The sequence below is a fragment of the Tropicimonas sp. IMCC34043 genome (genome assembly GCF_003390845.1).
Taxonomy (GTDB): Bacteria; Pseudomonadota; Alphaproteobacteria; order Rhodobacterales; family Rhodobacteraceae; genus Tropicimonas.
Map to the genome: position 1 here is coordinate 56,894 of NZ_QMEK01000008.1, position 55,180 is coordinate 112,073.

General features: G+C 65.4%; 54 protein-coding genes and 1 pseudogene (2 of these 55 cut by a window edge). 27 read left to right on the forward strand and 28 right to left on the reverse strand.

Going from position 1 to position 55,180, the window contains the following annotated elements; all coding sequences use genetic code 11:
• Positions 1-451, forward strand: partial view of an AAA family ATPase gene (locus DQG17_RS20110; protein ID WP_116134671.1) — the 3' portion only. 206 nt of this gene lie to the left of the window's left edge; 451 of the gene's 657 nt are visible here — the last part of the coding sequence; its start codon lies off the left edge, out of view; it ends in the stop codon at positions 449-451.
• A gap of 18 nt (positions 452-469) precedes the next feature.
• On the opposite strand, the gene DQG17_RS20115 is transcribed toward DQG17_RS20110, so the two are convergent.
• Positions 470-1,618, reverse strand: a complete 1,149-nt coding sequence (locus DQG17_RS20115; RefSeq protein ID WP_116134672.1) for an ROK family transcriptional regulator — start codon at positions 1,616-1,618, stop codon at positions 470-472.
• 322 nt (positions 1,619-1,940) lie between these two features.
• Here DQG17_RS20115 and DQG17_RS20120 point away from each other — a divergent pair, with 322 nt between their 5' ends.
• The 4 genes from DQG17_RS20120 (at position 1,941) to DQG17_RS20135 (ending at position 5,937) form a co-directional block, all read left to right on the forward strand.
• Positions 1,941-2,912 (forward strand): substrate-binding domain-containing protein, encoded by a 972-nt coding sequence (locus DQG17_RS20120; RefSeq protein ID WP_116134778.1) that lies wholly within the window; start codon positions 1,941-1,943, stop codon positions 2,910-2,912.
• A gap of 117 nt (positions 2,913-3,029) precedes the next feature.
• Positions 3,030-4,112: an ABC transporter permease gene (locus tag DQG17_RS20125; protein ID WP_116134673.1), complete on the forward strand. Its 1,083-nt coding sequence runs from the start codon at positions 3,030-3,032 to the stop codon at positions 4,110-4,112.
• Positions 4,112-4,897: an ATP-binding cassette domain-containing protein gene (locus DQG17_RS20130; protein ID WP_116134674.1), complete on the forward strand. Its 786-nt coding sequence runs from the start codon at positions 4,112-4,114 to the stop codon at positions 4,895-4,897. Before DQG17_RS20125 ends, DQG17_RS20130 begins: the two co-directional genes overlap by 1 nt.
• Positions 4,898-5,049: 152 nt before the next feature.
• On the forward strand, positions 5,050-5,937 hold the full coding sequence (locus DQG17_RS20135; RefSeq protein WP_116134780.1) for a sugar phosphate isomerase/epimerase: 888 nt from the start codon (positions 5,050-5,052) through the stop codon (positions 5,935-5,937).
• Positions 5,938-5,983: 46 nt separating this feature from the next.
• Here the strand turns inward: DQG17_RS20135 and aroE are convergent, their stop codons facing one another.
• The 5 genes from aroE to DQG17_RS20160 all read right to left on the reverse strand — a co-directional run bounded on the left by aroE (position 5,984) and on the right by DQG17_RS20160 (position 11,784).
• Positions 5,984-6,832 (reverse strand): shikimate dehydrogenase, encoded by an 849-nt coding sequence (gene aroE, locus DQG17_RS20140; RefSeq protein WP_116134675.1) that lies wholly within the window; start codon positions 6,830-6,832, stop codon positions 5,984-5,986.
• 126 nt (positions 6,833-6,958) lie between these two features.
• A complete protein-coding gene (locus DQG17_RS20145) occupies positions 6,959-8,758 on the reverse strand; it encodes an IlvD/Edd family dehydratase (RefSeq protein WP_116134676.1) in 1,800 nt (599 codons plus the stop codon).
• Between the two features lie 29 nt (positions 8,759-8,787).
• Positions 8,788-10,110, reverse strand: a complete 1,323-nt coding sequence (locus tag DQG17_RS20150) for a TRAP transporter large permease subunit (protein ID WP_116134677.1) — start codon at positions 10,108-10,110, stop codon at positions 8,788-8,790.
• Positions 10,110-10,676 (reverse strand): TRAP transporter small permease subunit, encoded by a 567-nt coding sequence (locus tag DQG17_RS20155; protein WP_116134678.1) that lies wholly within the window; start codon positions 10,674-10,676, stop codon positions 10,110-10,112. Before DQG17_RS20155 ends, DQG17_RS20150 begins: the two co-directional genes overlap by 1 nt.
• A gap of 79 nt (positions 10,677-10,755) precedes the next feature.
• Positions 10,756-11,784 (reverse strand): TRAP transporter substrate-binding protein, encoded by a 1,029-nt coding sequence (locus DQG17_RS20160; protein WP_116134679.1) that lies wholly within the window; start codon positions 11,782-11,784, stop codon positions 10,756-10,758.
• A 180-nt stretch (positions 11,785-11,964) separates the two neighbouring features.
• Here DQG17_RS20160 and DQG17_RS20165 point away from each other — a divergent pair, with 180 nt between their 5' ends.
• Positions 11,965-12,984: a LacI family DNA-binding transcriptional regulator gene (locus DQG17_RS20165; protein WP_116134680.1), complete on the forward strand. Its 1,020-nt coding sequence runs from the start codon at positions 11,965-11,967 to the stop codon at positions 12,982-12,984.
• 58 nt (positions 12,985-13,042) lie between these two features.
• The gene (locus tag DQG17_RS20170; protein ID WP_116134681.1) at positions 13,043-14,071 is read left to right on the forward strand and encodes a LysR substrate-binding domain-containing protein; all 1,029 of its coding nucleotides are present in this window, start codon (positions 13,043-13,045) and stop codon (positions 14,069-14,071) included.
• Here DQG17_RS20170 and DQG17_RS20175 read toward each other — a convergent pair.
• The 6 genes from DQG17_RS20175 to DQG17_RS20200 form a co-directional block, all read right to left on the reverse strand.
• Entirely contained in the window at positions 14,044-15,300 is a 1,257-nt protein-coding gene (locus DQG17_RS20175; protein WP_116134682.1) for a TRAP transporter large permease, read from the reverse strand. The genes DQG17_RS20170 and DQG17_RS20175 overlap by 28 nt on opposite strands.
• An 11-nt stretch (positions 15,301-15,311) precedes the next feature.
• A complete protein-coding gene (locus tag DQG17_RS20180) occupies positions 15,312-15,884 on the reverse strand; it encodes a TRAP transporter small permease (protein WP_116134683.1) in 573 nt (190 codons plus the stop codon).
• Positions 15,881-16,849, reverse strand: coding sequence for a TRAP transporter substrate-binding protein (locus DQG17_RS20185; protein WP_116134684.1), 969 nt, complete (start codon positions 16,847-16,849; stop codon positions 15,881-15,883). The genes DQG17_RS20180 and DQG17_RS20185 overlap by 4 nt, the downstream gene beginning before the upstream one ends.
• A 103-nt stretch (positions 16,850-16,952) precedes the next feature.
• A complete protein-coding gene (locus tag DQG17_RS20190; RefSeq protein ID WP_116134685.1) occupies positions 16,953-17,705 on the reverse strand; it encodes an SDR family NAD(P)-dependent oxidoreductase in 753 nt (250 codons plus the stop codon).
• Positions 17,706-17,737: 32 nt separating this feature from the next.
• Positions 17,738-18,766, reverse strand: coding sequence for a transketolase family protein (locus tag DQG17_RS20195; RefSeq protein ID WP_116134686.1), 1,029 nt, complete (start codon positions 18,764-18,766; stop codon positions 17,738-17,740).
• Complete coding sequence (locus tag DQG17_RS20200) at positions 18,763-19,617, reverse strand: transketolase (RefSeq protein ID WP_116134687.1); 855 nt, start codon at positions 19,615-19,617, stop codon at positions 18,763-18,765. The genes DQG17_RS20195 and DQG17_RS20200 overlap by 4 nt, the downstream gene beginning before the upstream one ends.
• A gap of 273 nt (positions 19,618-19,890) precedes the next feature.
• Here DQG17_RS20200 and DQG17_RS20205 point away from each other — a divergent pair, with 273 nt between their 5' ends.
• Together DQG17_RS20205 and dhaL are read left to right on the forward strand one after the other, a co-directional pair.
• Positions 19,891-20,706, forward strand: coding sequence for a sugar phosphate isomerase/epimerase (locus tag DQG17_RS20205; protein WP_116134688.1), 816 nt, complete (start codon positions 19,891-19,893; stop codon positions 20,704-20,706).
• Between the two features lie 26 nt (positions 20,707-20,732).
• Positions 20,733-22,499, forward strand: coding sequence for a dihydroxyacetone kinase subunit DhaL (dhaL, locus tag DQG17_RS20210; RefSeq protein WP_116134689.1), 1,767 nt, complete (start codon positions 20,733-20,735; stop codon positions 22,497-22,499).
• 96 nt (positions 22,500-22,595) lie between these two features.
• Here dhaL and DQG17_RS20215 read toward each other — a convergent pair whose 3' ends face one another.
• Genes DQG17_RS20215 through DQG17_RS20225 form a run of 3 tightly spaced genes read right to left on the reverse strand, consistent with a single transcriptional unit; the run spans position 22,596 to position 24,638 of the window.
• Positions 22,596-23,057 (reverse strand): RpiB/LacA/LacB family sugar-phosphate isomerase, encoded by a 462-nt coding sequence (locus DQG17_RS20215; protein ID WP_116134690.1) that lies wholly within the window; start codon positions 23,055-23,057, stop codon positions 22,596-22,598.
• Between the two features lie 37 nt (positions 23,058-23,094).
• On the reverse strand, positions 23,095-23,862 hold the full coding sequence (locus DQG17_RS20220; protein WP_116134691.1) for a triose-phosphate isomerase: 768 nt from the start codon (positions 23,860-23,862) through the stop codon (positions 23,095-23,097).
• Positions 23,859-24,638, reverse strand: a complete 780-nt coding sequence (locus DQG17_RS20225; RefSeq protein ID WP_116134692.1) for a DeoR/GlpR family DNA-binding transcription regulator — start codon at positions 24,636-24,638, stop codon at positions 23,859-23,861. Before DQG17_RS20225 ends, DQG17_RS20220 begins: the two co-directional genes overlap by 4 nt.
• A gap of 175 nt (positions 24,639-24,813) precedes the next feature.
• On the opposite strand from DQG17_RS20225, the gene tkt reads away from it, so the two are divergent.
• On the forward strand, positions 24,814-26,835 hold the full coding sequence (gene tkt, locus DQG17_RS20230; protein ID WP_116134693.1) for a transketolase: 2,022 nt from the start codon (positions 24,814-24,816) through the stop codon (positions 26,833-26,835).
• Positions 26,836-26,857: 22 nt separating this feature from the next.
• Positions 26,858-27,511 (forward strand): fructose-6-phosphate aldolase, encoded by a 654-nt coding sequence (gene fsa / locus DQG17_RS20235; RefSeq protein ID WP_116134694.1) that lies wholly within the window; start codon positions 26,858-26,860, stop codon positions 27,509-27,511.
• 68 nt (positions 27,512-27,579) lie between these two features.
• Here fsa and DQG17_RS20240 read toward each other — a convergent pair whose 3' ends face one another.
• The 4 genes from DQG17_RS20240 to DQG17_RS20255 all read right to left on the reverse strand — a co-directional run bounded on the left by DQG17_RS20240 (position 27,580) and on the right by DQG17_RS20255 (position 29,494).
• Positions 27,580-27,969, reverse strand: a complete 390-nt coding sequence (locus DQG17_RS20240; protein WP_116134695.1) for a PIN domain-containing protein — start codon at positions 27,967-27,969, stop codon at positions 27,580-27,582.
• Positions 27,970-28,212 (reverse strand): type II toxin-antitoxin system PrlF family antitoxin, encoded by a 243-nt coding sequence (locus tag DQG17_RS20245; protein ID WP_116134696.1) that lies wholly within the window; start codon positions 28,210-28,212, stop codon positions 27,970-27,972.
• A gap of 71 nt (positions 28,213-28,283) precedes the next feature.
• Positions 28,284-28,931, reverse strand: coding sequence for a ChrR family anti-sigma-E factor (locus DQG17_RS20250; RefSeq protein ID WP_116134697.1), 648 nt, complete (start codon positions 28,929-28,931; stop codon positions 28,284-28,286).
• Positions 28,928-29,494 (reverse strand): sigma-70 family RNA polymerase sigma factor, encoded by a 567-nt coding sequence (locus DQG17_RS20255; protein WP_116134698.1) that lies wholly within the window; start codon positions 29,492-29,494, stop codon positions 28,928-28,930. Before DQG17_RS20255 ends, DQG17_RS20250 begins: the two co-directional genes overlap by 4 nt.
• Before the next feature lie 200 nt (positions 29,495-29,694).
• Here DQG17_RS20255 and DQG17_RS20260 point away from each other — a divergent pair, with 200 nt between their 5' ends.
• From DQG17_RS20260 to DQG17_RS20290, 7 genes are all read left to right on the forward strand, one after another.
• Positions 29,695-30,996: an NAD(P)/FAD-dependent oxidoreductase gene (locus DQG17_RS20260; protein ID WP_116134699.1), complete on the forward strand. Its 1,302-nt coding sequence runs from the start codon at positions 29,695-29,697 to the stop codon at positions 30,994-30,996.
• The gene (locus DQG17_RS20265; RefSeq protein ID WP_116134700.1) at positions 30,993-31,748 is read left to right on the forward strand and encodes a DUF1365 domain-containing protein; all 756 of its coding nucleotides are present in this window, start codon (positions 30,993-30,995) and stop codon (positions 31,746-31,748) included. The genes DQG17_RS20260 and DQG17_RS20265 overlap by 4 nt, the downstream gene beginning before the upstream one ends.
• Positions 31,745-32,902 carry a cyclopropane-fatty-acyl-phospholipid synthase family protein gene (locus DQG17_RS20270; RefSeq protein ID WP_116134701.1) on the forward strand — a complete coding sequence of 386 codons (1,158 nt, stop codon included), beginning with the start codon at positions 31,745-31,747 and terminating at the stop codon, positions 32,900-32,902. The genes DQG17_RS20265 and DQG17_RS20270 overlap by 4 nt, the downstream gene beginning before the upstream one ends.
• Positions 32,895-34,142, forward strand: coding sequence for an MFS transporter (locus tag DQG17_RS20275; protein WP_232829520.1), 1,248 nt, complete (start codon positions 32,895-32,897; stop codon positions 34,140-34,142). Before DQG17_RS20270 ends, DQG17_RS20275 begins: the two co-directional genes overlap by 8 nt.
• A gap of 2 nt (positions 34,143-34,144) precedes the next feature.
• On the forward strand, positions 34,145-34,699 hold the full coding sequence (locus DQG17_RS20280; RefSeq protein WP_116134702.1) for a DUF3833 domain-containing protein: 555 nt from the start codon (positions 34,145-34,147) through the stop codon (positions 34,697-34,699).
• Between the two features lies 1 nt (position 34,700).
• Entirely contained in the window at positions 34,701-35,453 is a 753-nt protein-coding gene (locus DQG17_RS20285) for an SDR family oxidoreductase (RefSeq protein ID WP_116134703.1), read from the forward strand.
• A 374-nt stretch (positions 35,454-35,827) separates the two neighbouring features.
• On the forward strand, positions 35,828-36,937 hold the full coding sequence (locus DQG17_RS20290; protein WP_116134704.1) for a calcium:proton antiporter: 1,110 nt from the start codon (positions 35,828-35,830) through the stop codon (positions 36,935-36,937).
• An 89-nt stretch (positions 36,938-37,026) separates the two neighbouring features.
• Here the strand turns inward: DQG17_RS20290 and DQG17_RS20295 are convergent, their stop codons facing one another.
• A complete protein-coding gene (locus DQG17_RS20295; RefSeq protein ID WP_116134705.1) occupies positions 37,027-37,908 on the reverse strand; it encodes a LysR family transcriptional regulator in 882 nt (293 codons plus the stop codon).
• Between the two features lie 520 nt (positions 37,909-38,428).
• On the opposite strand from DQG17_RS20295, the gene DQG17_RS20300 reads away from it, so the two are divergent.
• Positions 38,429-38,803: a DUF983 domain-containing protein gene (locus DQG17_RS20300; RefSeq protein ID WP_198666225.1), complete on the forward strand. Its 375-nt coding sequence runs from the start codon at positions 38,429-38,431 to the stop codon at positions 38,801-38,803.
• An 11-nt stretch (positions 38,804-38,814) separates the two neighbouring features.
• Here the strand turns inward: DQG17_RS20300 and DQG17_RS20305 are convergent, their stop codons facing one another.
• A complete protein-coding gene (locus tag DQG17_RS20305; protein WP_116134706.1) occupies positions 38,815-40,182 on the reverse strand; it encodes a PLP-dependent aminotransferase family protein in 1,368 nt (455 codons plus the stop codon).
• A gap of 265 nt (positions 40,183-40,447) precedes the next feature.
• On the opposite strand from DQG17_RS20305, the gene DQG17_RS20310 reads away from it, so the two are divergent.
• The 8 genes from DQG17_RS20310 (at position 40,448) to DQG17_RS20345 (ending at position 46,950) form a co-directional block, all read left to right on the forward strand.
• Positions 40,448-40,930, forward strand: coding sequence for an MSMEG_0572/Sll0783 family nitrogen starvation response protein (locus DQG17_RS20310; protein ID WP_116134707.1), 483 nt, complete (start codon positions 40,448-40,450; stop codon positions 40,928-40,930).
• Positions 40,931-40,997: 67 nt separating this feature from the next.
• Positions 40,998-41,978, forward strand: coding sequence for a Nit6803 family nitrilase (locus tag DQG17_RS20315; RefSeq protein ID WP_116134708.1), 981 nt, complete (start codon positions 40,998-41,000; stop codon positions 41,976-41,978).
• 1 nt (position 41,979) lies between these two features.
• Entirely contained in the window at positions 41,980-43,083 is a 1,104-nt protein-coding gene (locus tag DQG17_RS20320; RefSeq protein WP_198666226.1) for an MSMEG_0568 family radical SAM protein, read from the forward strand.
• Positions 43,080-43,631 (forward strand): MSMEG_0567/Sll0786 family nitrogen starvation N-acetyltransferase, encoded by a 552-nt coding sequence (locus DQG17_RS20325; RefSeq protein WP_116134710.1) that lies wholly within the window; start codon positions 43,080-43,082, stop codon positions 43,629-43,631. The genes DQG17_RS20320 and DQG17_RS20325 overlap by 4 nt, the downstream gene beginning before the upstream one ends.
• A complete protein-coding gene (locus tag DQG17_RS20330) occupies positions 43,628-44,608 on the forward strand; it encodes a sll0787 family AIR synthase-like protein (protein ID WP_116134711.1) in 981 nt (326 codons plus the stop codon). Before DQG17_RS20325 ends, DQG17_RS20330 begins: the two co-directional genes overlap by 4 nt.
• Positions 44,601-44,888, forward strand: a complete 288-nt coding sequence (locus tag DQG17_RS20335; protein WP_116134786.1) for an MSMEG_0570 family nitrogen starvation response protein — start codon at positions 44,601-44,603, stop codon at positions 44,886-44,888. Before DQG17_RS20330 ends, DQG17_RS20335 begins: the two co-directional genes overlap by 8 nt.
• Before the next feature lie 11 nt (positions 44,889-44,899).
• Entirely contained in the window at positions 44,900-46,171 is a 1,272-nt protein-coding gene (locus DQG17_RS20340; RefSeq protein ID WP_116134712.1) for an MSMEG_0569 family flavin-dependent oxidoreductase, read from the forward strand.
• Positions 46,171-46,950, forward strand: a complete 780-nt coding sequence (locus DQG17_RS20345) for a Pnap_2097 family protein (RefSeq protein WP_116134714.1) — start codon at positions 46,171-46,173, stop codon at positions 46,948-46,950. The genes DQG17_RS20340 and DQG17_RS20345 overlap by 1 nt, the downstream gene beginning before the upstream one ends.
• Positions 46,951-47,128: 178 nt before the next feature.
• Here DQG17_RS20345 and DQG17_RS20350 read toward each other — a convergent pair whose 3' ends face one another.
• From DQG17_RS20350 to DQG17_RS20380, 7 genes and pseudogenes are all read right to left on the reverse strand, one after another.
• On the reverse strand, positions 47,129-47,269 hold the full coding sequence (locus DQG17_RS20350) for a DUF2474 domain-containing protein (protein WP_116134716.1): 141 nt from the start codon (positions 47,267-47,269) through the stop codon (positions 47,129-47,131).
• Positions 47,269-48,276, reverse strand: a complete 1,008-nt coding sequence (cydB, locus tag DQG17_RS20355; protein WP_116134718.1) for a cytochrome d ubiquinol oxidase subunit II — start codon at positions 48,274-48,276, stop codon at positions 47,269-47,271. The genes DQG17_RS20350 and cydB overlap by 1 nt, the downstream gene beginning before the upstream one ends.
• A gap of 14 nt (positions 48,277-48,290) precedes the next feature.
• Positions 48,291-49,706, reverse strand: coding sequence for a cytochrome ubiquinol oxidase subunit I (locus DQG17_RS20360; protein WP_116134719.1), 1,416 nt, complete (start codon positions 49,704-49,706; stop codon positions 48,291-48,293).
• Positions 49,707-49,887: 181 nt separating this feature from the next.
• Positions 49,888-50,694: pseudogene (locus DQG17_RS20365) on the reverse strand (carbon-nitrogen hydrolase family protein); the annotation flags it as partial.
• Positions 50,695-50,710: 16 nt separating this feature from the next.
• Positions 50,711-52,087: a PLP-dependent aminotransferase family protein gene (locus DQG17_RS20370; protein ID WP_116134721.1), complete on the reverse strand. Its 1,377-nt coding sequence runs from the start codon at positions 52,085-52,087 to the stop codon at positions 50,711-50,713.
• A 437-nt stretch (positions 52,088-52,524) separates the two neighbouring features.
• Complete coding sequence (locus DQG17_RS20375; RefSeq protein WP_116134723.1) at positions 52,525-54,327, reverse strand: calcium-binding protein; 1,803 nt, start codon at positions 54,325-54,327, stop codon at positions 52,525-52,527.
• Positions 54,328-54,507: 180 nt separating this feature from the next.
• A protein-coding gene (locus DQG17_RS20380) for an MBL fold metallo-hydrolase RNA specificity domain-containing protein (protein ID WP_116134725.1) crosses the window boundary here: on the reverse strand, positions 54,508-55,180 show its 3' end. The gene runs 947 nt beyond the window's last position; only the last 673 of its 1,620 coding nucleotides appear in the window; its start codon lies beyond the right edge, outside the window — the gene reads right to left on this strand; its stop codon occupies positions 54,508-54,510.

Here is a 55,180-nt window from a genome sequence, read left to right on the forward strand (position 1 = left end):
CGACATGGTGCTGGTGCCGCGGGGCGACCGGCCGCGCAAGGGTGCGCCGCACACCTTCGACACCGGCGGGCTGCGCAGCATGTTGTGGCGGCTGAAACACGAGGCCGACACCACGGTCGCGGTCCCGGTCTTCGATCGCTCGATCGAGATCGCGCGCGCCGGCGCCCGGCTGATCGAGCCTTCGATGAAGCTGATACTGGTCGAGGGCAACTACCTGCTGCTCGACTGGCCCGACTGGCAGCCGATGGCGGCGTTCTTCGACCGGACGATCTTTCTCGACGTACCCGAGACGGTGCTGAAGGCACGGCTGCGCAAACGCTGGCAAGGGATCGGCCTGCAAGGCGCGGCGCTCGAGGCGCAGCTTGAGGGCAACGATTTTCTCAACATCGACATAGTGCTGCGCGAAAGCCGGCCGGCGGATTTCCGGGTCATGAACGGCTTCGATGCCTGACAGGCCGCGGATCGGCGCCTATCCGGCAGTCAGCACCGCATTCAGATCGACCAGATAGCGTTCGGACAGCGGCAGACTGGCCGCACCGAGCGAGCGTGCATCGGGCCCGATGCTGCCCTCCCGCACCACCGGTTTGACGATGCCGCTGACGTCAAGCTCGCGCAGCGCCGCCGCGGTGCTGGTGACGATCTGCCTGCGCAGGCTTGCGGGCAGCCAGCCGTCGATCAGGATCGCCTCGACATCGACGACCGAGCAGACCGCGGCAATCGCCTGCGCGATGCCCGACGATGCGTCGCGCACCCATGACTCGAGCACCGTCTGGTCGATCGACCAGCTTTCGGGCACCTCCCACAGGCCGCCGGGCGGCTTGCCGGCCGCGGTCAGGGCGGTTTCCAGAACCGAAAGCGAGGCGATATCGACCAGCTGCAGGGCTTTGCCCTCTGCCCCGCGGATCGGCAGCGATCCGATGGCGGCGGCGTTTCCGGTCGTGCCGGTGAACAGCCGGTTGTTCAGTACCAGCCCGCCACCGATGAAATAGCCGATGAAGAAGTGGAAAAAGCTCTCTGGCCGGTCGGCCTTGCCGAACACCAGTTCCGCGCCGCAGGCCGCCGAGGCATCGTTTTGCAGGAAAACCGGGCAGCCCAGCACCGCCTCAAGCTCGGTGCGCAGGTCGCGGGTGCGCCATGCCTCCATCTCGTCGGCGGGTGCCCCGATTGACGCCGCCCAGTCCCACAGCCGAAACGGAATGCCGACGCCAAGCCCCGCGATACGGTCGCGATGCTCGGGCGGGATCAGCCCGCCCAGCGTGTCGAAGGCCTCGGAGGTGAATTTCAGGATGCTGTCGGGGGTCGGAAAGCGATAGGTGCGGTGGACCCGCCCCAGAACCTCGCCGACAAAGTTGATCAGGATCAGATCGACCGAACGCCGCCCGACCTTCAGCCCGAAGAAAAAGGCACCGTCGGGCGACAGATACATCGGGATCGACGGCTGGCCGACCTTACCGCGGATCGGGTCGCCACGGCGCAGAAAGCCGCCCTGTTCCAGCGACCGCATGATGACCGAACTTGCCTGCGCCGACAGCCCGGTGACGCGCGCGATCTCGGACTTTGCCATCGGGCCGTTCCGCCGGAGCGTCGACAGAACCAGACGCTCGTTGTGCGCCCGCATTCCGACCTGATTCGATCCGCGAACGGCATTTGGAGATCTTTGTTCTCCGGCGGTCCCGAGCTCTTCAGCTTCCAACAGACGTACTCCCTTGATTCGGGACGATGCGAAGGCCCGGCGCCCCTGTCAATAATAACTCGCAGTGATTTATTATTGACAGGCGTGGGCCTTTCGTGGCGTCATGCGGGCGAAGGCAGGGCCCGACACGTCGGCCTGCCTTTGGGGCCTGGGAGGGTCCGAAAACAAAATGGGAGGAAGATCTGTGAATTCTACCAAATCCAAGGCCACGATTCTGCTTGGCGCTACGGCAGTCAGCCTGTGCAGCATGGTCGGTGCGGCCAGTGCCCAGGGCACCACCGCCTGCCTGATCACGAAAACCGACACCAACCCGTTCTTCGTGAAGATGAAGGAAGGCGCGAGCGCCGCGGCCAAAGAGGTAGGCATCGAATTGCTGACCTATGCCGGGAAATACGATGGCGATGTCGAGACCCAGGTCGCGGCCGTCGAATCCTGCATGGCGGCCGGCGCCAAGGGCATCCTGATCACCCCGACCGACAGCCGGGCGCTGGTGCCCGTGATCAGCCAGGCGCGCGATGCGGGCGCCCTGGTGATTGCGCTCGACACCCAGTTCGAGCCGGCGGATGCCGCCGACGCGACCTTCGCAACCGACAACTTCAAGGCGGGCGAGCTGATCGGCGAGTGGGCCGCCGCGACACTGGGCGACAAGGCGGCGGATGCGAAGATCGCGCTGCTCGATCTGAACGCGTCCGAGGTCTCGGTCGATTATCAGCGCGATCAGGGCTTTCTGACCGGGTTCGGCATCGACGTGAAGGACCCGACCGACATCGGCGACGAGGATGACCCGCGCATCGTCGGCAACGACGTGACCGACGGCTCGCCCGACGGCGGCCGCACGGCGATGGAGAACCTGCTGCAGGTCAATCAGGACATCAACGTCGTCTACACCATCAACGAACCCGCCGCCGCCGGCGCCTATGAGGCGCTCAAGTCGGTCGGCAAGGGCGAGGGCGTGCTGATCGTGTCGGTCGACGGTGGCTGCCCGGGCGTCAAGGACGTTCAGGCCGGCGTCATCGGTGCGACCTCGATGCAGTTTCCCCTGCTGATGGCATCGAAGGGTGTCGAGGCGATCGCGGCCTTCGCGGAAACCGGTGAAAAGCCGAAGAACACCGAAGGGCTCGATTTCTTCAACACCGGCGTCCAGCTTGTCACCGACCGGCCGGTCGAAGGGCTCCCGTCGATCACCTCCGAAGAGGCCCTTGGAAAATGCTGGGGCTGACGCCCGCGCATTCCTAGCGGCGGCGGCGCCCGGTGCGCCGCCGCTTCCCGCGCCTTCAGCGACGACACGCTTCACGAAATTGCCGCCTTCGGACCATGGAAGGCAGGGGGGGAGGATATGTCAGACACATCAGGGCCGGCCCGCAAGGGTCAGGACTTCGAACATTCACTCGACAAAAGCGACAAGACGGTCGCGGCGTTCAAGGCAAGGCACGACACGTTCGGTGCGAAAGTCCAGCACCTCCTGCACAACAACCCGACGCTGGTGCCGGTGATCGTGCTGGCCGTCAGCCTCGCCGTATTCGGTGTGATCGCGGGAGGCAGGTTCTTCTCGGCGTTCAACCTGAGCCTCATCATCCAGCAGGTGTCGATCATCGGCATGCTGGCGGCCGCGCAATCGCTGATCATCATCACCGCCGGGATCGATCTGAGCGTTGCGGCGATCATGGTGCTGATGTCGGTCATCATGGGCAATCTTGCCGTCTTCATGGGGGTGCCAAGCGGCATCGCGATCCTGGTCGGTTTTGTCGGCGGTGCCGCGGCAGGCTTCTTCAACGGCTTCCTGATCACCAAGATCAAGCTGCCGCCCTTCATCTCGACGCTGGGCACCTGGTCGATCTATTACGCGCTGCTGCTGTGGCTGTCGGGCGCACAATCGATCCGGGGGGCGGATATCGACGCCAATGCGCCGTTCCTGAAGTTCTTCGGCCGGACCTTTGAACTGGTCGGGGCGCGGATCACGCTCGGGTCGGTGCTGATGGTGCTGATCTTCGTCGTGCTGTGGTACATGCTCAACCACACCGCCTGGGGGCGCCATGTCTATGCCGTCGGCGACGACAAGGAGGCGGCCGAGCTTGCCGGCATCCGCACCGACAGAGTGCTTTTGTCGGTCTATGTGGTGGCGGGCCTTGTCTGCGCCATCGCGGGCTGGGCCTCGATCGGGCGGGTCGGGTCGATCTCGCCGCAATCGTTCTACGAGGGCAACCTGCAGTCGATCACGGCCGTGGTGATCGGGGGCATATCGCTGTTCGGCGGACGCGGGTCGATCATGGGGGCGCTGTTCGGCGCGCTGATCGTCGGCGTGTTCCAGTCCGGGCTTCGTATGGCCGGGGTCGACGTGCTGTGGCAGGTCTTCGCCATCGGCTGGCTCATCATTATCGCGGTCGCTGTCGACCAATGGATCAGAAGGGTATCTGCGTGATGTCTGAGGTTACTCCAGTCGTTCAGGGTCGCAATCTCGTGAAGCGCTATGGTCACGTGACCGCGATCGACAATTCCGACTTCGAGCTTCGCCCGGGCGAGATCCTGGCGGTGATCGGCGACAACGGTGCCGGCAAATCCTCGATCGTCAAGGCGATCTGCGGCGCCACCATACCCGACGAGGGCGAGATCCTGATCGAGGGCAAGCCGGTCAGCTTCAAGTCGCCGATCGAGGCGCGGGATATGGGGATCGAGATGGTCTATCAGACCCTCGCCCTGTCGCCGGCGCTGTCGATTGCCGACAACATGTTCATGGGCCGCGAGATCCGGCGAAAGGGCTGGATGGGCGAGTGGCTGCACATGCTCGACAAGAAGGAGATGGAGCGTTTTGCCCGCGACAAGCTGACCGAACTGGGCCTGATGACCGTGCAGTCGATCACCCAGCCGGTCGAAACCCTGTCGGGCGGCCAGCGTCAGGGCGTCGCCGTGGCCCGCGCCGCCGCCTTCGCGACCAAGTTCATCATCATGGACGAGCCGACCGCGGCGCTTGGCGTCAAGGAAAGCCGCCGGGTGCTGGAACTGATCCTCGACGTCAAGTCGCGGGGCATCCCGATCATCCTGATCTCGCACAACATGCCCCATGTCTTCGAGGTCGCCGACCGGATCCACATCCACCGTCTGGGCAAGCGGCTTTGCACCATCAGCCCGGGCGATTTCACCATGTCGGATGCGGTCGCGATGATGACCGGCGCGCTGGAGCCGCCCGAATCCGTGCGCGCCGCCTGACGCAGCAATTGGGGGGGCGGGCGCACATCGCGCCCGCCCTTTCCGCTGGCCGAGACCCCGCGCCCGGTCCATCGTGGCGGCGCAAGAGAGTCGCACACCGCCCGCAGTGGCCCCGCGCCGGACCCGGCCGAACGCGCGCAAAGGAGCACATGATGAAAACCGCAAAGCTGGGCGTGCATCAGTTCGTCTTTACCGATGTCTGGAGCGAACCGAACGCCCGTGCCGCCTGCCGTGCCGCCGCCGACATCGGCTTCGAGCTGTTCGAGGTCGCCCTGCCGCTCGACCCCGGCGATCTTGACGCCGCGATGACGCGCAAGACGGTCGTGACCGAGGCGGGGCTTGGCCTGCGGCTCAGCCTCGTGCTGCAACCCGCGACCGACATCGCCAGCGCCACGCCCGAGATTGCGGCGGCAGGCGAGGCGGCGGTGATCCGGTCGCTCGAACTCGCCGCGGATCTCGACGTGCCGAATGTCAGCGGCGTGACCTATTCCGCCTGCACGCTCTATTCCGCGCCGCCGACCGAGGCGCAGATGCAAAATCTCGCCGCGGCGCTGTCGCGGATCGACGCCCGCGCCGGCGACCTTGGCGTCAGGCTCGGGCTCGAGCCGGTGAACCGGTACGAGACCAGCGTCTTCAACACGCTCGATCAGGCAGGCGACATGATCCGCGGCATCGGCGCGAAGAACCTGTTTCTGCACATGGACACCTGCCACATGAACATCGACGAATTCGATATTCCGGCAGCCATCGCGCGCAACGCCGATCTGCTGGGCTACACGCATCTGGGCGAAAGCCACCATGGCGTCTTCGGCACCGGCACCTTCGATTTCCGCGGCTATTTCCGGGCGCTCGCCTCGGCCGGATATACCGGCGACTTCACGGTCGAGACCTTCTCGCCCGCCGTGCTGACGCCGCAGACCGCCGGTGCGATCCGGCTGTGGCGGCGCACCTGGGAAAGCTCCGAGGCCGCCGCCACTTCCTGCCTCGCCTTCATGCGAACCGAGATCGCGGCAGCCGTGCAAGCCACGCAGGCCATCTGAGGTCCCTGCCCGCCGCAGGCATTGGCCCAGACGGCGGGCAGGGTCCCTACAGCCCCAGATCCAGCAGCGCCTGCCGCATCACGCCCGCATCGGCGTCGATCCCGGTCCAGTATTTCAGGCCGATCACCCCCTGACCGACCAGCATGCCAAGCCCGTCGGCGGTCTTGCAGCCGCGCGCCTGCGCGGCCTTCAGAAACTGCGTCAGCGGCGGGTTATGGATGCCGTCGGCCACGACCATGTCGGGGCTGAGCGTGTCGGTATCGACATCGGGGGTCTGATCGACATTCGGGTAAAGCCCGAGCGAGGTCGCGTTGACCACGATCCCGGTACCTTTCGGGATGGCATAGGTGCCGTTCCAGGGTGCGTAATCCGCACTGGCCGGGGTCTTGTCGTCGATCAGCGAAGCGACCGTCTGGCCGCGCCCGGCGCTGCGGTTGACGACGGTGATATGCGCGACACCGGCCAGCGCCAGTTCCACGGCCACCGCACGCGCCGCGCCACCCGCGCCGAACAGCACGACGCGCTGGCCCGCAGGGTCGATGACCCGCGACAGCGCCCCGACAAAGCCCTTGCCATCGGTATTCTCGCCGATCAGCTTGTCGCCGCGCCGCACGACCGTGTTCACGGCGCCGATGATCTCGGCCGAGGCGCCAAGCCCGTCGAGATGCGCAATCACCGCCACCTTGTGCGGGATCGAGCAGTTGAAGCCCCGCCAGCCCATAGCCCGCGCTCCGCGCACCGCGTCGCCCAGATCCTCGGGCGCGACCTCGCAGTTTATATAGCGCCAGTTGAGCCCGTGATGGCGGAACGCCGCCTCGATCATTACGACGGTCGGGTCTTCGCCCGCGGGCATCGCAAAACAGCCGACCAGCGGTTGCAGGAAATCGTGGGTCATGTCGGTCCTCCTCTCCGTCCCGCGGCCAGGCTCTGGCGCGGGCGGGCAGCGATCATGCTACGCCCGTTCCGCAGGGTGGCGAAGCCTCCGCGTCGATCCGGGCTGACCGGTGCCCCCCTCCGCGGCTCAGTGACTGTGCCGCGGGGTCTTTGAGTGGGCGATATCGCGGAACTGGTCGGCGCCATCGACGATCATGCCCTGACTGAACGGCCGCACGGTGTTGCGGAAGATCTGTTGCCAGGGCGTCTGGCTTTCGGGCACCGGGAAGCCGCCGGCATCGGCCAGCGCCTGCCGCCGCGCCGCGATCTCGGCCTCGGACAGCAGCAGCGTGACCTCGCGCGCCTTCAGATCGACCCGCAGCCGGTCGCCATCCTTCAGGATCGCAAGATTGCCGCCATCGGCCGCCTCGGGCGAGGCGTTGAGGATCGAGGCAGAGCCCGAGGTGCCCGATTGCCGCCCGTCGCCAATGCAGGGCAGGGTGTGGACACCCTGCTTGATCAGGTAGGACGGCGGGCGCATGTTCACGACCTCGGCGCCGCCGGGATAGCCCTTTGGACCGGCCCCGCGCATCACCATGATGCTTTGAGGCGTGATCCCCAGCGCCGGATCGTCTATGCGGGCGTGAAAATCCTCGGGCCCCTCGAAGACGAATACCGCGCCCTCGAAGGCCTCGGGATCCTCGGGGTCGGACAGATAGCGGTCGCGGAATTCCGCACCGATGACCGAGGTCTTCATGATCGCCGATTCGAACAGGTTGCCGGTCATGTTCAGGAACCCGGCATGGGCGGTCAGCGGGTCGGAGACCGGGCGGATCACATCGGGGTTCTCGATCTCGCGGTGGGCGTATTGTTCGGTGAAGGGCGCGCCCGTCACCGTCACCACCTGCGGGTTCGGGATCAGCCCGGCGCGCAGCAGCTCGCCGATCACTGCAGGCAGGCCGCCGGCAAGGTGGAAATCCTCGGACAGGTAGTCACCCGCCGGCTGCACGTTGCAGAGCAGCGGCACATGATGGCCAAGACGCTCCCAATCCTGGTTCGACAGCTCGACGCCAAGGTGGCGCGCGATAGCGTTCAGGTGGATCGGGGCGTTGGTCGACCCGCCGATGGCGGAATTGACCACCACGGCATTCTCGAAGGCCGCGCGGGTCATGATGTCGGAGGGTTTCAGATCCTCGTGCACCATGTCGACGATGCGCTTGCCGGTGGCATAGGCCATCTGCGCGCGCTCGCGATAGGGGGCGGGGATCGAGGCCGAGCCCGGAAGCTGCATCCCCAGCGCCTCGGCGAGGCTGTTCATGGTCGATGCCGTGCCCATCGTGTTGCAATAGCCGACCGAAGGTGCCGAGGCGGCGGCCATCTGCAGGAACTGCTCGTTGTCGATCTCGCCCGCGGCCAGCATCTGCCGCGCCTCCCAGATCACCGACCCGGAGCCGGCGCGCTTGCCCTTGTACCAGCCGTTCAGCATCGGGCCGACCGAAAAGGCGATGGCGGGGATGTTCACCGTCGCCGCCGCCATCAACAGCGCCGGCGTGGTCTTGTCGCAACCGATGGTCAGCACCACGCCGTCGATCGGATAGCCGAACAGCGCCTCGACGAGGCCGAGGTAGGCGAGGTTGCGGTCGAGCATCGCAGTCGGCCGCTTGCCGGTCTCCTGGATCGGATGCACCGGGATCTCCATCGCGATCCCGCCCGCCTCGCGGATCCCCTCGCGCATCCTCTCGGCCAGCACGATGTGATGCCGGTTGCAGGGCGACAGGTCGGACCCGGTCTGCGCGATACCGATGATCGGCTTGCCCGAGCGCAGTTCCTGAAGCGTCAGGCCATAGTTCAGATAGCGTTCGATATAGAGCGCCGTCATCTCGGGGTTCTCGAGGTCGTTGAACCAGCTTTCCGAGCGAAGCGGCTTGCGGGATGTGCGATCGCCCATGGCGGTCTCCTCAGGAGGGCCTGCCGCGGTCAGCGGCCGGTGATTCCGGGAAAGGCGATCAGAATCCCGAGTGCCAGGATCTGAAGACCGATGAAGGGAACGAGAGAGCGGAAGATCTCGCCCAGCGAAATGTCGTCGGGGACCACGGATTTGAGATAGAACGCGGCGGGTCCGAACGGCGGCGACAGGAAGCTGACCTGCATGTTCATGGCAAAGACCACGCCGAACCAGACCGGGTCCATGCCCATGTTCTTGATGATCGGCACGAAGATCGGCATGCAGAGCAGCGCGATCCCGACCCAGTCGAGGAACATCCCCAGCACGAAGAGGATCGCCATCATGAACAGCACGACCACAATCGGGTTGTCAGAAATCCCCTGGATCAGGCCCGAGACGAACTGGATCCCGCCCATCAGGTTGAACACGCCGACCAGCGCCGAGGCGCCGATGCCGATCCAGACGATCATGCCGACGGTGGCAAGGGTCTGGCGTGCCGCCCCCAGCATCAGGCCGACCGAGAATTCGCCACGGATCACCGTTGACAGCATGACGCCCAGCACACCGATGGCCGAGGCCTCGGTCACGGACGCGATGCCGCCATAGATCGAGCCGAGCACGAAGATCACCACGAGAACCGGTAGGAACAGCCCTTTCAGCAGGCGCAGCTTCTCGCGGCGGCTCATCTCCTCAGGCTTCGCAATCGGGGCGGCGTCGTGGTCGGTATAGGCGCGGAACAGGATGTAGGCGCCGTAAAAGCAGGCCAGCATGAAGCCGGGGATAAAGGCCGCGGTGAACAGCTGCCCGATCGAGACGTTGGCCGTCAGGCCATAGATGATCAGCACGATGGACGGCGGCACCATGGTGCCAAGCGCACCGCCCGCACAGCAGACGCCAATGGCAAGCCTGCGGTCATAGCCAAGCCGCAGCATCTGCGGCAGCGCCAGCAGGCCCAGCAGGATGACCTCGCCGCCGATGATGCCCGACATGGCGGCCAGGATGACGGCGACCAGCAGGGTCTGGATCGCGACGCCGCCGCGGATCCGGCCGGCCAGCACCTTCATCGCGTCGAACAGGTCGCGGGCAATGCCCGAACGGTCGAGGATCGCCGCCATCAGCACGAACATCGGCACCGAGACGAAGACGAAGGAGTTGACGAAGCTGAAGATGCGGCTCGCGATCAGCGGCACCGCCATCGGACCGAACCAGCCGAGCGCGAAGATCAGCGCGACCAGCAGCGTGACAAAGGCCAGCGGCATGCCGGTCAGCAGCAGCAGCAGCAGCGACCCGAACATCGCGACCGTCGCCCATTCGATGCCCATGGACTGAAGGTCGGGCAGGAAGGAAAGGTCCATCACAGGTCTGCCTTTCGTCTTGCGTAGTTGATCGCAAGGATCAGGAACTGGATCGTCAGCAGGATCATGATGACGAACAGGAATATCTTGATGATGCCGGGATAGGCCGGGTTCCAGGCGCTGCCGCTGGTTTCGATGTGGATCTCGCCCTGCGGCGTCCAGGCGGCGCGTTTCACCGCCTGCCAGGAGGCCCAGGCAAAGAACCCCGACGAGATCATGCAGGCAATCGAGATCGCGATGTCGAACCCGCGGCGCAGGCGGCCGCCCAGATGGTCATAGATCAGCACGACCCGGATGTGCCGGTTCAGCGCGGCGACATAGAGCCCGCCGAAGATGAAGGCGCAGGCGTTCAGGAACACCACGGTCTCGTGCACCCAGGTGGTCGGCGAGTTGAAGACATAGCGCATGATGACTTCGAAAAAGAGCATGAAGGCCGAGGCAAGAATCGCGATGGCAAAGAAGATGCCGAAGCGGTTGATGGCGCGGCCCAGCGGGCCGGCCTCGGGCACGGCCGCGAACGCCAACCGTTCGGGGTCCGGCCCGGCCTCGTGTCGGGTTTCGTTCATGGCAGATAGCTCCTCCCTCGGCGGGGAATGTCCGTCCCCCGGCGCCGCCGGGGGAGTGTTCAGGCGATGGCGCGGGCGGTCACTCCGCCAGCAGGCCGTTCGCCGCCAGATACGCGGTCAGCGTGTCATAGACCTTTTGCGAATTGGGCGAGGCCTGGGCCGCGATTTCCCATTCGCCGCGCGCGATGGTGCGGAACCGGGCGCGGTCCTCGTCCGACCAGTTGTGGATGGTGACGTCGCCCTTTTCCAGCGCCTCGGCGACGGCCGCCTCGTCATTGGCCTTGACGGTCGCGACCTGATACTGGGCAAAGTCCAGAACGCTTTGTTCCATCGCCGCCTTCAGGTCGTCGGGCAGCGCATCCCATTCGGCCTTGTTGATGCTGACCTCGATCAGCGGCATCGAATGGAAGCCGGGATAGACCGGGTGCTTGGCAACCTCGTGCAGACCCTGCGCCTGATTGGTCGAGAAGGTGTTATAGTCGGCCGCGTCGATCACGCCCTTGTCGAGCGAGGTGAAGACCTCGGATCCGGGCAGGTTCACGGGCGAGGCACCGGCGGCGGCAAAGACCTTTTGCACCATGCCTTCGGGTGCCCGCAGCTTCAGCCCCTTCAGATCGTCGACGCCTTCAAGCGGCACCTTCGAGACGAAGGCTTCGAGCCCCGGGGTGGTCGCGCCGATGAAATGCAGCCCGTAGGGTTCGAGCATCTCGTTCATCAGCTCCTTGCCGCCGCCGGTCTGCATGAAGTCGAACATCTGCTGCGGCGAGGACCAGGCGCCGACCGGGTTGGCGATCAGGCCGAAGGCAGGCTCCTTGCCGGCAAAATAGGACGTGTCGGTGAAATGGCCGTCAATGATGCCCGCCGCCACCGCATCCTGGGTCTCGCTGTGGGCCACGATGGTCTCGACGGGCAGCATCTCGACCACGATACGGCCATCGGTCTTTTCGCTGACCATCTCGGCCCATTCCTTCTGCAGAAGGAAGTTGGTGTTGCCGGCCGGGTCCGAGGACTGGAACCGGAAGGTATAGTCCTGGGCCATGGCGCCACCGGCAAGACCGGCGGTCGCGACGGCACCCAGAAGCAGGGCGCGAAGTGTGGAATTTTTCATGGTGTTCCTCCCAAGAGATCTGGTTGTGACGGCTGTGTGGTGCGGGTCCAGGGGATTCGCCCGCCGTAAGGTCACGAGTGCGGCCTGAATAATGACAGCGCTGTCATTTGTCAAAGGAGATTTCTTCCTCTATAGTCCGCAAGACCGCAAAATGCTGATATGGATATGTAAAAAGTGGCAATGAAACCGAAAAGGCGCCCGACGCTCGATGATGTTGCCAGCCTGTCTGGTGTTAGCGCGATCACTGTGTCACGCACCATCCGCTCGCCCGAGAAGGTGTCGGAACGCTCGCGGCTCAAGGTCCAGGCGGCCATCGAGAAGCTGGGCTATACGCCCGATCTGGCGGCCTCGGCACTCGCCTCGAAAAGCACCAATGTGATCGGGCTGCTGGTCCCTTCGCTCACCAACAACGTCTTCGCCGACGTTCTGCGCGGGGTCTATGACGCGGTCGAGACCACGCGGTATTTCGTCCAGATCGGCAATTCGCGCTATAGCGCGCTGAAGGAAGAGGCGTTGATCCGGGTCTTTCTGCGGCAAAAGCCTGCCGGGCTGATCGTCGCGGGATTCGATCAGACGGACCCGGCGCTGAACCTGCTTGAAACCGCCGGCTGCCCGGTCGTCCAGATCATGGATTTCGGCCGCCCGCCGGTCGACATGGCGGTCGGGTTCCGGCACGACGCCGCCGCGCGGCTGGCGGCGCGGCATCTGCTCGAATGTGGCTACCGTCGTCCCGGCATCCTTGCCGCGCGCATGGACCCGCGCACCCAGTCCCGTCTGCAGGTATTCCGCGAGGTCTGCGCCGAGGCGGGCGTGCTGGACGAACGCCGTGTCGTAACCACGCCGCATGCCTCGTCTGTCGGGGTGGGGCGGCAGTTGCTGGAACTGCTGCTGACCCAGGCGCCCGATACCGATGCGGTGTTCTGCAACAACGACGACCTTGCCATCGGCGCGCTGATGGAGGCGCACCGGCGCAACCTGCATGTGCCGGAAGACCTGGGGATCTGCGGCTTCAACGATCTCGAGATGACGCGCAACATGTTCCCCTCGCTGACCTCGATTGCGACGCCGCGGTTCGAGGTGGGCCGGCGCGCGGTCGAGATGCTGCTGGCCGAGATCGAGGCGCCCGATTCCGTGGCCGAGCGCAACGTCGATCTGGGGGTCAGCCTGATCGCACGCGACTCGACCCGCCGACCAAGATAGGGTCACGGGTGACGGCGCCTTGGCCCCCGTCGGCGCCCGATCGTGCAGGGAGGAAGCGATGCGCAAGGATCTCAACCTGAACGGAATGAAGTTCTTCGAATCCGTCGCGCGGCTCGGCCGGGTCTCGATGGCGGCCGAGGAACTCGGGGTTTCGCCTTCGGCGGTCAGCCAGCAGATCCGCCTGCTGGAACAGCAGTTCGGTGTGCATCTGTTTCGCCGCAACAACCGCAGGTTGGCGCTGACCGAGGATGGCGAACGGCTGTACCAGGCGACCGGGCAGGCGTTGCGAATGGTCAACGAGGTCTATTCCGCCATCGTCCGGCAGCAGGAGCACCGACGCTTCAACCTTCGCGTCAGCCCGTCCTTCGGGGTGCGCTGGCTGGGTCCGCGGATCAAGCAGTTCCTCGATCAGAACCCGAACTGGGACCTGCGGGTGGACGCAACGCCCGATTTTACCGATTTCGAGACCGAGGTGGTCGATGCCGACGTCCGCTATGGCGCCGGCGGCTGGTCAGGGCTGCACGAGCAGAACGTTCTGCACGATTTCGTGCTGCCGCTCTGTTCACCCGAGTATCTAGAAACGCTGAAGGCCCACGGGTCCGACCCGATGGAGCATCTGCGCAAGGCACGGCTGATCGACAGCGTGAAGACGCATTATCGCTGGGATCTCTGGCTGGCGCGCTATGGCGCGCGGGGCGAGGACATGTCCTATCAGTTGCGCTTCGACCGGTCCTCGATGGCGATCCAGCTCGCGCGGGACGGCGCGGGGGTGGTTCTGGAAAGCGCCACGCTCGCCTGGAAGGAGATCCTCGCAGGCGAGCTGGTGCCGCTGTCCAACGAGTTTCAGGTGATCGAGTTTCCGGCCTATTGGGTGGTCTGTCCGCCGCGGCACACCCATCGCCGGATCGTGCGGATCTTCATCGACTGGATCGGCACCACGGGGCGCGACCATGACACGGCGGTGCGGGATCGGCTGATCGCCATGGGCTGCACGATTGCCCGTGAAGACGGGCCGACGCTGGGGGCGCCGGCCCGTCCGGATGGCACGGGAGGTGCCGGTCAGTACAATGTCAGCGCCGGGACATAGGAGATCAGCGCCAGCACGATGATCGCGACAAGGTAGAAGGGTATCAGCGCGCGCACCGTCTCGCCGATCCGACATCGCGCGATGGCTGTCGAGATGAACAGCGTCGTGCCGACGGGCGGCGTGTAAAGCCCGATCGACAGGTTCACCACCATGATCAGGCCCAGTTGCACCGGGTCCATGCCGATGGTGTTGCCAATGGTCACGAACAGCGGCCCCAGCAGCAGAACCGCGGCCGGAAGGTCAAGAAAGGCGCCGACGACCAGCATCACGAGGTTGAGCGCAAGGATCACCATCCAGGGCTCCGAGAACGTGGCCCCAACCCAGAGGCCGAGGCTTTGCGGCACCCGTTCGGCGGTCAGCACCCACTGGATGGTCGAGGACGCCATGATGATGAACATGACGGCCCCCGTCATCAGCGCCGTCTCGACCGCCGCATCCCACAGCCCGCGCAGGTTCAGGTCGCGATAGACCAGGCCGCTGACGACCAGCGCATAGGCAACCGCCATGACACTGACCTCGGTGGGCGTCGCAATGCCAAAGCGCAGCGTGCCGATGACGAAGACGGGCATCAGCAGCGCCGGGATCGCGCCAAAGATCTGGGTTCGAAAGGCCCTGAACCCGCCGGCCAGCGGCGAGCGAGGCAGGTTCTTCGCCATGGCCACCAGCCAGACGGCCGTGAACATGCCGATCCCCAGCATCAGGCCGGGCACGATCCCGGCGACGAACAGATCGATGATCGAGACGTTCGACACCAGCCCGTAAAGGATCAGCGGGATCGACGGCGGGATCAGCACCGAGACGGTCGAGGAGGCAGAGTTGATCGCCGCCGCAAAGCCGCCCGGATAGCCTTCGGCCTTCTGCACCGGGATCAGCGCGTTGCCAAGCGCCGAGGCATCGGCCACGGCCGACCCCGAGACGCCGCCGAACATCACCGAGCCGATGATCGACACCTGGCCGAGCCCGCCCTTGAAATTGCCCACCATCAGCCGGGCGATATTGACAAGGTAGACCCCGAACTTGCCCGACATCATCAGGCTGCCGGCCATGATGAAGAACGGGATCGCGAGCATCGGAAAGCTCTGCGTCGGCGTATAGAGCCGCTGGACCATCACGGCCATCGGCTTGCCGTCGAGCCACAGTGCGGCCGCGACCCCGCCCAGCATCGCGTGGGCAACCGGAACGGCAATGGCCAGCAGAACAAGGAATATCCATATCAGAGGGGCAGTCATGGCCTGTCCTTTCAGCTGAGGCTGGCGTGTTCGGGGTTCGACTCGAAGTCGACCTCGCCCCGAAGCACCAGGACGATGTTCACCGTCGCGATGATCGCCATTGCGGCGAAGGCATAGATCAGGCTCGAATAGCCCCAGACCTGCTTGATCCCGAGGGTCGACAGCGTCTGGAACGTCGAGGCCTTGAGGATCGGCGGGCTCGATTGCAACACGCTGAGCGCGATCGCGAGGATCACGACATTGACCGCGAGCAGCATGGCGCGACGGCCGGCCGGGGGCAGCAGGTCCGGCAGCAGCGTGATCGAGATGTTGCGGCCCTGCGCCGCGGCAATCACGATCCCGCCCGACACCAGCCATGGCAGCAGCACCGAGTGGATCTCATAGGCCCAGGCAATGCCGGAACCAAAGGCATAGCGCAGGATCACGTTGACCAGCAGGGCCACGAACATGATGGCAAGGCTCGTGGCGGAAATGATCCGTCCGCTCCAGTCAAGAAGCGTCGAGATGCCGGCAATCCGGGAAAGAAAGGGGCGCGGCGGCCCCTTTCCATCGTTTACCGGAGTGGCGTTGTCCCCCGGTTTCATTCCAGACCTGCGGCTTTCTTCAGCGCATCCACCAGTTCGGGATATTGGGCGGCGTACTTGTCATAGACCGAGGCCGTCGCCTGCTGATAGGCCGCCTTGTCGGCCTCCGCAAAGATCGCGCCTTCGGCTTCCATCTTCGGGCGCAGCTCCGCGTCGCTGTCGAACACCATCTGGCGCTGCAGCTTTCCGGCCTCGGCGGTGGCTGCAAGCGCGCAGGCCTGCGTCGCCTCGTCCAGACCCGACCACCAGACCAGCCCGGCCACGACCGGCGTCGCCTCGTACTTGTGGCCGGTCATGGTGACATAGGGCGTGATCTCGTGCAGCTTGGCGGTATAGATGTTGACCAGCGGGTTTTCCTGACCGTCGAAGACCCCCGATTGCAGGGCCGTCGGCAGCTCGGACCAGGCCAGCGGCGCCGGCGAGGCGCCAAGCGCCTGGAAGATGTCGACGGTCATCTGGTCGGGCGGCGTGCGGATCTTCATCCCCGCCAGATCGCCGGGTTCCGACACGCTCTTGCTGACATGGGTGATGTTGCGGATACCGTTGTCCCAGAACCCGAGGATCTTCAGCCCGGCGTTCTGCGCGCGGCTGTCGAGCATGACGCCGACATCGCCGTCGAGAACGTTCCATGCGCTCGGAAGGTCGTTGAACAGGAAGGGCAGGCCCAGAAGCCCGATCTCGGGCACGATCTGGGACATGGCGCCCTGGCTGTTCGCTGTGACCTGGATGACGCCCGCCGCGGCCGAGGTCAGCATCTCGGCATCGTCGCCGAGCGTCGCCGAGGGCGCGACGTTGACGGTGTCGGCCCCGTCGGTGCAGGCGGCGAACAGCTCGGCCCACTTTTCGGCCGCGACATAGCGCGGGTTGCCGGGGTTGGCGCCGTGGGCGAAGATCACGTCCTCGGCGGCGGCTGCGCCGGCAAGCGTCGTGCCGCCCAGCAAAGCCAGGATCAGGGTCTTTTTCATGGGTCTCTCTCCCTAGGGGTTTGGCGCACAGCCTCCGCACTGCGTCGCCTGGAATGCGTCGCCCCGATCCTGCGCCGGGGTCGACATTTTCGGTCCGTCCGTATCAGTGGATCAGCGAACCGCCGTTGACGTCCACTTCGGTGCCGGTGCAATAGGCCGACAGCTCCGAGGCCAGAAACAGCGCGCAGCCCGCGACATCGCTCGCCTCGCCCGCCCGGCCCATCGGAATGCCGTCGAGGATCATTTCCATCATCTCGGGCGTCAGCTTGCCGCCGGTGATATCGGTCGCGATGAACCCCGGGCAGATCGCATTGACACGGATGTTGTCGGGCGCCAGTTCGCGGGCCATCGCCTTCGTCAGGCCAAGCACACCGGCCTTGGCGGCGGAATAATGCGGCCCGCCAAAGATGCCGCCGCCGCGCTGTGCCGAGACCGAGGACAGGTTGATCACGCTGCCGGATTTCTGCGACCGGAACTGCGGGATCAGCGCCTGGGTGCAGTAAAGCGTGCCGCGCAGGCTGACATCCATCACCGCGTCATAGTTTTCCGGCATGATCTCCATGCTTTTCAGCGGCTGGGTGATGCCGGCGTTGTTGACCAGGATATCGACCCGGCCCCATTTTTCGACCAATGCATCCATCGCCGCCTGCACCGAGGCCTTGTCCGTCACATCGCAGGCCAGGCCCACATGCTGCACACCGAGATCGGCGGCCGCGGCCTTTGCCTGTGCTTCGTCGAGATCGAGGATCGCAACCGTCGCACCGTGGTCGGCAAACATCGCCGCCGTGGCCTTGCCAAGGCCGCGTTTCGACGCTGCCCCGGTGATGACAGCGTATTTACCGTCGAGAAGTCCCATGTCTGTCTCCGTTCTGTAAAAGGGAGGGCGGCCTAGAGCCAGCCCTTGATCTGCGCGATGACGGCCTTCGTGCTGAGGCCGTACATGTCGTGAAGCGTCGGCAGGGCGCCGGCCTCGAGGAAGGCGTCGGGCAGGCCGATCTGGCGGAATGTCGGGGTGACGCCGGCGCGCAGCAGGGTCGCGGCCACCGCCTCGCCCAGACCGCCGATCACGGTGTGGTTTTCGGCCGTCACCAGCAGCCGGCCCTTGCCCGCCTCGGCAAGGATGGTGTCGCGGTCGAGCGGCTTGATCGTCGGGCTGTGCAGCACGGCAACCTCGATCCCGTCCCGGGCAAGTTCGGTCGCGGCATCGAGCGCCCGCATCGTCATCAGCCCCGACGACACGACCAGAACGTCCGCGCCCTCGCGGATCATCTGCGCCTTGCCCAGCCTGAAGCGGTAGTCGGGTTTGTGCCGGCGCAGCACGCTTGGCACGTTGCCGCGCAGAAGCCTTGCATAGACCGGCCCGTCGTGGGCCGCCATCTCGGGCACCATCTGCGCCACGTCGACCGCATCGCAGGGGTCGACGATGACAAGGTTCGGCATGCCGCGAAAGATCGCCAGATCCTCGGTCGCCTGATGGCTCGGGCCATAGCCGGTGGTCAGGCCGGGCAGGGCGCAGACGATCTTGACCGGCAGGTTTTCCTCGGCAATCGCCATGCAGATGAAGTCATAGGCGCGGCGCGAGGCGAAGACGGCATAGGTGGTGGCAAAGGGGATGAAGCCCTCGTGGGCCAGCCCCGCGGCGGCCGACATCAGCACCTGTTCGGCCATGCCCATCTGATAGAACCGGTCCGGGTGTTTCTGGGCAAAGATGTGCAGGTCGGTGTATTTCGACAGATCCGCCGACAGCCCGACGATCCGCTCGTCGGTGTTGGCGAGATCGGACAGCGCATGGCCGAACGGGGCCGGAGCCGCATCGTATCCTTCGGCGGCAAGCGAGGCGATCATCGCCGAGGTGGCCTGGCGGGTTTCGGGAACCTTGCGGGCCTCGTATCTTCTGGCGCGGGCGGCGGCGGTCATGCGGGGATCTCCTCGTCCAGAACGGACAGGGCCTTGGCCCATTCATCGGGCTCGACGCGGACAAAATGGGTCGCGTCGCGCTGTTCCAGGAACGGCACGCCCTTGCACATCTTGGTGTCGCAGATGATGACGCGGGGCTGGCGGCCCGGGTGGTCGCGGGCGGCGTCGAAGGCCGCCACCAGCGCGCCGATGTCGTTGCCATCGACCCGCTGTGCGAACCAGCCAAAGGCCGTCCACTTGTCGGGAACGGGTTCGGACGACAGCATCTCGGTCGACTTGCCGTCCGCCTGCTGGTCGTTGAAATCGACGATGGCGATCAGGTTGTCGAGCTTGTGGTGGCTGGCGCTCATCGCCGCCTCCCAGGTCGAGCCTTCGCCCAGTTCGCCGTCCGACATCAGGTTATAGACCAGCGCCGGGTTGTTCTTGCGCTTCAGCCCCAGCGCCATGCCGACCCCGATGCCAAGGCCGTGGCCCAGCGATCCGCCGGTGATCTCCATGCCGGGGGTATAGCTTGCCATGCCCGACATCGGCATCCGGCTGTCGTCCATCCCGTAGGTCTCGAGCTCTTCCTCGGGCAGGATGCCGGCCTCCATGAAGGCGGCATAGATCGCGATGGCATAATGGCCGATCGACAGCAGGAACCTGTCGCGGCCCTCCCATTCTGGGTCCTCGGCGCGCAGTTCGAGCGCATGAAAGAAGCAGACAGCCAGGACGTCCGAGACCCCGAGGGCCTGTCCGACATATCCCTGCCCCTGCACCTCGCCCATCAGGATGGCCTTGCGCCGGATATTATGGGCCCGACGTTGCAGCGAGACATTCGACAGAAGCCCTGTCGAGGCGATATGCGTCATGAATCCTCCCAACCGATGCATTTGGTGGCATCTGCGTGGCCGGAACCTGCGCCAGGAGAGGCAAAAGGGAAAGCAAGTTTTCTTAACGAGTTGTGAAGCACTGCTTCACAGATCATGGGCGGCTTTTCGTTTCCCAAAGCCGCCGCAACCCCTAGAACCGCAAATCAGGCCCCGGGCCGCGCCGCCCGGATGCCGTGCCGCCGGTCTCGCCGGTGAACGGCCCCGCCCGGCACTGCGCCGGGGGGTCACACCTCATGGAGGAGGGAAATCGCCATGCATCTCGGATTGGGAAGCTACGCCTATCGGTGGTCCATCGGGATCAAGGATCAGGTGCCAGAGGTTCCGATGACCGCAATCGAGGTTCTCGAGGCCGCGGAATCGCTCGGGCTCGATCTTGTCCAATATGCCGACAACATGCCGCTCGACCGGCTGTCGGAGGCAGAGCTCGACCGGCTGGCCGAAACCGCCCGGCACAAGGGCATCACGCTCGAGGTCGGGACCCAGTGTTTCAACGCCGAGGAAGTCTCGCGCTATCTCGGGATCTGCCGCAAGATCGATTCAAAGATCATGCGCGTGGCGCTCGATGCCGCCGACAGCCATGTGCCGGTGCCGGAGCTTGCCGCCCAGCTGCACCCGCTGATCGAGGATGCGAAATCCGCAGGCATCCGCATCGCCATCGAAAACCACTTCAACTATCCCTCGCCGCGGATGGTCGATCTGCTGGAAACCGTCGACGATCCGGCGCTTGGCGTCTGCCTTGACGTGGCAAATTCGATCTGTGCCGGCGAATGGCCGGAACAGACGATCGCCCTGCTTGCCCCCTATACGATCAACCTGCACCTGAAGGATTATGTGATCGACCCCGATCCCTATGGCGTCGGCTTCCGCATCCGTGGCGTGCCGCTCGGCACCGGGCGCGCGGACATCCCCTGGATCCTCGATCAGCTCAAGCATTGCGAACCGGACATGAGCGTTCTGGTCGAGCATTGGCTGCCGCTTGGCGCCACGCTGGAGGAAACCATCGCGCTGGAGCAGCCCTGGCTCGAAACGACCGTCGCCGCCGCGCGCGGGTTTCTGGCCGGCCGTTGAGCCCTGTGACTGAAGGAGGAGACACCATGCAGGACATCGAACACCCCCCCACTAAGAAGCTGATGAACGGCCCCGAGGCGATCATCCCCGAGATGATCGAGGGCATGATCGCAGCCCACCCCGACATCCTGAAGATCGAAGGCCGCACCGGACGCGCGGTGACGGCGGTCAACGGGCCGCGCGATGGCAAGGTCGGCATCGTCATCGGCGGCGGATCGGGCCACGAACCGGCCTTTGCCGGCTATGTCGGGCGCGGGCTCGCCGATGCGGCGGCGGTCGGCAATGTCTTCGCCTCGCCCTCGCCCGAGAACATCAAGGAGGCCGCGATTGCCGCCGATGGCGGAGCCGGGCTGGTGTTTCTGTACGGAAACTACACCGGCGACGTGCTGAATTTCGACATGGCGGCCGAGGAATGTGCGGGCCTTGGCATCGACGTCCGCTCGATTGCTGTGATCGACGATGTGGCCTCGGCCCCGCGCGAGCGGTCGGCCGAACGGCGTGGCATTGCGGGCGATTTCTTCGTCTTCAAGATCGCGGGGGCCGCGGCCGACATGGGGCGTTCGCTCGACGCGGTCGAGGCGGCGGCGCGGCACGCCAATGCCTCGGTGCTGTCGATGGGGGTTGCGCTGTCGGCCTGTTCGATGCCCCAGACCCTGAAGCACAACTTCGAGATCGGCGCCGACGAGATGGAAATCGGCATGGGGATCCATGGCGAACCGGGGATGCGGCGCGGCAGGGTCGAATCCGCCGATGCGGTGACAGACCAGTTGATGGCGCCGATCCTGGCCGAGATGCCGCTGAGCGCGGGCGAGGAGGTCGCGGTTCTGGTCAACGGGCTTGGCTCGACCTCGATGATGGAGCTTTATCTGCTCAACCGCCGGGTGGCGGCGATCCTGTCGGGCCGCGGTGTCGGGGTCTATAAATGCTGGGTCGGGGAATATTGCACCTCGCTCGAAATGGCCGGGGCCTCGGTGACGCTGATGCGGCTCGATCCCGATCTGAAGGCCCTGCTCGACCATCCCTGCCGCACCGTCGCGCTGACCGTCGGCACGGCGCCCGCACCGGTTGCCGGCGCCGCCCGCACCGCGCGCAGCTATGACGCCGCCGCACGTGCCGAGGCGGTGGACCGCGCCACGCTGAAGGCGGACGGCGCGCTGACGCCCGAGGTGTTTCGCGCCATGATGCTTGCCGCGGGTGCGGAGATTGCGGTTCAGAAGGATCGCCTGAGCGAGCTCGATGGCGTGATCGGCGACGGCGATCATGGCGTGACGATGGACATCGGCTGGACCGCGGTGCGCGCGGCGCTGGCCGAGGCACCGGCGGACGACACCATCACCCAGACCTGCACGCGGATGGCCAAGGCCTTCCTCGATGCGGTCGGTGCCTCCTCGGGGCCGCTTTATGCGACCGCCTTCACCAGCGCGGGCAGGGCGGTGCAGGACCGGCTGAGCCTCGATCCCGCGGCCACCGCGGCCTGGGTCGATGGCATGTTGCAGGGCATCCTCAGCCGCGGCGGGGCGGCGCCGGGCGACAAGACGATGATCGACGCCTGGAAACCCGCGGCCGATGCGGCCCGGGCGGCGGCGGCGGCCGGTGCCGATGTGGCCGGCGTGATGCAGGCCGCGACCCAGGGCGCGCTGCAGGGCGCCGAGGCCACGCGGGACATGGAAAGCCGGCGCGGCCGGTCGAAGAAACTCGGCGCCCGCTCGGTCGGCCATATGGATCCGGGTGCGGCCTCCGCCCAGGTCATGCTGGCGGCAATGACACAGGCGCTGAGGGAGGCGCTTGCCTGACGGCTTCCCCTCGCCTGACGGACGGGGTGGCCGAAAGGCCGCCCCGAGTGTCTTTTGCAGGCTGGCGATTGCGGGCAGGACCTGCCCGCCGCGGCCTCAGCCCTTGTTGTATTTCGCGTCGACGGCGCCGATGGCCTCGACATTGCCGGCAGAGCGCCCCTTGGGGTCGTAGTCGAGCGTGTTGGCAAGGAAGGTGTCGGCGATGACCTTGGCCAGTTCGGTCCCGATCACCCGCGCGCCCATGGTGATGATCTGGGCATTGTTCGACAACGCCGCGCGTTCGGCCGAATAGGTGTCGTGGCACTGTGCGGCGCGGATCCCCGGCACCTTGTTGGCCGACATGGCGACCCCGATGCCGGTGCCGCAGACAAGGATCGCGCGGTCATACTCGCCCGCGATGACGGCCGAGGCGACGCGGTCGGCAAGGTTTGCATAGAAGGCGTCGGGGCCTTCGTCGGTGCGCGACATTTCGGTGACGTCATAGGACTTGGCAAGGTGGTCGGCGAGGATCTTGGCCAGGCCTTCTCCGGCGCTGTCGCCGGCAACTGCGATCTTCATGGTGTTTCTCCGTTGTGATGGGTCAAGGGAAGATGGGTCAAAGAACGGCGGCGCATTTGGCGAGAATGTCGAGGTAGCCTTCGGCATTCCAGGCAGAGCGCCCGATGAACAACCCGTCGATATGCGGGCAGGCGATCAGTTCCTCGCAGTTCTGCGGGTTCACCGAACCGCCATAAAGGCAGGGGATGCGGCGGCCGAGCACGTCTTCGGCCACGGCAATGATCTCGGCCTGGCGGGCATCGGCATAGTCCGAGCTGGCGGGAATGCCGCCCTCGCCGATCGCCCAGACCGGTTCATAGGCCAGAAGCACCGGCGCCGATTTCTGCGCGCCGGTCAGCTTGCCAAGCGCGCCGCGCACCTCGGTTTCCAGAACCTCCTGCGCCCGGCCTGCCTGACGCTGTTCCAGCGTCTCGCCGATGCAGATCAGCGGGATCAGCCCATGGCGCACCGCGGCCTCGGTCTTCAGCCCGACGGTCTCGTCGGTCTCGCCGAAATACGCGCGCCGTTCGGAATGGCCAAGCTCGACGATGTCGAGCCCGCAGTCGGTCAGCATCGGTGCCGAAACCTCGCCGGTCCAGGCGCCGGCGTCGGCCCAGTGCATGTTCTGCGCGCCGACCTTCAGCGAGGTCCCGGCGAGGATCTTCTTGACCTCGCGCACCGCGGTGAAGGGCGGGATCACAAAGCGCTGGATCCGCGCGTCGCGGTCCGCATCGGCCGCGGCCATCGCGCGGGCAAAGACCTCGGCCTCGGCCAGCGTCTTGTTCATCTTCCAGCTGGTGCCGATCCAGACCTGTGGGGCGTTCATGTCTCAGTCTCCTTGCCATGTGCCACCGTCAGGACCAGCCCGGCATCCGCGACGGCGGTGCGGGCGGCCTCGGAGGGCGGCTTGTCGGTGATGATGCAGTCGAATTCGCCGAGATCGGCGAACTTGTGCAGGGCGGTGCGGTCGAACCTCGTATGGTTGACCAGCAGACAGCGGCGCACGCCCGCGGCCATCATGGCCCGCTTGGCCCTGACCACGGCGTCGTCCATGTGAAACACCTCCAGCCCCGAAACCGCCGGGCTCGAGATGAAGGCGATGTCGGCGCGCAGGCGCGCCAGCGCATCTTCGGTCAGGCTGCCGAAGAAGGCGTTGAACTTGGTCGAATAGGTGCCGCCAAGCGCGATCAGCGTGATCCCCGGTTCCGGGCGCAGCGCATCCATGACGGCGGCATTGTTGGTGATCACCGTCAACGGCCGCTTTTCGGCCAGCCGCGCGCCGAGGAATGCCGCCATCGAGCCGTCGTTGATGACGACCGTCATGCCGGGATCGACCAGTTCCAGCGCGGCCTCGGCCATCGCGGCCTTGGCGCCGGTTTCCTGGCGTTCGCGATAGCGGAAGTCGCTTTCGAACTGGGTGCTCGATTCGATCGTCGCGCCGCCACGGATCTTGCGCAGCAGGCCCTCGCTTTCCAGCTCGTCGAGATCGCGGTGGATGGTCATGCGCGAGACGCCGAACCGCTGCGCCAGATCGTCCAGATTGACCTCTCCCCGGGTCATCAGAAGGTCCATGACCGCCTGCTGTCGATCGTTGCGCTTCACCAGATCTCCTCCCGCTCGTGCCGTGCCGTGCCGTGCCGTGCCGCCACGCGCCGCACAGCACGCTTTCGCAACATATCTCATAACATATCTAACATAACAAGTGGGATTTTGTGATTTTGTATTGTGATCTTTCGCCCGCAGGTGTATTCGCATCCTCAACCAAGGAGGACAGCAGATGCCAAAAGATTCGCCCGAAACGGTCGACCCGCAGGACAAGGCGCGCCTGCATCCCGAGAACTTCGCACTTGCCAACTGCATTCGCGCGCTGTCGATCGACGCGGTCGAGGCGGCGAATTCGGGCCACCCCGGCGCGCCGATGGGCATGGCCGATGCCGCCACGGTGCTGTTTCGCAACCACCTGAAGTTCGACGCCGCCGACCCCGACTGGCCCGACCGCGACCGGCTGGTGCTGTCGAACGGCCATGCCTCGATGATGCTGTATGCGCTGCTGCATCTGACCGGCTACGAGGACATGACGATCGAGCAGATCCGCAATTTCCGCCAGCTTGGCGCGATCACTGCGGGACATCCCGAATACGGTCATGCCAAGGGGATCGAGACCACAACCGGCCCGCTGGGCCAGGGCCTTGCCGGCGCCGTCGGCATGGCGATTGCCGAACGCCGGCTGGCCGCCGAATTCGGCCGCGATCTGGTCGATCACCACACCTATGTCTTCCTCGGCGACGGCTGCCTGCAGGAAGGCATCGGGCAAGAGGCAATCTCGCTCGCCGGTCATCTGGGGCTTGGCAAGCTGATCGTGCTCTATGACGACAACCAGATCACCATCGACGGGCCAACCTCGGTCTCGTTCTCGGACGACGTGCCGGCGCGGCTGACCGCCTGCGGCTGGCATGTGCAAAGCTGCGATGGCCACGACGCCAATGCGCTCGACGCTGCGATCACGGCCGCGCGGGAGGCGACCGACAAGCCCTCGCTGATCGCCATGAAGACGGTGATCGGCTTTGGCGCGCCGCTGAAGGGCGGCACCGCAGGCTGCCACGGATCGCCGCTTGGCGCGGACGAGGCGCGGGCGGCAAAGCAGGCGCTTGGCTGGACCTCGCCTCCCTTCGTGATCCCGCGCGATCTGGCGCAGCAATGGCGCGAGATCGGCGCCCGCGGCCGTCAGGCCCGGCTCGACTGGGAGGGCCGGCTTGGCCACGCCGTCGCCGGCCGCCGCGCCGAGTTTGTCCGCCGGATCGCCGGGGATCTGCCCGCCGCCTTTGAAACCGCGGTCAAGGACGCCCGCGCGGCGCTGTTTGCCGAACCGCAAAAGATCGCGACCCGCAAGGCCAGCCAGAACGCGCTGGCAGCCCTTGCGCCAGCGCTGCCCGAACTCATCGGCGGCTCGGCCGACCTGACCGGATCGAACCTGACCCGGGTGCCCGCGGTCGACAGCCAGTTCACGCGCGACGCCGCCGGTCGATACGTCGGCTATGGCGTGCGCGAGTTCGCGATGGCTGCGGCAATGAATGGCATGGCGACTCATGGCGGACTTATCCCCTATGGCGGCACATTCCTGGTGTTCTCGGACTATGCCCGCAACGCCATCCGTTTGTCGGCGCTGATGGGGGTTGGCACGATCTATGTCATGACCCACGATTCCATCGGCCTTGGCGAAGACGGGCCGACCCACCAGCCGGTCGAACATCTCGCCTCGCTGCGTGCGATCCCGAACCTTCTGGTGTTCCGTCCCGCCGACGCGGTCGAGACGCTGGAATGCTGGGACATCGCGATCCGGTCGCGGCACCGGCCCTCGCTTCTGGCGCTGTCGCGTCAGGGCGTGCCGCAATTGCGACGCGAGGCGGGGGACGAGAACCTGTCGGCGCGCGGCGGTTACGTCATCCGGCAGTTCGGCACGTCCCGGGATCTGACCATCCTGGCCACCGGCACCGAGGTCAGCCTTGCCGTCGAGGCCGCCGAGGAGCTGGCGGCCGGCGGGATGGGCGTCGCCGTGGTCTCGATGCCAAGCTGGGAGCTGTTCGAAGAGCAGGACCCCGCCTGGCGCGCCGAGGTCCTGGGCGATGCCCCGCGCCTTGCCGTCGAGGCGGCTGGCAAATTCGGCTGGACCCGCTATGTCGCAAGCGAGGCCGATGTGATCGGCATGGATGGCTTCGGCGCCTCGGGTCCGGCAGAAGAGCTGTATCAGAAATTCGGCATCACCCGCGATGCGATCGTCGCCCGGGCGAAGGCCCTCTAGGGAAAAGAGAAGGAGACAGAACATGAAATTCTTCGTCGACACCGCGATCATCGAAGAGATCAAGGAACTGAACGACTATGGCCTGCTCGACGGGGTGACAACCAACCCGTCGCTGATCGCCAAGTCCGGGCGCGACTTCAAGGAGGTGATCGCCGAGATCTGCGGCGTCGTCACCGGCCCCGTGTCGGCCGAGGTCGCCTCGATGGAATATGACGGCATGGTTGCCGAGGGCGACCACCTGTCGAAGATCGCCGACAACGTGGTGATCAAGCTGCCGCTGACGCTCGACGGGCTGAAGGCGTGCCGCTATTTCACCGCCAAGGGCATCAAGACCAACGTCACGCTCTGCTTCTCGCCCAACCAGGCGCTGCTGGCCGCGAAGGCCGGCGCCACGTTCATCTCGCCCTTCGTCGGGCGGCTGGACGACCTGAGCCTCGACGGCATGGAGCTGATCCGCGAGATCCGCATGATCTATGACAACTACGACTTCCAGACCGAGATCCTTGCCGCCTCGGTGCGCTCGGCCAACCACGTCAAGGAAGCAGCCCTCGCCGGCGCCGATGTCGCCACCGTCCCGGCGGGCGTCATCAAGGGGCTGGTCAAGCACGCTCTGACCGACAAGGGTCTGGAACAGTTCGCCAAGGATTGGGCGGCAACCGGACAGTCGATCCTGTAAGAAGGTCCGCTATCGCGGATCCGACATCGGATGGGGGCGCCTGCGGGCGCCCCTTTTCACTGTGCCGCTCAGCCCAGTCGCACACCGTCCTCGCGGGCGAGTTTTGCGTCGAAGGTCACCAGATCGCCCCCTGCGGCCGCGGCCGCCAGCCGGATCATCTGGTCGGAAAACCCCGCGCCGCCCCGCGCATAGCGCGACAGCGCCAGGCCGACCCGATCGGCGGCCTCGACCGAGATTTCGGGAGCCTCGAGAAAGCCCATGAGGGCGCGCGCAATCTCCTCGCGGCCAAGCCCATAGGCGCGTTCCAGCACCCAGACCAGTTCGACAATCACCTCGCGACAGATAAACCCCGGCGCCTCGGCGCTGAGCCCGCGCAGCAGCGCGTCGGCCGTGGCCCATTGACCGGGATCGTCGCGGGTCAGGAAGCGGACCAGAACATTGGTATCGAGGCCGATCACCTAGCGATCGTCCCCGGCACCCTGCGCAATCGCCGCCTCCATGTCCTCGAGGCTGACGGCCGGCTGACCGTCCCGGTGCAGCGCGCCGCTGAGGCTGCTGACCGCCCGCGGCTTCAGGATCCGCACCTCGCCATCGTCGAGCAGAAGATAGCGGATGCGATCCCCGGCCTTCAGCCCCAGCGCCTCGCGGACCTGCCGTGGCAGCGTGGTCTGTCCCTTGATGGTAACAGTCGATTCCTGCATGGACGGGTCTCCAAGGAATATTTTCGGATGCATTACATATGAACGTTTTGCATTACCGATACAAGACCCGGTCAGATCCGGAAGACGGGCTGCAGCAGCCGCGGCAGAAAGCGGCGGAACCGCAGCGGCGCGTCGGTTGCGGCAAGGCAGATGCAGGGCGCCCCGGTCCCCGCGACCGGGCTGTGTTCCAGCGTCCCATCGGCCACCTCGACATCGCCGACGTTGAACGCGCCGGTTTCGTCGTGAAAGCTGCCCTGCAGCACCATGGTCAGTTCCAGACCGTTGTGGGAGTGATCGGGCACCGCCTCGCCCGGCGGGATGAAAAGCAGGCGCACCGAGCCCTCGCGGTCGCTGTTCAGGATCGTCTGGCGAATGCCGGCGCCAAGCGGGCGCCAGCGCGGCGGACGGCCGTCGAGCGCCTGCATCACCGGCGCAGGAAAGATCCCCGAGCGCACAAACACCGGCTCGGCCGGGGCCGGATCGTCAAGCTCGGCCATGACCGCGGCCAGCAGCGCAGTGTCGCGGCCGTCTGTGGCCGTATCGGGGGCGAGGGCCTCGAGAATTGCGCCCCCCGCCATCTCTTCGGTTTCGAGCCGCGCGCGGCATTCGTCACAGACCGAGATATGCGCGGCAACGACAAGCGAAAATCCCTGCGGCAGGCCGCCGACGGCATAGGCCCGGATCAGATGCTCGGGAATATGATGGATCATGGGGCTCATTCGGTTCGCAGGTCTTTCAGTTCGTGTCTCAGCTTGTCGAGTCCAAGGCGGATCCGGGACTTGATGGTGCCAAGCGGCAGACCCGAAATCTCGCTGATCTCGGTATGGCTCAGCTCGCCCATGTAGGCCTGTTCGATCACGGCGCGCTGGTCGGGCCGAAGCCTGCCTATCGCCTCTCGCAGGCGGCGCGATTCCTGATCGAGTGCAAGCCCGCCCGCAGCATCGGGTTCGGCAGTGTTTTCGATGTAAAGCTCTTCTGGTACGGGCCGGGCGTCCTTTCGGATCACATCGATGTGCCGATTTCGCGCGATCCGGTAGATCCAGGCCGAGGCCGAGGCGCGCGCCGGATCGAACTGCGCCGACTTGCGCCAGACCCGCAGCATCACGTCCTGGATGATGTCGTCGGCCGCCGTCCCGAACCGGCCGGAGCGGGCCAGCATCGTGCGGATCCGCGGGGCATAGAATTCGAACAGCCGGGCAAAGGCGTCGCGGTCGCGATTGTCCCGCACGGCAATCAGCCACGCTGTCTGCTCGCACAACCGGCTTTCGGCGTCGTTGTCCATTCTGTGCTCGCTCGGCCCGTCCCGCCCCTTCGACGCCCCGGTGGAACCTCGTGGCGGCATTGCGCTCAGGATATCGTCGGCCAACAGCATAGAATTTCGTACGCCGCCGGAACAGTCACGGATCACTCGCGGCGTCAGATTTATTTCTGATCCGGCCGCGGCGGGCGCACGTAAACCATTTATAATTCGGAGGGTTGGCAGTGCCATTCGACCAGAACATCAGGTTTCGTCCCCGTATCGCCGTTGTTGGCGGCGGCATCAGCGGCCTTTCCACCGCGTTCGATCTTTCGGCCGATGCCGATGTGACGCTTTTCGAGGCGGAGGCGCGCCTTGGCGGGCATGCGCGCACGGTGATGGCCGGGCGCGATGGCGCGCAGCCCGTGGACACCGGCTTCATCGTGTTCAATTTCGCCAATTATCCGCATCTCACGCAGCTGTTTCGCGACCTCGACGTCCCGATCGAGAAAAGCTGCATGAGCTTTGGCGCCACCATCGACGGCGGGCGGCTGGAATACGGGCTGCAGTCGCTGAAGGCGCTGTTCGCCCAGCAGCGCAACCTCGGCGATCCGCGGTTCTGGGCCATGCTGCGCGACATCGCGCGGTTCAACGCGCGCGCCGAGCAGGCGGTTCTGATCGAGGATATCTCGGTCGGAGAGCTGGTTGACCGGCTCAAGCTTGGTGCGTGGTTCCGCAACTATTACCTGCTGCCGATCTGCGGCGCGATCTGGTCCACCCCCGCGGACGAGATCCACGCCTTTCCGGCACGGCCGCTGGTGCGGTTCTTCCGCAACCATGCGCTGATGAGCGCGACCGGACAGCACCAGTGGTGGACGGTCACGGGCGGCAGCCGCGAATATGTGCGCCGTCTGGAAACGGTGCTGCGCGAACGCGGCGCCGCCCTGCGCACCGGCACCCCGGTTCAGGCGATCGAGCGCCGCGACGGGCAAGTCATCGTCAAAACCGCCAACGGGCCCGAACCTGCCTTCGATCACATCGTCTTCGCCACCCATCCCGACCAGACGCTGCGGATGCTCGACATGCCGTCGCGGGGCGAGCAGGCGGCGTTGTCGGCGATCCGCTATCAGGACAACCACACCTTCCTGCACCGCGATGCCCGGCAGATGCCGCGGCGGCGCGATTGCTGGTCGGCCTGGGTCTATCAGGCCGATACCCGTCAGGGCCGCAAGGGCGTTGGCGTGACCTACTGGATGAACCGGCTGCAGAACATCCCCGAACAGGACCCGCTGTTCGTGACGCTGAACCCCGCGCGGCCGATTGCCGAGGATCTGATCTATGACGAGGTGGTGTTCCGCCATCCGGTGTTCGACCGCGCCGCGATGGCCGCGCAGGATGACATCGCGGCCCTGCAGGGACAGCGCAACACATGGTTTGCCGGGGCCTGGGCGCGGCACGGGTTCCACGAGGACGGCATCGCCTCGGCCCGGCGGGTCACCCGCGCGCTGACACGGCTTTATGCGCCGCGCCGCCAGGTGGCGGCATGAGCGCCCCGGGCCACCTGATCGGCAACACGACCCATGTCCGCCAGGGCGCGCAGCGCCACAGCTTTTCCCATGCGGTCGATTATGTGCTGATCGACCCCGAGGAACGCCAGGGCCCGCGGCTGTTCTCGCGCAACCGGCGCAACCTGCTGGCGGTGTTCGACCGCGACCACGGCGGGCCGCCCAGGGGCGGGCGCGGGGCAGACTGGGCCTGGGAGGTGCTGTCGGCCGCGGGGCTGCAGCGCGGAGCCGACAGCCGCCTGATGCTGCTGACCCAGCCGCGGTTTCTGGGATACGTGTTCAACCCGGTCAGCTTCTGGCTGCGGTTCGAGGGGGACGCGCTGATCGCCGTCATTGCCGAGGTCAACAACACCTTCGGCGACAGGCATTGCTACCTGTGTGCGCTGCCCGAATTCGCCGCGATCACGCCGGGCGACCGGATCGTTGCGCACAAGGTCTTTCACGTCTCGCCGTTTCAGGAAATCGCCGGGGATTATACCTTCAGCTTTGCCTTTCCCGACAACCGCGTCGCGATCCGCATCGATCTGACGAACGGACCGGAAACCCTGATCGCGACGCTGAGCGGGCGCATCGTGCCGCTGACCGAACGCTCGGTCCTTGGCGCGCTGGTTCGCCGGCCCTTCGGCGCGGCCCGCACCATTGCGCTGATCTACTGGCAGGCGCTGCGCCTGAAACTGAAGGGCGCCCGATACCGCACCCGGCCCGAACCGCCAATCGAAGAGATCACCCGATGACCTATCTGACATCCCGCGTCCGCCGCGACTTTCTGCAAAGCTGCGAGGGCATCCGGCACGGCCAGCTTTTTCTGACCACGCCCGAGGGGACGCACCACAGGTTCGGCCAGGGCGGGCCCGAGGCCGACATGGTGCTGCACGACTGGGCGGCGATCACTGCGACCGCGGCGCGGGGCGATATCGGCTTTGGCGAGGCCTATGTCGCCGGTCTGTGGGAAACCACCTCGGTCGAGGCGGTGACGACGGTCGCGCTGCTGAACCTCGAGGCGCTGCAGGGCTATGCCTATCCCTCGCTCTGGTCGAACCTGAAATTCCGGCTGGTCGACCGGCTGGTCCGGGCCAATTCCCGCAACGGGGCCGCGCGCAACATCCGCGCGCATTACGATGTCGGCAACGAGTTCTATCAGCTCTGGCTCGACCCCTCGATGACCTATTCCTCGGCGCTGTTCACCGAGGACGACGACGATCTGGAGCGGGCGCAGGCGCGCAAGAACAACCGCATCCTGTCGCGCCTCGGCTCTGGCGAAAGCGTTCTCGAGATCGGCTGCGGCTGGGGCGGGTTTTCCGAACTGGCGGCCGAGGCCGGGCGGCGGGTTACCGGCATCACGGTCTCGCCCCTGCAAAAGGCCTGGGCCGAAGCGCGGCTCGACGGGCGGGCACGGATCGAGCTGCAGGATTATCGCGCGACACGCGGAACCTATGACAACATCGTGTCGATCGAGATGATCGAGGCGGTGGGCGAACGCTATTGGCCGGCCTATTTCGCGACGCTGAAATCCCGGCTGGCCGAGGGCGGGCAGGCGGTCATCCAGGCGATCACGGTGCAGGACCAGTATTTCGACACCTATCGCCGCGGATCGGATTTCGTGCGCCACCATACCTTTCCGGGCGGCATGCTGCTGTCGGACGCGGTGATCGCGGCAGAGGCACGGCGCGCGGGCCTGACGGTGCGCCACAGCTTTGACTTCGGCACGGATTACGCCCGCACCTGCCGGACCTGGGCGGATCGTCTGCGCCAGGAAAGCGCGCGCATCCTCGGGCTCGGTCACGACCGGGCGTTCCTGCGCAGCTGGCTTTACTATCTCGAGATCTGCGCCGCCTCGTTCGCGACCGGGCAGACCAGCGTCGCGCAGGTGGAGCTGGTCCATGCCTGAAGCGGTGCTTCTGGCGGCGCCGCCGGACCGGGACCGGCTGGGCCTGCGCACCGCCGTGGTGGCAATGTTTCTGGCCAGCGCGGGGATACCGCTTTACATCCACCTGCCGATGTTCGCGGCCGAGATCGGCCTGCCGCTGGCGACCGTCGGGATCGTGCTGCTTGGCATCCGGGTGATGGATTTCGTGCAGGACCCGTTTCTGGGCTGGCTCGCACAGCGGCTGCCGGATCGGCGCGGGCAACTGGCCGCGCTGTCGCTGCTGGCACTTGGCGGCGGGCTCATGTGGGTTTTCGCGCTGCAGCCGGGGCTTTTTGGCTTCGTGCTGGGGCTGATCCTGGTCTTCACGGCCTACAGCCTTGGCATGATCCTGTTCTACAGCCAGTGCGTCGCAAATGCCGCCGCGGGGGGCGATACGGAACATTATCGCCTGGCCGGCTGGCGCGAGACCGGGATGCTGATCGGGATCGTCGTTGCCGCGATCCTGCCGCAGGTCGGTGGCGATCTGCTGGGCGCGCGGGGCGGGTATGTCCTGCTGGGCGCCGTGGCGTTGCTGGCCGCACCGCTGGTGATCCGGGCCGGGGCGCCGCTGTGGCAGGGCCCGGTCCCGGTGCAGACGGAGGTTTCCTATCGCCAATTGCTGTCCGGGCGGGCGCGGCATCTGCTGGTGCTGAGCCTTGTCAACGCGCTGCCGGTTGCGGTGACGGCGACGCTGTTTCTGTTCTTTGTCGATGACAAGCTCGGCCTGCCCGATCTGGCCGGCGTGTTTCTGGTGATGTTCTTCGTGGCGGCCGGGGCCACGGCGCCGCTCTGGTCCCGGCTGGCCGCGCATTTCGGCCCGCGCCGGGTCCTACTGGTCGCGATGGTGCTGGCGATTGCGGCCTTTGGCGGGACCGCGATGCTGCCGCCCGGCGCGGCGGTGGCCTTCGGCCTCATCACCATTGCCTCGGGGGCAGCGCTTGGGGCCGAGATGGTGATCCTGCCGGCGTTCTTTTCGGCCACGCTTGCATCGGCCGACCTGCCAGCGGCGCTTGGCTTTGGCGCCTGGAATTTTGCGAACAAGTTCGCCCTTGCGCTCGCGGCCGGCATCCTGCTGCCGACGCTTCACCTTGCGGGCTACACGCCCGGCGGCGCGAATTCCGCCGCGGTCCTCGCCCTTCTGACGGCGGCCTATGCCTTGCTGCCGCTCTTCCTGAAACTGCCGGCGATATGGCTTGTCCTTCGCCTAACTGACGAGGTCTGACCATGACACTCAAGATCCTTCTTGCCATCGCGGTGCTGGTGCTGCTCGCGCTCAGCCTGCAGCGCTTCGCCTTCAGCTTTTCCGCCCAGTCGCCCAAGGATTATGCCGGGACCACGCCCGCCTTCGATCCGCGCACGACTCTGGGCGGCGAGATGATGTCCGAGGGCATCATCTATGGCCCCGACGGGCGCGTCGCGTCGCGGTTTACCGCCAGGATGGTGGGGACCTGGACCGAGACCGGCGGGACGCTCGCCGAGGAATTCACCTATGCCGACGGCGAGACCCAGAACCGCGAGTGGCACATCGTCGACACCGGGCCGAACAGCTTTACCGCGACCGCCTCGGACATCGTGGGCGAGGCGAGGGGCGAGGTCTCGGGCGCGACGCTGCAGATGCGCTATCGCCTGAAACTGGCCGAGAGCGCGGGCGGCCACACGCTCGACGTGACCGACTGGCTCTATCTCGCACCCGACGGCACGATCCTGAACAAGTCCGAGATGCGCAAGTTCGGGATCAAGGTGGCCGAGCTTGTCGCCACGATCCGTCCGGCCGGCTGAGATGTTCGCGGGCAAGACATGGTGGATCGTCGGCGCGAGCGACGGTCTGGGCGAGGCGATCGCCGAGGCGCTCGACGCCGAAAAGGCAACCCTGCTGCTGTCGGCGCGCAGCGGCGACAAGCTTGGCCGGCTTGCCGGGCGTCTTGGCGATGCCCGCGCGCTGCCGATGGACGTGACGGATGCCGGGTCGGTGGCGCAGGCGGTCGCGGCGGCGGGCAAGGTGGACGGTCTGATCTATTCGGCGGGATACTACGCGCCGATGACGGCCGCCGCGTGGGAGCCGGAGGGCGCAGCCCGCATGGCCGAGGTGAATTTCACCGGGGCGCTGCGGCTGCTGGGCCATGTGGTGCCGCAAATGGTGCGGGACGGGCAGGGCAGGCTGATGCTGATCGGCTCGCTGTCGGGCTTTGCCGGTCTGCCGGGCGCCATCGGCTATGCCGCCAGCAAGGCCGCGATCATGCACCTTGCCGAAGACATGCTGGCCGATCTGCGCGGCACCGGCGTGATCGTGCAGCGCGCCAACCCCGGCTATATCCGCACCCGTCTGACCGCGAAGAACGATTTCTCGATGCCCCAGATCATGGAGCCCGCAGAGGCCGCCCGGCAGGTGGTTGCCGCCCTGCGCTCCGGCCGGTTCTCGACCAGCTATCCGGTGCCGTTCGCCTGGGTCTTCCGGTTGGGCGCGCTGTTGCCGCCGCGCCTGTTCCAGCGCCTGATCCTGGGCAAGGCCAGGCGGTCCGGCACCGCGAAATGACCGGGACCGGGCCGGAACCAGACCAATTGCCAAGCTCTTGCGACTGCGTTACCCCCTCGAACCGATGACCGGACAGATCAAACCCGACGGCCGCCTGACGCCATGCCCGCCACAGGGACGCCAGCGCAATGGGCGTTTCGCGGCGGTCCCCGGCGTCGTGCACAACGTCCGAAGGCGTCCGGGGGACCTGTGTCCCGACACGGCTGCCTGATGGAAACATGCGGGACGGGCTATAAAACCTTCATGGTCTGCAGCGATGTTGCCTTGCCCGGGTCGCCGGACCTTTTCGATTCGGGAACGCCACCGAAGGCGGCAGGCCGGGCAGACCGAAGGTCACGTGTCCCTTGCCGCCCACTATCCGGAGAATTTGAGACATGAGCATTGTCAGGTCGGGTCTGGTGCTGGCCGGCGGGGTCGCAACCGCAGCAGCCTTCACGGTTTATGGCGAAAGCTGGCTTGACCATTCGGCGGGGTTACTCACCGGTCTGCTGCTGTTTCTCTGGCTGCTGGTCACGATGGGCACCTGCGCGTTCACCGCCATCGAACATGCGGACGAACTGGCGGAACGGATGGGAGAGCCGTTTGGAACGCTTCTTCTGACGCTTTCGGTCGTCACGATCGAAGTCGTGCTGATCGCCATGATCATGTCCACCGGCGAAACCAACCCGACACTGGCGCGCGACACCATGTTCTCGGTCCTGATGATCGTGCTGAATGCGATGGTCGGCACCTCGCTGCTGGTCGGCGGCCTTGCGCATGGCCGGCAGGAATACAACCTCGAGGGTGCGCGGTCCTACCTGTCGGTCATCCTGCCGCTTGCCGTCATTCCGCTGATCCTGCCGCGTTTCACCGTGTCCACAGCCGATGCGTCGCTCAGTGCGCCGCAATCCATTGCCTTTGCGCTGTTCACGGTGCTGCTCTATGGCGTGTTTCTTGCCCTGCAGACGATGCGCCACCGGTCCTTCTTCGAGGATCCGGTTCATCCAGACGCGCATCAGCCGGAGCCCGATCACCCCGCGCCACATGGCAAAGGCAGCACCCTGACGCACCTTGCCTTTCTGGTCATGCTTCTGGTTCCCTTCGTGGTGATGGCCGAAGAACTGGCGAATTATGTGGATTACGGCATCGCGGTCCTCGGGGCGCCGGCGACCATCGGCGGGATCCTGATCGCCTCGCTCGTGCTGCTGCCCGAAGCTGTCAGCGCCTTCAAATCGGCCCGCGCCAACCGGCTGCAACGGTCGGTCAACATCTGTCTCGGCTCGGCGCTGTCGACCATCGGCCTGACCATTCCGACGGTGCTGCTGATCGGTCTGCTCACGGGGCACCCGATCATCCTCGGGCTCGACGACAGTGACATTGTGCTGCTGGCGACCACGCTGTTTCTGAGCGTGCTGACGTTTTCGGGGGGGCGCACCAATGTGCTGCTCGGCCTCGTGCATATCGTCATGTTCGCGGTATTTCTGGTGCTGGCGGTCAATCCCTAGACCGGCCCCGGCACCGAGGCGCGCCGCATCGTCGGATTTTACATAACTATCATTACACGCCGCGGCTGTGCGTCCCGCCGCGGCGCCGCCTACCCCGCGGTGCGCGAGCTTTCGCGAAGCACCTGGATCAGTTCCTGCGCCGCCCCGCGCAGCGGCCGGTCGCGGCCCGAGAACAGTACCAGCGGCACCGACGGCAGATGCCGCACCTGCCGCACGACCAGATCGGGCGAGCGAATGGCCTGCGCGGTCAGACGGTCGATCACGCCGACGCCGCCGCAGGTCTCGACCAGCTGGCAGACGGTCGAACAGAACGGCACCTCGCAGGCCGTCACATAGGCGAGCCGGTGTTTCAGGAAGGCCGAGCGGATGGCATCCCCCATCGGCGACCATGCCGGATCATAGGCGATCAGCTCCGACCCCGCGAGATCGGCAAGCGACAGCGTCTCTTCCCGCGCAAGCGGATGGCCGGCCTGCATCACCGCAACCAGCGGCACCGTCATCAGCGTCTCGGCGTGGAAATCCGCCTTGGCCGGAAACGCCATCTGCATGCCGAAATCGGCGCGGCCGCTGCGCACATCGGTTTCGGGCTCGGTCACCCACAGCCGCAGCCGCCGCTTCCAGCCAAGAAACCCGGCCTGCGCCAGCCTGACCGACAGGAACCCCTCGACAATCGCCGGTGTGGCCGAGATCGTGACCGTCTTCGTGTCCTGCTGCTGCAGCGACCGCACGCTGGCATTCACCCGCGCCTGGGTCGCAAAGATCGGCACCGCATCGGCAAACAATGCCTGCGCCTCGGCCGTGGGCACCAGCCGGTTGCCCTCGCGCTGAAACAGCCGCAGTCCCAGATTGGCCTCCAGCCGCTTGATCTGCGCGCTGACCGCGGGCTGCGACAGGCCAAGCACGCGCGCCGTCTCGATGGTCGTGCCGACCCGCATCAGGGTGCCGAAAAGCTCCAGCTCGCGCAGATTCATTATTCGTCCCGTGATGGTAAATGACGTTTTAAAAACCTAGCGATTGTTCATGCCTGCACCAGCGCAAACTGCCGGCAACAGATGGCCCGGGCGTTTCCCATGGCCTGCCTGCGTCAACCGTCGAGCGCGGCCTCGACCCGGCAGGTCGCGCGGATCCGGTGCCGAGGACATCGCCGGGCGGCGGCCGCCGCGGCGCCGATTGTCGTTTGAGAACAGGCGGTTGCGCAGTTTCAGGGCGGGCTCTCGCGGTGTCGCGCGGCTGCGACGCCACAGATGTATTGATCATTGACTTGTTTTTTGATAGTAAATTGAATCCAGTCAATGTGAGTATTGACTGAAACCCTCGCAACCAGACTCAGCGCCCCGATGTCCGCCGCCATGCCATTCCTCCCCCAGTTTGTCCGCGCCGCCCCCGCGCAGGGGTGGCGGTATGCGGCGCCGACCGCTTGTCACCCCGCGCCCGCCCCTGCCCTTGCGCTGCGCGCGTCGAATGGACCGCGCGATTGAAAAGGAAAACGCAATGACCACCGGCCTCGCCATCGAAGACCGCGACCTCAATTCCGCCTTGCGGCGTGGCGCACGGCTGCGCTGCCCGCGCTGCGGCGAGGGCAGGCTGTTTCGCGGCTATATCAGGGTTGCGGGCGGCTGCGACTGCTGCGGGCTCGATTTCTCGCCCCAGCGGGCCGACGACGGTCCGGCCTATCTCGTGATCCTGATCGTCTGCCACATCGTCGGTTTCACCCTGCCGGTGATGTTCGGCTACATGCGGGACAACCCGCTGTTGCTGGCGCTGACGATGTCGACCATGGCGACGGTTCTGGCGCTGGCACTGCTGCCGCCGATCAAGGGCGCGTTCATCGCGCTTCAGTGGAGCAAGGGCATGCACGGCTTCTGAAGGCCGGGGCGTCAGCCCATGAACGTGTTGGGCGAGAGCGCGTTGCCGAGGAAATAAAGGTTCTCGCGCAATGTCTCGCGCGAGACCGAGCCGCCGAGGCACACCCGCAGCTTCTCGCCGGGCGCGCCCTCGACGGTGAAGGCGTCCGACGGCATCAGTCCCAGCTGCCGCCCGGCCATGCGGGCGATGACATCGGCGCGGCCGATCCCCTCGGGCAAGGTCAGCCAGATGTTGAAGGCGTTTTCGGCGGCGGCGAACTGGATCCCGTCCAGCGCCTCGCGCGCAATGGCCTGTCGGGCGGCGGTTTCGGCGCGGATGAAGCGCCGGATCCCGTCGGCGGTTCCGTCCTCGATCCACTGGGTCGTCAGCGCCATCGACAGGGGCGAGGGCATGACCGAAAGCGCCCGGATCGCCTGCACAAGCCGGAAGGCGCAGCGGGCCGAGGGCGCGACGGTATAGGCCAGGCGCAGCCCGGCGCCGATGCATTTGGCGAGCCCGCCGATATGCCATGTCAGGTCGGGCGCCGACAACGCGATGGGGGCGGGCGCGCGCATCGGGATGAAACCATAGGCATCGTCCTCGATCAGCGTGAGCCTTTCGGCGCGCAGCACCGCGGCCAGTTCGAGACGGCGGTCTTCCGGGATGGTCAGGGTGGTCGGATTCTGCAGCGTGGGGTTCAGATAGAGCGCCTTCGGCGCGTGACGCCCGATCGCGTCGCGCAGGGCCTCGGGCGTCACCCCTTTCTCATCCATCTCGAGCCCGACGAGTTGAACGCCGAAACGGGCCGCCAGGTTTCGAATGCCGGGATAGGTGATGCGCTCGCACAGAACCGTGTCGCCCGGTCTGGCGATGATCGACAGCACCGCCGCCATGGTGGCATGGGCCCCGGGTGTGACCGACACGCGCTCCAGCGCGGGAACCATGCCGCGCAGGCTGAGCCAGATCGAGGCGGCGGTGCGGTCGCGCTCGGTTCCGGTGGGGGACTGATAGCGCAGCAGATCGACCAGGTTGGCCGAGACATAGCCGAGCCCTTCCTTCATCCGGCCCACAAGCTCGGGGTCGGTGGGTTCGGGCGGCATGTTCATCGACAGGTCTTCGGCGCGCCGTCGCTCGGGATCCGAGGCGGACGCCGTCGCCTTTTGCGCAACGAAGGTCCCCCGCCCGACATGGCTGTCGACCAGTCCGCGGGAGTGCGCCTCGGCATAGGCGCGGGAGACCGTGGTGAAGTCGATGCCCAGCGTCGCGGCGAGCCGCCGCTGCGGCGGCAGACGCTCACCGCCCGAAAGCTTTCCCTCGCTGATGTCGCGCGCGAGTGCGTCGGCGATGGCAAGATAGTGCGGCTTGCCGCTTTCGGTCAGCTCGGGAACCCAGGTCTTCATCGTCTCTCTCCTGCGCTGCCTGCCTAGCGGATTGATTCTGTCAATTGAAGGCAGATTGTATGTATCGCGTCAAAACGCCCGCGACTGGTGCCGTTCCACCGCACATAAAGCGCTAACATTCCGAGCGGTTCCCTAGGGTCATGCTGAATTTTGCACCAAATGTCTGCAGTATTGATGCTAATATTGTATGTAGATTAAACTGGATATTGATTCGATCAATGCGCCGTCCGCATCGTCGCCCCACACTGTGACAAGGAGCGCAAGGATGCCGGCTGTAACCAAGGAAATGCACAAGGACGGAGATTTCTTCGTCAACTACGAGGAAAAGGTCTTTGAGGACGTCAAGGCCGAGGCGGGCGAAAAGGCGCTCGTCACCTTCCATACCGTCGCCTTCGAGGGTTCGATCGGGCTGGTCAATATCCTCAATGCGATCCGCCTCAACCGCAAGGGCTACGAGACCTCGATCCTGCTCTATGGCCCGGGTGTCACCCTTGGCATTCAGCGCGGTTTCCCGACGCTCGGGGACGAGGCCTTTCCGGGCCACCAGAACTTTGCGGTGAACCTCAAGAAGTTCATGGGCGAGGGCGGCAAGGTCTATGCCTGCCGGTTTGCGCTCCAGGCGCTCTACGGCCATGGCGAGCCCTCGCTGCTGCCCGGCATCACGCCGATCGCGCCGCAGGACGTGCTCGACTGCATCCTCCTGCACAAGAAGGCCAACGCGGTCATTCTCGATACCTGGACGGTCTGACCCCTCGCCGGACCGGCCGCGCTGTCCGGTCCGGCCGCTTTCAGAAACGCGAGCCAATGGTGGTTTCATGCGAACAGACATCATCCGAGCAGCCGCGGTGCAGATTGCGCCGGATCTGACCGGGCGGGCCGGCACCATGGAACGGGTGCTGAATGCCATCGCCGAAGCCGCCGACAAGGGCGCGCAGTTCATCGTGTTCCCCGAGACCTTCGTGCCCTACTACCCCTATTTTTCTTTTGTGCTGCCGCCGATGCAGCAGGGCGCGCCGCATCTCGAACTGATGAAGGAGGCGGTTGTCGTGCCCTCGCCCGAGACGCAGGCCGTGGCCGATGCCGCCCGCAGGCGCGGCATCGTCGTGGTGCTGGGCGTCAACGAGCGCGATCACGGATCGCTCTATAACACGCAGCTTGTCTTTGACGCCGACGGCACGCTGGCGCTCAAGCGCCGCAAGATCACCCCCACCTATCACGAGCGCATGGTCTGGGGGCAGGGCGATGGCGCCGGGCTCAAGGTTGTCGAGACCCGGGTGGGCCGCGTCGGCGCGCTGGCCTGCTGGGAGCATTACAACCCGCTTGCCCGCTACGCGCTGATGACCCAGCACGAGGAGATCCACGCGGGCCACTATCCGGGCTCGCTGGTGGGCGACATCTTCCGCGATCAGATCGAGGTGACGATGCGCCATCACGCGCTGGAATCGGGTTGCTTTGTCGTCAATGCGACGGGCTGGCTGACCGAGGATCAGATCGCGCAGATCCACCCCGACGCCACGCTGCAAAAGGGCCTGCGCAGCGGCTGCATGACCTGCATCATCTCGCCCGAGGGGCGGCATCTGGCCGAACCGCTGACCGACCGCGAAGGCATCCTGATCGCCGATCTGGACATGAAGCTGGTCGCCAAGCGCAAACGCATGATGGACAGCGTCGGCCATTACGCCCGGCCGGAGCTTCTGAGTCTGGTTCACGATTCGCGGCCCGCCGCCACGCGCCATGTGATCGAGGCCGCGCCGCTGCCCGACCTCGAAGCGGCGGAGGATGCGCAGGATGCCTGAGATGTCGCATTCCGATCTGATCAATGCGCTGCAGACCCACGGCATGCGGATGATCGATCCGCGGGTGGGGCAGGAAAGCCGCCGCGGCGGTGCGGGCCCGTCGGACCACAAGGCCGTGACCCTCGGCGAAACCACGGTGATGGTGCCGGTTCACACGGCGCCGAGTTTCGACAGCCCGTTTCTGGCCGAGGCGCCCGATGCCACCGGCCTGGCCCGGCTGACCCGCGATGGCGTCGAGGTCGGCGAGATCCGCTTTCCGACCCGGGCGAAGTTCTATCGGCTGAAGACGGCCGACGGCATTCCCTACAGCCATATCGCCACGCTCCACTCGCGGGACGTGCTGGCGACGACGGTGCTTCAGACCTGCATCCGCTATGAAAGCCGCAAGAAGACCTGCCAGTTCTGCTCGATCGGGCAGAGCCTCGCGGCGGGGCGCACCATTGCCCACAAGACGCCGGAGCAACTGGCCGAGGTCGCGAAAGCCGCCGTGGAGCTCGATGGGGTGACCCATATGATCCTGACCACCGGCACGCCCGCCGGCAAGGATCGCGGCGCCAGGGTGCTGGCCGAGAGCGCCCGTGCCATCAAGGCCGCGGTCGACCTGCCGCTGCAGGGACAGTGCGAACCGCCCGAGGACGACGTCTGGCACCAGACCATGTTCGATGCCGGGATCGACACGTTGGGGATGCATCTGGAGGCGGTGACGCCCGAGGTGCGCGAACGGATCATGCCGGGCAAGGCATCGGTGCCGCTGGAGAAGTATTTCTCCAGCTTCGAGGCGGCGGTGAAGGTCTTCGGGCGCGGGCAGGTCTCCACCTATATCCTCGCCGGGCTGGGGGACACGCGCGAGGCCATCCTCGAGATGGGGCAGCGGCTTTGCGACATCGGGGTCTATCCCTTCGTTGTTCCCTTCGTGCCGATCTCGGGCACGCCGCTGGAAAGCCACCCGGCGCCCTCGACCGCGTTCATGGCCTCGATCCTGCGGCCGCTGGGACAGATGATCGTCGCGGCGGGCATCCGGTCGGCCGAGATGAAGGCGGGCTGCGGAAAATGCGGGGCCTGTTCGGCGTTGTCCACCTATGAAAAGCTGCGGGTGCCGGCATGATCGAGTGCGAGCCGCGCCAGTTCGCCTGCCCGGGCTACTACATCCGCGCCGCCTCGAAGCGGTTCGAGGCCGAGGGGGCCGCCATCCTGCGCCGCCGCGTCTTTGTCGAGGAGCAGCGGATCTTCCCGACCCACGACCGGGACGAGATCGACCTGATCGCCACCCATCTGGTGGCGCTGTCGACCTATGCGCACGAAGCCGATCAGGTCGTAGGCACCGTGCGCGTCCACGAGGAAGCGCCGGGCGTCTGGTGGGGCTCGCGCCTTGCGGTCGACAGCGAGTTTCGCGCCGTGGGCCGGCTCGGGGCAGAGCTGATCCGTCTGGCGGTTTCGACCGCAAACGCGCGGGGCTGCACGCGGTTTCTGGCCCATGTGCAGATGCAGAACGTGGTGCTGTTCCGCCGCCTGCACTGGCATCCGCTGGAGCCGGTGACCATCCATGGCGCGCCCCACATGCGGATGCAGGCGGATCTGGCCCACTACCCGCCCTGCGCCGATCCGGTGGCCGGATGGTATCACCGCCCGCGGGCCAGAGGGACGGGCCGATGAACCTTGCCGGGACGCCTTCTGCCGTCGCGGCGCTTGCCGCGGCCCTGCGGGATCATCCCTCGATCCGCTCGAAACTCGGCATCGCGCGGGCGACCCGGGCGCTTGGACTGACGGCGTCCAGCGACGGCCGCCCCGGCGACGACGCCGCGGTCCTGCCCGGGCCTGCGGGATACGATCTGCTGGCGGGCGAGGGGTTCATCCCCGCCTTTGTCCGGGACGACCCCTGGTTCGCCGGCTGGTGTGCGGTGATGGTCAATCTGTCGGACATCGCGGCCATGGGCGGACGGGCCACCGCCATCGTCGATCAGATCTGGGCGCCCGATGCCGAAACCGCCGCGCCGATGATGGCGGGGCTGCGCGATGCCTCGGCCGCCTATGGCGTGCCGCTTGTCGGCGGGCACACGAATTTCGCCGCAGGCGAGCTTGGACTTGCCGCCACGGTGCTGGGCCGCGCCAAGGCGGTGATCTCGAGCTTCGATGCCCGGCCGGGCGATCTGCTGCTGGCGGCGATCGACCACCGGGGCGCGTACCGCAATTTCGACAACTTCTTCGCCGCAGCCGAGGCGCCGCACGACCGGTTGCGCGGTGATCTCGCCCTGCTGCCAGACCTGGCCGAGGCCGGGCTGGTGCGCGCGGGAAAGGACATCAGCCAGGGCGGCATCGCCGGCACCGCGCTGATGCTGGCGGAGTGTTCCGGCGTCGGGATCGACATCGACCTCTCCAGCATTTCGCTTCCAAGGGGCGTTGCGATGGACCGTTGGCTGCGCAGCTTCCCGAGCTTCGGGTTTCTGCTGTCGGTCGACCCGGAAAAGGCGAATGCGGTCTGTGCCCGGTTCTGCGCGCGCGGGATCGAGGCCTGCGCAATCGGGCAGGTCGCCCGGGGGTCCGCAGTGTCGCTCGCCGACAGGACCGGCCGCGCCCTGTTCTGGGACCATGCCAAAACCCCCTATCTCGACCTTGGAGACCGCCGTGCCTGAAACATTCTGGACCGTCCGCTGGCCCGATGGCGCCGAAGAAAAGCTTTATTCGCCCTCGAGCGTCGTCGCCGAAATGTTCCAGCCCGGCCGCCGCTACCCGGTGCCCGAGTTCCTGTGGCGGGCGCGGGTCGCGATGGAGCGCGCCTCGAACCGGGTCCAACGCAAATATGGCTTCGCCTGCACATCGGCGATGGAGCAACTCGACCGAATCGAGACGCGCATCGCGGGCATCGAGGATCCGGAGGGCGCCGAAATCGCCTGCCTGGACATCTCACAATGAGGACAGAGACGATGAAAGACACCCAGACACCGTATATCCCCGTCGTGATCGTCGGCGGCGGGCAGGCCGGTCTCTCCACCGCCTATTGCCTGGAGCAGAAGGGGATCGCCTCGGTCATCTTCGAGCGGCACGAGAAATTCCATTCCTGGCGGGTGAACCGCTGGGACAGCTTCTGTCTTGTGACGCCGAACTGGCAGTGCCGTCTGCCGGACTTCCACTATGACCGCGACTATGGCGGCACCAATCCCGACGGCTTCATGCTGAAAGACGAGATCACCGAGTACCTCGACGCCTTCGCCGCGCGCTTCGAGCCCGACATTCACGAGCATGTCGAGGTCACCCGCGTGGCGCCCCGCGCGCAGGGCGGCTTTGCCGTCGAAACCTCGATCGGTGACTGGGTCTGCGATCAGGTCGTCATCGCCACGGGCGGCTACGACGCGCCCATCGAACCCGATTACGCCCGCAACCTCTCGCCCGAGATCTTCCAGATGCATTCGGTCGACTACCGCAATGTCGGCCAGTTTCCGGACGGCGGCGTGCTGATCGTCGGCACCGGGCAGTCCGGTGTCCAGCTGATGGAGGATTTCATTCGTGCCGGCCGCGACGTGCATCTGGCGGTCGGCCCCGCGCCGCGCAGCCCGCGCAAGTATCGCGGGCGCGATGCCACGGACTGGCTGTACGATGCCGGACACTATGCCATCACCATCGACAGCCATCCCGACCCGGTGAAGGCGATGACCCAGACCAACCACTTCATGTCCGGGCGCGACGGCGGCAAAGAGATCGACCTGCGCCGGTATCACGTCGATCATGGCGTCGAGCTCTATGGCTCGCTCGCGGGGATGCAAGGGAGCGAGGTCGCCTTCCTGCCCGATCTGACACGGAACCTCGACGACGCCGACCGCTCCTATGTCGGGATCCGCGAGCAGATCGATGCCTATATCGCCCGGGAGGGGATCGACGCCCCGGAGGAGCCGCCCTTTGCCAAGCTCTGGTCCCCGGAGGTCGAACGCACGACCCTCGACCTTGCCGCTTCGGGCATCACCTCGGTTCTCTGGGCCATCGGGTTCCGGCCGGACTATTCCTGGATCGAGGCCGACGTCTTCGACGCCCGCGGCAAGCCGGTCTTCAACCGCGGCGTGACCGGGCATCCGGGGCTGCATTTCATCGGCCTCGGCTGGCTGAACACCTGGGGGTCCGGCCGCTTTCTCGGGATCGAGGAAGACAGCCGATACCTCGCCGATCAGATTGCGGCCCAGCTCGTCGCAGCGGTGTCCGCCTGATGCTGGCGCTGCGGCCGCACCCCTGCCCCGTGCCCGAACGCCGCGAAGCGCTGCGCCTGGGCATGATGCAGCTCTCTCCGTTCGGGTTGTCGGAGCCATGGCTGCTGCGCCATCTGGGCGATCGTCACTGGGAGCTGATCGCCGAGGCCAGCGGCCTGAGCGGGACCGCCTTTCGCGATGACACCGGGCGCCCGGTCTATGCCGCCTTCTGTGCGACCTCGCTGCATCTCGAACGGCATCGCGACGCGCGCCTCGGTGCAAGCCTCGAGATCGTCTCGACGCTCCACCAGGTTGCGCCGCACCGGATCGGGTCGGTGCATCACCTCTTCGGGCCGGAGGGATGCCTTGGCCGGCTGTCGATGATCAGCTGCTTTCTCAGCCACGACGAAAGCGGCTCCAACCGGCGCCTGCTGCGCAACCGGCTGCCCGGGTTGCGGGCGCTGCCGCCGGCACCCGCCGGTCTTGCGGGGTTTCACGAAAGCGCAAGGGTCTGCGCCCGGCGCATGCGCCCTGCCCCGGCGACGGCGCCCGAACTGGCGCGCTACACGCCGGTGCCGGCGCACGATTTCAACGCCGCCGGTCTGCTCTATTTTCCCACCTTCTCGCGGGCTGCCGAAATGGCGCAACCGGCGCAGGCGCCATTGCTTTCGCGCGAGGTCGTCTATCTGGGAAATCTCGACACCGGCGAGACCATTTCCGCGCGGGCCGCGTCGGACTGTGTTCTGCTGGTCGCGGGAGAGCATCTGCTTGGATCTGTGCGAACCCGTGTCGCTTCCTAGACGGTGCGCTTATTTCGACGCGGTTGGGTCGTCCGCGTCAGAGGCGCTGGTCAGTGTCCGAGGATGCGGATCCCGGCGGTCTGACGGTGGGGGTCGGGTGACAGGATCCGCTCCCCGAAGAGCCTGAGGCGCTTGGGTTCTCGGGGGGCAGAGCATGGTTTCCGGACAATTCGGACGGTCAGACAGTCATTCCGGCCATGTTCATCAACAGGCGAAACAGAACCGCGACAATCGCCAGCGCCGCCACACTGCCGATCCAAATCAGGACCATCCAGCCGACCCGCCGCAGCCACAGATTTTGGCGACCGGCACCAGACATCAGTGATACCCCTCCCCGACCTTCACCTTGCCTCGGAATACGTAATAGGACCACGCGGTGTAGGCGAGGATGAACGGTATGATGAACAGCGCGCCGACCAGGGTGAAACCGAGGCTCTGAGGTGGAGACGCCGCATCCCAGATCGAGATACCCGGCGGGACAATGTTCGGCCACAAGCTGATCGCCAGGCCCGAATACCCAAGGAACAACAGCGCCAGCGACAAGATGAACGGGGCGGCATGACGATCGCCCGACAGCGTCCTGAGAAGGATCCATGTCGCCAATGCGACCAGAATCGGCACCGGTGCGAAGAAGAACAGGTTTGGCAGTGCAAACCAGCGTGCCGCGATGTCGGAATTTGCGTAAGGCGTCCAAAGGCTGACGATCGCGATAGTCGCCAACACCGCCAAGGTGATTGGTCGACCGAGCTGGCGCATACGCCGCTGAAGATCGCCCTCGGTCTTCATCACCAGCCAGGTCGCGCCGAGCAAGGCGTATGCGAGCAGCATGCCGACGCCGGTAAACAGGCTGAACGGTGAAAGCCAGTCGAACATGCCACCGGCATATGAGCCGTCCCGAACTTCGAAGCCGTTGATGAACGCGCCAATGGCAAGCCCTTGAGAAAAGGTCGCGATGTACGAACCCCACATGAAGGCCTTGTCCCAGAAAGCCTTGTGCCCTTCGTCTGCCTTGAAGCGAAATTCGAACGCCACGCCGCGCCAGATCAAACCCGCCAGCATCAACATCAGCGGGAAATACAATGCGCTGAGAATGACCGAGTAGGCGAGTGGAAATGCGGCAAGCAACGCGGCACCCCCCAACACGAGCCACGTCTCGTTTCCATCCCAGACCGGCGCAACACTATTGACCATGGTGTCGCGGAAATCGCGGTCTCGGACAAAGGGGAAGAGGATGCCGATCCCGAGGTCGAAACCGTCCATGATGACATACATCATGAGGCCGAACCCGATGATGATTGCCCAGACAAGGGGAAGATCGATGCCCATGGTCTTTCTCCTCGCTACCGGATCGCCGGATCGATGTTGTCGGGCGCGGCCGACAACGGCCGTGCGGGCCGTTGCGACTTGTCCGGATCATGCGGCGGCGTCTCGCCCTCGCTGCTGGCAGGTCCCTTCGCGACCAGTTTCAGCATGTAGCTGACCCCGGTACCGAACACCGCGAAATACATGACCATGAAGACGACAAGGGTTGTCGAGAGCGCCAGCGCGGAATGGTTCGAGACGCCGTCAGCGGTGCGCATCACGCCATAGACAAGCCACGGCTGGCGACCGATTTCGGTTGTATACCACCCCGCCAGGATCGCGATCAGACCGGATGGCCCCATCCATATTGCGAGGCGGAGGAACCACTTTCGCTCGTACAATCCCTTGCGCCACCGCAACCAGAGGCTCCAGGCTCCGAGCAGAAGCATGAGCATGCCCAGACCGACCATGACCCGGAACGACCAGAAGGCGACTGTCGAGTTCGGGCGATCCTCGGGTGCGAATTCACTCAGACCCTTGTACTGGCCATCGAGGCTATGCGTCAGAATGAGCCCCCCGAGCCTTGGAATCTCGACCTTGTAGAGCGTCTCTTCAGCTTCCATGTCGGGCCAACCGAACAAGATGAGCGGCACGCCGGCACCCGGTTCGTTGCGCCAGTGGCCTTCCATGGCCGCTATCTTGGCCGGTTGATGCTCAAGCGTGTTCAGCCCGTGCAAATCGCCGACGAAGATCTGCACGGGTGTCACGATCAACACCATCCACATGGCCATGGAAAACATCGTCCGGACATGAGCATCCTTGCGACCCCGCAAGAGATGCCAGGCACCCGAAGCGCCAACAAAAAGAGCCGTCGCAAGGAATGCCGCCACGGTCATATGGGCGAGCCGGTATGGGAAGGACGGATTGAAAACGACCTTGAACCAGTCGACGGGCACGACGACGTCGTTGACGATTTCGAACCCTTGTGGCGTCTGCATCCAGCTGTTCGATGCCAGTATCCATGTAGCCGAAATAAGGGTGCCGACCGCCACCATGATGGTCGCAAAGAAATGAAGGCCCGGCCCGACCTTATTCCAGCCAAACAGCATCACACCGAGAAAGCCTGCTTCGAGGAAGAAGGCCGTCAACACTTCATAGGCGAGGAGCGGCCCCGTAATCGATCCGGCAAACGCCGAAAAGTAACTCCAGTTGGTGCCAAACTGGTAGGCCATGACCAGCCCCGACACGACGCCCATGGCAAAGTTGACCGCGAATATCTGCGACCAGAAATGATAGAGATCGCGATAAACCCTGTCCTTTTTCCAAAGCCACAGCCCCTCGAGCACGGCAAGATAACTTGCCAGGCCGATCGTGATCGCAGGGAAGATGATGTGAAAGGAGATGGTGAACCCGAACTGGATGCGTGCCAGCTCCAGAGCCGTCAGTCCGAACATTTTTCAGCCTCCTGTGGCCGCGAGGCTTCCGTGTCATCCTCAGCCGGGAGGCAACGTGTTCCCCCCCAAACGTGACGGCAGATTTCGCGCGTGTGTCGACGGAAAGCTGGAAGATATCCGGTCGCGCATAGTGGCCAACGACATCAAGATCGTACTTTCCGCGCGGGATCGCCCGACGGTCGATTTCCGCGACCTTGATCGTCTCGCCGGTGAAATCGGGTTCGACGAGCACATTGCCAAACGGATCGACAATGCACGACCCGCCCCGGATCAGGACGGTAGCCGGATCATCCCCCTGAATGGGTGCGACGTCGACCGGACCATCGCCGCGCGTGAGATACTGACAGGCCGAGACGACAAAGCAGCGCCCTTCGAGCGCGATGGTTCGCATTGTCGGAAGCCAGGCGTCGCGGTCGTCAACGGTGGGCGCACAATAGAGTTCGATGCCTTGCGCGTACATGGCCGCCCGGAGAAGCGGCATATAGTTCTCCCAGCAGATCACGCTGCCGATCCGCCCGATCGGTGTATCAACCACGCCGATGGTAGAGCCGTCGCCAAAGCCCCAGACGAGCCGCTCCAAAGCGGTCGGCATCAGCTTGCGATGTTTGTAGAGCAACTTGCCGGAAGGGGCGTAAGTGAGGGTGGCGCAGTACAGCGTCCCGCCATCGCGTTCGATGACACCGACGACCATGTGGACGCCGTTGTCCCGCGCGATCTCGCCAATCCGCGACGCTTCCGCTCCGGGCACATCAATGGCGCTTTCGAAATAGCGTCGAAAGTCCTCGCGGCCTTCGGCACTGCGCAACCCGAGCCGGGCGCCAAAGTCCAAACCCTTCGGATAGCCGCCGACAAAAGCCTCTGGAAAGACGACGAGATCGGCGCCATTCGCTGCGGCGTCGCGGGTCAGCTCACCGAGCTTGGTCAGAGTCTTGGGGGTATCGAAAAGAACCGGAGCGGCCTGAACGACCGCGGCCTTGATGAGGGACATGACGACCTCTCTGACGTTAAACCACCGCGCGCGTGCCCAGTGAGGGCTGCGTGATAAGGCTGGCAAGTTGAGTGAGGCCGTCTTCCAGATCTCCTCGATCCGGCGCGACACCAAGAGAGATCCTGACGGCTTCGACAGGATGCGCGACGGTGGCGAAGGCCGACGCAGGCACAATCGAAACGCCGGCGCGATCTGCATTTTCGGCAAACTCCGAGGCGCGCCAGTGGTCGGGCAGACGCAGCCATAGATGATGTCCCTGCGGATCCGCAGCAAAGCCCTGCGCACCGAGTATCAGGGCTGCAAGCTTTTGACGTTCGGTATTCTCGGCACGAATCGCGCTGGTGATCTCGTCCAGAGTTCCGTCCATGATCCAACGGCTCGCCAATGCTGACATCAGCGGCGGCGCCATAAGGATCGTGGCACGCAATACGCTCGCAAGGCGCATTGCTTTGGGGCTGCTCGGGGCAACGACATAGGCGACGCGAAGCGCCGGACTCGCGCATTTGGACAGAGTCGCAATGTGCCAGGTAATGTCGGGGGCCAGTTCCGCCATCGAAACAGTTCGTTCAAGCCTCAGTGGCGCGTAAGGATCGTCTTCGATGATTGCGACGCCGTGCTTGCGGGCGATTGCCGTCAAAGCCCGTCTGCGATCCTCCGGAAGGGTCGCCGTCGTCGGATTGTCGATGCTGGGAATAACGTAGAGTGCCTTCGGCATACGCTCGCGGCAGGCCTTCTCGAATTCGTCCGGGATGATACCTTTCTCGTCCATCCCCAACGGCTGGATCACGATCCCCTTTTGAGTGGCGACAGCCTTGAGACCGGGATAGGTCATCGCTCCGGCCGCAACCGCATCACCGCGATCAAGCAGCAGCTCGCAAACCGCGAATAGTGCGCTTTGCGCCCCCCCCGCGATCACGATGCGGTCGGCTGCAACAGCCTCCATCCGAGGACCGAGCCAGCGCGCCGCAGCCTGTCTGTCAGGCTCGGATCCCGTGCTTTCCTGATAGTGGAGGCTGAGCAGGCCACGAGGACTGCCGAGAAGCCCCGCAATGCCGTGGGGAAAGATCTTGCTGAAATCGACATCCGACGGCTGCGAGGGGATGTTCATACTGAGGTCTATCAACGGGTGCGACTGGCCACGAGACTGACCCTCCAGCGCCTCGCTGACGAAAGTGCCCCGCCCTGCCTGAGCCTCGACAAGTCCGCGACGGCGCGCTTCGTTGAAAGCCCGCGTCACCGTCGTCAGATCGACGCCAAGCGCCTCGGCAATGGCCCGTTGCGCCGGCAGACGTTCCCCTTTTGCGACCCTCCCGGACCGGATATCGGCTTCCAGAGCCTCGACGATACCGAGGTATTTCATCCTCGCGTTTTCGACCAGCCGCGGCTTCCACATGTGGCCCTCTCAAACTGTATGGCTTATTAGCGTACGGTTCGTATAGTTTGTATGGTACACAAACGGAAGAGGGAATGGGGTGAAGCCCGACGTTCACGGAAACACGGCACCGGACAATCCGGCTTCTCCGCCAGTCGCCACCCTATCCGACGACCCATTCGCGGAGAGGTATGAAATGCGTCGTCACGGCTCAAATGCACAAATCGGCCGATGGCCGGGGTCCCCCGCGACAAACCGTTGTCGCCATCCCCTCCAGGCGATGGCGTCGAGGGTTGGGGTGGCGGGATTGTATGCTGCGTCTGAGAGATTTGTCTGCGGGATCCGTCGCAGGATCGGGGCGCGATGCGGCGAATGAATACCGCTCGGGCATGGACCCGAGCTGCAAGACCCGCCCATGTCGGGACGCTCCGCGGTCGCGGAGCGCCCCGTCTGACGGATCAGAAAATGAAGTTGTCGTCGGAAAGGACGGTGACATCCACTCCCACCAGAAGGATGCTCATCTCCGCCGGGTGCATGCCGGTCAGATCGCCGTCGGTATCGACATAAAGGATGCCATCCTGACCGCTTTGCTCGGCCCAGGCGTGGAAAGCCTCTGCGTCCTCAGAATACCCGTCGAGGTCCATCGCGCTGAAATCGAACATGTCGGACGCGGGGTCGAAGTCGGTAATAGTCTCCCGGTGCCCGCCCTCGCCATGGCCATGGCCGGGCACATCCTGCGCGGCAGTGTAGACGAAAGTGTCCGGTCCGTTGCCGCCGGTCAGCGTGTCCATTCCGCGGCCTCCCACAAGGATATCGGGACCGTTACCCCCCACGAGCGTGTCGGGACCGCCCTCGCCGAAGAGATGATCGGGCCCGTTGCCGCCATAGACCACGTCGGGTCCGCCCCCCGCGTGGATCACGTCGCCGCCGTTCAGGCCATAGATCTCCTGCGGGCCACCGCCCGCGTCGATCGTGTCGGGCTGGTTGGTTCCCAGGACGATTTCGGGCGCGTCGTCGTGACCGTCGTCGTCATGTCCACCGTCGTGATCGTCGCCGTGATCGTCGCCGTGATCGTCGGGGCTGTCCGCAGGGGCCACTGCGAACGCGGCAAGCGAAAGCGTCGAGGCCTCATCGGGCAGGAATTCCGGCGGCACCTCGCTTTTATCGACTTCCACGGCCTGTGTATTGTGGATGAACTCGATCACAGCCCGGCTGTCGTCGGCCGCCGCTGCGAAGTCGTTCACGCCGGAATCGGGCGCCCCGACATAGACGAATTCGTCGTCGGAGGTGTCGCCGGGCGTCCCGTTGTCGTCGAGTTGCAGATACAGGTCTTGCCACGGGGTTTCGCCAAAGACGGCGTCATAGACCGTGCCGTACTTGAAAACGGGAGCCCCGTCCTCGATCGCGATCCAGCGCAGCCAGGTGTCGCTGTATGTGGCCGCCCGGTCGTAGTCGTAGAGTTCGCCTTGGGGATCGCTGAAGTCGAAATAGGTGATGTTCAGCGTCTCACCGGAGCCTGTGACCTTGTTCACGTCGAGCGTGGTGTTCTCGTAGATCATCGCGTCGAGCGTGATCTTGCCTTCCTTGCTCCACGCCGCGCCGAGCAGCGCCGAGGGGTCCCAGTCGGGGTCTGTATGCCCGTCTGCCGGATCGCCGAGGAGGGCCAGAAAGACCGGATCCCAGTGCTGGGTCACGTCGGGCCAGGCGCCGGGTGAACCATCGGCATTGGTCATCAGGTACTGATAGAGCGCGAGGTTCTCGAGCGGCGCGTCGATGGTTGAGAAGGTGACGCCGCCATCGTCGCTGTACATGATCCGGCCGGCCGGATCGGTGTCGATTGCGTCGGCATTCAGGACCTTGTCCAGCGCCTCCGTCAACGCCTTTTCCTGTACCTTGGCCGGGGCGCGGGCCACGTTGGCACGTTCGAGTTCCACCTCCTGCACAAAGGGAAGCAGGGCGGGCGGGATCTCGTAATCGCCTTCGGCGTCGGCTTCGAAGTAGATCGGGAAGAGACCGTCGGCACCGCCAAGCGTCATCGTCGGATCGTAACCGACCGGAATGAGCTGGCCGTTCCCGTCGAGCATCGGCTCGCCATTGCCGCCGCCATCGTCCGGATCGAGATCGCGGTAAAGGACGAGTTGATCGCCGAAAAGGTCGCCCTTCTTGCTTCCTGCGCCGTCCGGCTTGCCGCCGCCGCCCTTGCCAGGATTCAGCCCGGGGTTTCCACCTGTCCAGTCGGGTTTTCCACTCTGATGGGGCATCTTCGTTGACTCCTTGATTCTCGGCGTAGGTGCCGTCTCACGAGCCTATTTTGATGCCGCCCGTCATCATTGACGGCTGTCAACGGGGTCGTCGGGGGAACGCCGCGTCTTGGTTGTCCGGTCCCGTGCAGCAGCCAGCCGGGCTCTGTCAGACCAAGCGGACTTCTGGACTGCCGATTCCTATTCGCCTTCGAGGGAACGGCGTAGACGCCGGATCAGGGCGCTCCGGGCCCGTTCGTCCGCGAGTCCGGCCACCGCATCGTTGATATCGAGGATCAGGGCCGTCAAATCGTTGTGCCAATCCAGTCGTCCGACTTTCTCGGGAGGCAACCGCGGTTCTGCCGGCACAGCAAGGGGAGACGCCCCGCTGTCGGTGAGGATGAATCCTTCATCAAGGACGGGACGACAGATCCTTTCGGGTCTGACGTCGCCATGCACCCTGTTGGCCAGCCCATCGATTGCTGCGGGTTCGCCATGTACGAGGAAGAGGTCGTGCGTCAGGGGCAAACGTTCCCGGATCCACTGCGCCAGTTCTGGCCCATCGGCATGTCCGGAATACAGGTCGATCGACCTGATCCGTGCGCGGACGCGGAACTCCTCGCCCTGGATGCGCACGCGCGGCACACCTTGCTGCAGGATGCGACCCAGGGTCCCCTCGGCCTGGAAACCAGTGAGCAGAACGGTTGCCTCGTCGCGCCAGATCCAGTTTTTGAGCCGGTGCCGGATCCTGCCTGCCTCGCACATGCCGGACGCCGCGATGACAATGTGAAAGCCGCGCACATGGTCGAGAGCGATGCTTTGTTCGCGAGTCTGGGTAAAATGGATCTGGTGTGATCGGAGTCCCCGCATGAAC

Excerpts from the sequence above, each read along its gene's own strand:
- DQG17_RS20275 (WP_232829520.1), top strand. The coding sequence starts at position 32,895 with ATGCCTGAAGCGGTGCTTCTGGCGGCGCCGCCGGACCGGGACCGGCTG.
- DQG17_RS20305 (WP_116134706.1), bottom strand. The coding sequence starts at position 40,182 with ATGAAGACCTGGGTTCCCGAGCTGACCGAAAGCGGCAAGCCGCACTAT.
- dhaL (WP_116134689.1), top strand. The coding sequence starts at position 20,733 with ATGCAGGACATCGAACACCCCCCCACTAAGAAGCTGATGAACGGCCCC.
- DQG17_RS20145 (WP_116134676.1), bottom strand. The coding sequence starts at position 8,758 with ATGGGCGATCGCACATCCCGCAAGCCGCTTCGCTCGGAAAGCTGGTTC.
- DQG17_RS20165 (WP_116134680.1), top strand. The coding sequence starts at position 11,965 with ATGAAACCGAAAAGGCGCCCGACGCTCGATGATGTTGCCAGCCTGTCT.
- DQG17_RS20125 (WP_116134673.1), top strand. The coding sequence starts at position 3,030 with ATGTCAGACACATCAGGGCCGGCCCGCAAGGGTCAGGACTTCGAACAT.
- DQG17_RS20370 (WP_116134721.1), bottom strand. The coding sequence starts at position 52,087 with ATGTGGAAGCCGCGGCTGGTCGAAAACGCGAGGATGAAATACCTCGGT.
- DQG17_RS20220 (WP_116134691.1), bottom strand. The coding sequence starts at position 23,862 with ATGAACGCCCCACAGGTCTGGATCGGCACCAGCTGGAAGATGAACAAG.
- DQG17_RS20185 (WP_116134684.1), bottom strand. The coding sequence starts at position 16,849 with ATGAAAAAGACCCTGATCCTGGCTTTGCTGGGCGGCACGACGCTTGCC.
- tkt (WP_116134693.1), top strand. The coding sequence starts at position 24,814 with ATGCCAAAAGATTCGCCCGAAACGGTCGACCCGCAGGACAAGGCGCGC.
- DQG17_RS20200 (WP_116134687.1), bottom strand. The coding sequence starts at position 19,617 with ATGACGCATATCGCCTCGACAGGGCTTCTGTCGAATGTCTCGCTGCAA.
- cydB (WP_116134718.1), bottom strand. The coding sequence starts at position 48,276 with ATGGGCATCGATCTTCCCCTTGTCTGGGCAATCATCATCGGGTTCGGC.
- DQG17_RS20290 (WP_116134704.1), top strand. The coding sequence starts at position 35,828 with ATGAGCATTGTCAGGTCGGGTCTGGTGCTGGCCGGCGGGGTCGCAACC.
- DQG17_RS20175 (WP_116134682.1), bottom strand. The coding sequence starts at position 15,300 with ATGACTGCCCCTCTGATATGGATATTCCTTGTTCTGCTGGCCATTGCC.
- DQG17_RS20340 (WP_116134712.1), top strand. The coding sequence starts at position 44,900 with ATGAAAGACACCCAGACACCGTATATCCCCGTCGTGATCGTCGGCGGC.
- DQG17_RS20375 (WP_116134723.1), bottom strand. The coding sequence starts at position 54,327 with ATGCCCCATCAGAGTGGAAAACCCGACTGGACAGGTGGAAACCCCGGG.
- DQG17_RS20285 (WP_116134703.1), top strand. The coding sequence starts at position 34,701 with ATGTTCGCGGGCAAGACATGGTGGATCGTCGGCGCGAGCGACGGTCTG.
- DQG17_RS20205 (WP_116134688.1), top strand. The coding sequence starts at position 19,891 with ATGCATCTCGGATTGGGAAGCTACGCCTATCGGTGGTCCATCGGGATC.
- DQG17_RS20190 (WP_116134685.1), bottom strand. The coding sequence starts at position 17,705 with ATGGGACTTCTCGACGGTAAATACGCTGTCATCACCGGGGCAGCGTCG.
- DQG17_RS20295 (WP_116134705.1), bottom strand. The coding sequence starts at position 37,908 with ATGAATCTGCGCGAGCTGGAGCTTTTCGGCACCCTGATGCGGGTCGGC.
- DQG17_RS20350 (WP_116134716.1), bottom strand. The coding sequence starts at position 47,269 with ATGTCTGGTGCCGGTCGCCAAAATCTGTGGCTGCGGCGGGTCGGCTGG.
- DQG17_RS20215 (WP_116134690.1), bottom strand. The coding sequence starts at position 23,057 with ATGAAGATCGCAGTTGCCGGCGACAGCGCCGGAGAAGGCCTGGCCAAG.
- DQG17_RS20160 (WP_116134679.1), bottom strand. The coding sequence starts at position 11,784 with ATGAAAAATTCCACACTTCGCGCCCTGCTTCTGGGTGCCGTCGCGACC.
- DQG17_RS20245 (WP_116134696.1), bottom strand. The coding sequence starts at position 28,212 with ATGCAGGAATCGACTGTTACCATCAAGGGACAGACCACGCTGCCACGG.
- DQG17_RS20345 (WP_116134714.1), top strand. The coding sequence starts at position 46,171 with ATGCTGGCGCTGCGGCCGCACCCCTGCCCCGTGCCCGAACGCCGCGAA.
- DQG17_RS20195 (WP_116134686.1), bottom strand. The coding sequence starts at position 18,766 with ATGACCGCCGCCGCCCGCGCCAGAAGATACGAGGCCCGCAAGGTTCCC.
- DQG17_RS20255 (WP_116134698.1), bottom strand. The coding sequence starts at position 29,494 with ATGGACAACGACGCCGAAAGCCGGTTGTGCGAGCAGACAGCGTGGCTG.
- DQG17_RS20130 (WP_116134674.1), top strand. The coding sequence starts at position 4,112 with ATGTCTGAGGTTACTCCAGTCGTTCAGGGTCGCAATCTCGTGAAGCGC.
- fsa (WP_116134694.1), top strand. The coding sequence starts at position 26,858 with ATGAAATTCTTCGTCGACACCGCGATCATCGAAGAGATCAAGGAACTG.
- DQG17_RS20330 (WP_116134711.1), top strand. The coding sequence starts at position 43,628 with ATGAACCTTGCCGGGACGCCTTCTGCCGTCGCGGCGCTTGCCGCGGCC.
- DQG17_RS20250 (WP_116134697.1), bottom strand. The coding sequence starts at position 28,931 with ATGAGCCCCATGATCCATCATATTCCCGAGCATCTGATCCGGGCCTAT.
- DQG17_RS20270 (WP_116134701.1), top strand. The coding sequence starts at position 31,745 with ATGACCTATCTGACATCCCGCGTCCGCCGCGACTTTCTGCAAAGCTGC.
- DQG17_RS20315 (WP_116134708.1), top strand. The coding sequence starts at position 40,998 with ATGCGAACAGACATCATCCGAGCAGCCGCGGTGCAGATTGCGCCGGAT.
- DQG17_RS20180 (WP_116134683.1), bottom strand. The coding sequence starts at position 15,884 with ATGAAACCGGGGGACAACGCCACTCCGGTAAACGATGGAAAGGGGCCG.
- DQG17_RS20300 (WP_198666225.1), top strand. The coding sequence starts at position 38,429 with ATGACCACCGGCCTCGCCATCGAAGACCGCGACCTCAATTCCGCCTTG.
- DQG17_RS20325 (WP_116134710.1), top strand. The coding sequence starts at position 43,080 with ATGATCGAGTGCGAGCCGCGCCAGTTCGCCTGCCCGGGCTACTACATC.
- DQG17_RS20120 (WP_116134778.1), top strand. The coding sequence starts at position 1,941 with ATGGTCGGTGCGGCCAGTGCCCAGGGCACCACCGCCTGCCTGATCACG.
- DQG17_RS20360 (WP_116134719.1), bottom strand. The coding sequence starts at position 49,706 with ATGTTCGGACTGACGGCTCTGGAGCTGGCACGCATCCAGTTCGGGTTC.
- DQG17_RS20155 (WP_116134678.1), bottom strand. The coding sequence starts at position 10,676 with ATGAACGAAACCCGACACGAGGCCGGGCCGGACCCCGAACGGTTGGCG.
- DQG17_RS20265 (WP_116134700.1), top strand. The coding sequence starts at position 30,993 with ATGAGCGCCCCGGGCCACCTGATCGGCAACACGACCCATGTCCGCCAG.
- DQG17_RS20150 (WP_116134677.1), bottom strand. The coding sequence starts at position 10,110 with ATGGACCTTTCCTTCCTGCCCGACCTTCAGTCCATGGGCATCGAATGG.
- DQG17_RS20310 (WP_116134707.1), top strand. The coding sequence starts at position 40,448 with ATGCCGGCTGTAACCAAGGAAATGCACAAGGACGGAGATTTCTTCGTC.
- DQG17_RS20280 (WP_116134702.1), top strand. The coding sequence starts at position 34,145 with ATGACACTCAAGATCCTTCTTGCCATCGCGGTGCTGGTGCTGCTCGCG.
- aroE (WP_116134675.1), bottom strand. The coding sequence starts at position 6,832 with ATGACCCACGATTTCCTGCAACCGCTGGTCGGCTGTTTTGCGATGCCC.
- DQG17_RS20135 (WP_116134780.1), top strand. The coding sequence starts at position 5,050 with ATGAAAACCGCAAAGCTGGGCGTGCATCAGTTCGTCTTTACCGATGTC.
- DQG17_RS20170 (WP_116134681.1), top strand. The coding sequence starts at position 13,043 with ATGCGCAAGGATCTCAACCTGAACGGAATGAAGTTCTTCGAATCCGTC.
- DQG17_RS20320 (WP_198666226.1), top strand. The coding sequence starts at position 41,980 with ATGTCGCATTCCGATCTGATCAATGCGCTGCAGACCCACGGCATGCGG.
- DQG17_RS20115 (WP_116134672.1), bottom strand. The coding sequence starts at position 1,618 with ATGCGGGCGCACAACGAGCGTCTGGTTCTGTCGACGCTCCGGCGGAAC.